This window comes from Nonomuraea rubra (assembly GCF_014207985.1).
Taxonomy (GTDB): domain Bacteria; phylum Actinomycetota; class Actinomycetes; order Streptosporangiales; family Streptosporangiaceae; genus Nonomuraea; species Nonomuraea rubra.
In genome coordinates this window covers 9772337-9828089 of the sequence record NZ_JACHMI010000001.1, presented here as the reverse complement: position 1 = coordinate 9828089, position 55753 = coordinate 9772337, and the positions used below count along the sequence as shown (strand labels likewise).

At 71.4% G+C, this 55753-nt stretch carries 55 protein-coding genes and 1 tRNA gene (2 of these 56 cut by a window edge); 30 read left to right on the top strand and 26 right to left on the bottom strand.

The window, feature by feature from the left end:
- Positions 1-625 carry the start of a cytochrome b gene (locus tag HD593_RS44720; protein WP_185108959.1) on the bottom strand. 728 nt of this gene lie to the left of the window's left edge, so only the first 625 of its 1353 coding nucleotides appear in the window; the start codon lies at positions 623-625; its stop codon lies beyond the left edge, outside the window.
- Between the two features lie 229 nt (positions 626-854).
- Between HD593_RS44720 and ppdK the strand changes: the two genes are divergently transcribed.
- Together ppdK and HD593_RS44710 are read left to right on the top strand one after the other, a co-directional pair.
- Positions 855-3491, top strand: coding sequence for a pyruvate, phosphate dikinase (ppdK, locus tag HD593_RS44715; RefSeq protein WP_185108957.1), 2637 nt, complete (start codon positions 855-857; stop codon positions 3489-3491).
- 196 nt (positions 3492-3687) lie between these two features.
- Positions 3688-4140 carry an Rrf2 family transcriptional regulator gene (locus HD593_RS44710; protein ID WP_185108955.1) on the top strand — a complete coding sequence of 151 codons (453 nt, stop codon included), beginning with the start codon at positions 3688-3690 and terminating at the stop codon, positions 4138-4140.
- Between the two features lie 138 nt (positions 4141-4278).
- Here the strand turns inward: HD593_RS44710 and HD593_RS44705 are convergent, their stop codons facing one another.
- From HD593_RS44705 to HD593_RS44695, 3 genes are all read right to left on the bottom strand, one after another.
- On the bottom strand, positions 4279-5397 hold the full coding sequence (locus tag HD593_RS44705) for a serine hydrolase domain-containing protein (RefSeq protein ID WP_185108954.1): 1119 nt from the start codon (positions 5395-5397) through the stop codon (positions 4279-4281).
- A 35-nt stretch (positions 5398-5432) separates the two neighbouring features.
- A complete protein-coding gene (locus HD593_RS44700) occupies positions 5433-6155 on the bottom strand; it encodes a helix-turn-helix domain-containing protein (RefSeq protein WP_185108952.1) in 723 nt (240 codons plus the stop codon).
- Between the two features lie 183 nt (positions 6156-6338).
- Positions 6339-7121 (bottom strand): alpha/beta fold hydrolase, encoded by a 783-nt coding sequence (locus HD593_RS44695; protein WP_185108950.1) that lies wholly within the window; start codon positions 7119-7121, stop codon positions 6339-6341.
- Positions 7122-7202: 81 nt separating this feature from the next.
- Here HD593_RS44695 and HD593_RS44690 point away from each other — a divergent pair, with 81 nt between their 5' ends.
- Together HD593_RS44690 and HD593_RS44685 are read left to right on the top strand one after the other, a co-directional pair.
- Positions 7203-7640 (top strand): MarR family winged helix-turn-helix transcriptional regulator, encoded by a 438-nt coding sequence (locus HD593_RS44690; RefSeq protein ID WP_312904159.1) that lies wholly within the window; start codon positions 7203-7205, stop codon positions 7638-7640.
- 237 nt (positions 7641-7877) lie between these two features.
- A complete protein-coding gene (locus tag HD593_RS44685; protein ID WP_185112784.1) occupies positions 7878-8345 on the top strand; it encodes a hypothetical protein in 468 nt (155 codons plus the stop codon).
- Between the two features lie 8 nt (positions 8346-8353).
- On the opposite strand, the gene HD593_RS44680 is transcribed toward HD593_RS44685, so the two are convergent.
- Positions 8354-8809, bottom strand: a complete 456-nt coding sequence (locus tag HD593_RS44680) for a hypothetical protein (RefSeq protein WP_185108946.1) — start codon at positions 8807-8809, stop codon at positions 8354-8356.
- 235 nt (positions 8810-9044) lie between these two features.
- On the opposite strand from HD593_RS44680, the gene atpE reads away from it, so the two are divergent.
- The gene (gene atpE, locus HD593_RS44675; RefSeq protein WP_312904157.1) at positions 9045-9278 is read left to right on the top strand and encodes an ATP synthase F0 subunit C; all 234 of its coding nucleotides are present in this window, start codon (positions 9045-9047) and stop codon (positions 9276-9278) included.
- On the opposite strand, the gene HD593_RS44670 is transcribed toward atpE, so the two are convergent.
- A complete protein-coding gene (locus HD593_RS44670) occupies positions 9275-9814 on the bottom strand; it encodes a GNAT family N-acetyltransferase (RefSeq protein WP_185108942.1) in 540 nt (179 codons plus the stop codon). The genes atpE and HD593_RS44670 overlap by 4 nt on opposite strands.
- Before the next feature lie 204 nt (positions 9815-10018).
- On the opposite strand from HD593_RS44670, the gene HD593_RS44665 reads away from it, so the two are divergent.
- The gene (locus HD593_RS44665) at positions 10019-10435 is read left to right on the top strand and encodes a GNAT family N-acetyltransferase (protein ID WP_221525304.1); all 417 of its coding nucleotides are present in this window, start codon (positions 10019-10021) and stop codon (positions 10433-10435) included.
- A 59-nt stretch (positions 10436-10494) separates the two neighbouring features.
- On the opposite strand, the gene HD593_RS44660 is transcribed toward HD593_RS44665, so the two are convergent.
- Complete coding sequence (locus HD593_RS44660) at positions 10495-11841, bottom strand: carotenoid oxygenase family protein (protein ID WP_185108938.1); 1347 nt, start codon at positions 11839-11841, stop codon at positions 10495-10497.
- A 244-nt stretch (positions 11842-12085) separates the two neighbouring features.
- On the opposite strand from HD593_RS44660, the gene HD593_RS44655 reads away from it, so the two are divergent.
- Entirely contained in the window at positions 12086-12886 is an 801-nt protein-coding gene (locus tag HD593_RS44655) for an ArsR/SmtB family transcription factor (RefSeq protein WP_185108936.1), read from the top strand.
- A gap of 120 nt (positions 12887-13006) precedes the next feature.
- Here the strand turns inward: HD593_RS44655 and HD593_RS44650 are convergent, their stop codons facing one another.
- A complete protein-coding gene (locus HD593_RS44650; RefSeq protein WP_185108934.1) occupies positions 13007-14746 on the bottom strand; it encodes a DUF4832 domain-containing protein in 1740 nt (579 codons plus the stop codon).
- Positions 14747-15001: 255 nt separating this feature from the next.
- Here HD593_RS44650 and HD593_RS44645 point away from each other — a divergent pair, with 255 nt between their 5' ends.
- Positions 15002-15646: a dihydrofolate reductase family protein gene (locus HD593_RS44645; RefSeq protein ID WP_185108932.1), complete on the top strand. Its 645-nt coding sequence runs from the start codon at positions 15002-15004 to the stop codon at positions 15644-15646.
- A gap of 51 nt (positions 15647-15697) precedes the next feature.
- On the opposite strand, the gene HD593_RS44640 is transcribed toward HD593_RS44645, so the two are convergent.
- Both HD593_RS44640 and HD593_RS44635 read right to left on the bottom strand, forming a co-directional pair.
- The gene (locus HD593_RS44640; protein WP_185108930.1) at positions 15698-16402 is read right to left on the bottom strand and encodes a protein-L-isoaspartate O-methyltransferase family protein; all 705 of its coding nucleotides are present in this window, start codon (positions 16400-16402) and stop codon (positions 15698-15700) included.
- A gap of 95 nt (positions 16403-16497) precedes the next feature.
- Complete coding sequence (locus tag HD593_RS44635; RefSeq protein ID WP_185108928.1) at positions 16498-16977, bottom strand: DUF6194 family protein; 480 nt, start codon at positions 16975-16977, stop codon at positions 16498-16500.
- Between the two features lie 125 nt (positions 16978-17102).
- Here HD593_RS44635 and HD593_RS44630 point away from each other — a divergent pair, with 125 nt between their 5' ends.
- A complete protein-coding gene (locus HD593_RS44630; RefSeq protein WP_185108926.1) occupies positions 17103-17834 on the top strand; it encodes a phosphotransferase in 732 nt (243 codons plus the stop codon).
- Between the two features lie 59 nt (positions 17835-17893).
- On the opposite strand, the gene HD593_RS44625 is transcribed toward HD593_RS44630, so the two are convergent.
- On the bottom strand, positions 17894-19393 hold the full coding sequence (locus tag HD593_RS44625) for a M48 family metallopeptidase (protein WP_185108924.1): 1500 nt from the start codon (positions 19391-19393) through the stop codon (positions 17894-17896).
- 80 nt (positions 19394-19473) lie between these two features.
- Between HD593_RS44625 and HD593_RS44620 the strand changes: the two genes are divergently transcribed.
- Positions 19474-20694, top strand: coding sequence for a deoxyguanosinetriphosphate triphosphohydrolase (locus tag HD593_RS44620; RefSeq protein ID WP_185108922.1), 1221 nt, complete (start codon positions 19474-19476; stop codon positions 20692-20694).
- A 77-nt stretch (positions 20695-20771) separates the two neighbouring features.
- On the top strand, positions 20772-21929 hold the full coding sequence (locus HD593_RS44615) for an NAD(P)/FAD-dependent oxidoreductase (protein ID WP_185108906.1): 1158 nt from the start codon (positions 20772-20774) through the stop codon (positions 21927-21929).
- Here the strand turns inward: HD593_RS44615 and HD593_RS44610 are convergent.
- The gene (locus HD593_RS44610) at positions 21895-22788 is read right to left on the bottom strand and encodes a M23 family metallopeptidase (protein ID WP_221525303.1); all 894 of its coding nucleotides are present in this window, start codon (positions 22786-22788) and stop codon (positions 21895-21897) included. The genes HD593_RS44615 and HD593_RS44610 overlap by 35 nt on opposite strands.
- Before the next feature lie 183 nt (positions 22789-22971).
- On the opposite strand from HD593_RS44610, the gene dnaG reads away from it, so the two are divergent.
- Together dnaG and rpoD are read left to right on the top strand one after the other, a co-directional pair.
- Positions 22972-24816 (top strand): DNA primase, encoded by a 1845-nt coding sequence (gene dnaG / locus HD593_RS44605; protein WP_185108902.1) that lies wholly within the window; start codon positions 22972-22974, stop codon positions 24814-24816.
- Positions 24817-25408: 592 nt separating this feature from the next.
- On the top strand, positions 25409-26512 hold the full coding sequence (rpoD, locus tag HD593_RS44600) for an RNA polymerase sigma factor RpoD (protein WP_240779826.1): 1104 nt from the start codon (positions 25409-25411) through the stop codon (positions 26510-26512).
- 63 nt (positions 26513-26575) lie between these two features.
- On the opposite strand, the gene HD593_RS44595 is transcribed toward rpoD, so the two are convergent.
- From HD593_RS44595 to HD593_RS44565, 7 genes are read right to left on the bottom strand one after another with little or no spacing between them, the layout of a single operon-like run.
- Positions 26576-27382 (bottom strand): transporter substrate-binding domain-containing protein, encoded by an 807-nt coding sequence (locus HD593_RS44595; protein WP_185108900.1) that lies wholly within the window; start codon positions 27380-27382, stop codon positions 26576-26578.
- Positions 27379-28755 carry a hypothetical protein gene (locus tag HD593_RS44590; protein ID WP_221525302.1) on the bottom strand — a complete coding sequence of 459 codons (1377 nt, stop codon included), beginning with the start codon at positions 28753-28755 and terminating at the stop codon, positions 27379-27381. The genes HD593_RS44595 and HD593_RS44590 overlap by 4 nt, the downstream gene beginning before the upstream one ends.
- Positions 28752-29408, bottom strand: coding sequence for an FHA domain-containing protein (locus HD593_RS44585; protein WP_185108898.1), 657 nt, complete (start codon positions 29406-29408; stop codon positions 28752-28754). The genes HD593_RS44590 and HD593_RS44585 overlap by 4 nt, the downstream gene beginning before the upstream one ends.
- Complete coding sequence (locus HD593_RS44580; RefSeq protein ID WP_185108896.1) at positions 29408-30694, bottom strand: vWA domain-containing protein; 1287 nt, start codon at positions 30692-30694, stop codon at positions 29408-29410. Before HD593_RS44580 ends, HD593_RS44585 begins: the two co-directional genes overlap by 1 nt.
- The gene (locus tag HD593_RS64785) at positions 30687-31625 is read right to left on the bottom strand and encodes a PP2C family protein-serine/threonine phosphatase (protein WP_312904155.1); all 939 of its coding nucleotides are present in this window, start codon (positions 31623-31625) and stop codon (positions 30687-30689) included. The genes HD593_RS44580 and HD593_RS64785 overlap by 8 nt, the downstream gene beginning before the upstream one ends.
- Positions 31622-33769: a serine/threonine-protein kinase gene (locus HD593_RS44570; protein ID WP_185108893.1), complete on the bottom strand. Its 2148-nt coding sequence runs from the start codon at positions 33767-33769 to the stop codon at positions 31622-31624. Before HD593_RS44570 ends, HD593_RS64785 begins: the two co-directional genes overlap by 4 nt.
- A complete protein-coding gene (locus HD593_RS44565; RefSeq protein WP_185108891.1) occupies positions 33766-34932 on the bottom strand; it encodes a coiled-coil domain-containing protein in 1167 nt (388 codons plus the stop codon). The genes HD593_RS44570 and HD593_RS44565 overlap by 4 nt, the downstream gene beginning before the upstream one ends.
- Positions 34933-35109: 177 nt before the next feature.
- On the opposite strand from HD593_RS44565, the gene HD593_RS44560 reads away from it, so the two are divergent.
- The 3 genes from HD593_RS44560 to HD593_RS44550 are packed head-to-tail and all read left to right on the top strand — an operon-like array spanning position 35110 to position 37045.
- The gene (locus HD593_RS44560) at positions 35110-35268 is read left to right on the top strand and encodes a hypothetical protein (protein WP_185108889.1); all 159 of its coding nucleotides are present in this window, start codon (positions 35110-35112) and stop codon (positions 35266-35268) included.
- A 32-nt stretch (positions 35269-35300) separates the two neighbouring features.
- Positions 35301-36575, top strand: coding sequence for an amylo-alpha-1,6-glucosidase (locus HD593_RS44555; protein WP_185108887.1), 1275 nt, complete (start codon positions 35301-35303; stop codon positions 36573-36575).
- Positions 36572-37045, top strand: a complete 474-nt coding sequence (locus HD593_RS44550) for a hypothetical protein (RefSeq protein ID WP_185108885.1) — start codon at positions 36572-36574, stop codon at positions 37043-37045. The genes HD593_RS44555 and HD593_RS44550 overlap by 4 nt, the downstream gene beginning before the upstream one ends.
- Before the next feature lie 128 nt (positions 37046-37173).
- Here HD593_RS44550 and HD593_RS44545 read toward each other — a convergent pair whose 3' ends face one another.
- Entirely contained in the window at positions 37174-37491 is a 318-nt protein-coding gene (locus tag HD593_RS44545) for a YtxH domain-containing protein (RefSeq protein ID WP_185108883.1), read from the bottom strand.
- Positions 37492-37618: 127 nt separating this feature from the next.
- On the opposite strand from HD593_RS44545, the gene HD593_RS44540 reads away from it, so the two are divergent.
- The 6 genes from HD593_RS44540 to HD593_RS44520 all read left to right on the top strand — a co-directional run bounded on the left by HD593_RS44540 (position 37619) and on the right by HD593_RS44520 (position 40516).
- Positions 37619-37690, top strand: a tRNA-Asn gene (locus tag HD593_RS44540).
- A gap of 156 nt (positions 37691-37846) precedes the next feature.
- Complete coding sequence (locus HD593_RS44535; protein ID WP_185108881.1) at positions 37847-38077, top strand: hypothetical protein; 231 nt, start codon at positions 37847-37849, stop codon at positions 38075-38077.
- The gene (locus HD593_RS62650) at positions 38037-38327 is read left to right on the top strand and encodes a hypothetical protein (RefSeq protein ID WP_246547057.1); all 291 of its coding nucleotides are present in this window, start codon (positions 38037-38039) and stop codon (positions 38325-38327) included. The genes HD593_RS44535 and HD593_RS62650 overlap by 41 nt, the downstream gene beginning before the upstream one ends.
- Positions 38324-38608, top strand: coding sequence for an ATP-binding protein (locus HD593_RS62645; RefSeq protein ID WP_312904153.1), 285 nt, complete (start codon positions 38324-38326; stop codon positions 38606-38608). The genes HD593_RS62650 and HD593_RS62645 overlap by 4 nt, the downstream gene beginning before the upstream one ends.
- 107 nt (positions 38609-38715) lie before the next feature.
- On the top strand, positions 38716-39135 hold the full coding sequence (locus tag HD593_RS44525) for a hypothetical protein (RefSeq protein ID WP_185108879.1): 420 nt from the start codon (positions 38716-38718) through the stop codon (positions 39133-39135).
- 238 nt (positions 39136-39373) lie between these two features.
- Positions 39374-40516 carry a nitric oxide synthase oxygenase gene (locus tag HD593_RS44520; RefSeq protein WP_185108877.1) on the top strand — a complete coding sequence of 381 codons (1143 nt, stop codon included), beginning with the start codon at positions 39374-39376 and terminating at the stop codon, positions 40514-40516.
- On the opposite strand, the gene HD593_RS44515 is transcribed toward HD593_RS44520, so the two are convergent.
- Complete coding sequence (locus HD593_RS44515; protein ID WP_221525301.1) at positions 40424-41188, bottom strand: tyrosine-protein phosphatase; 765 nt, start codon at positions 41186-41188, stop codon at positions 40424-40426. The two genes, HD593_RS44520 and HD593_RS44515, sit on opposite strands and share 93 nt — an antisense overlap.
- 48 nt (positions 41189-41236) lie before the next feature.
- On the opposite strand from HD593_RS44515, the gene HD593_RS44510 reads away from it, so the two are divergent.
- Positions 41237-42016: an enoyl-CoA hydratase-related protein gene (locus HD593_RS44510; RefSeq protein WP_185108873.1), complete on the top strand. Its 780-nt coding sequence runs from the start codon at positions 41237-41239 to the stop codon at positions 42014-42016.
- Between the two features lie 4 nt (positions 42017-42020).
- Here the strand turns inward: HD593_RS44510 and galK are convergent, their stop codons facing one another.
- A complete protein-coding gene (gene galK / locus HD593_RS44505; protein WP_185108871.1) occupies positions 42021-43136 on the bottom strand; it encodes a galactokinase in 1116 nt (371 codons plus the stop codon).
- Between the two features lie 43 nt (positions 43137-43179).
- Here galK and HD593_RS44500 point away from each other — a divergent pair, with 43 nt between their 5' ends.
- Positions 43180-43980 carry a 1-aminocyclopropane-1-carboxylate deaminase/D-cysteine desulfhydrase gene (locus HD593_RS44500; protein WP_185108869.1) on the top strand — a complete coding sequence of 267 codons (801 nt, stop codon included), beginning with the start codon at positions 43180-43182 and terminating at the stop codon, positions 43978-43980.
- On the opposite strand, the gene HD593_RS44495 is transcribed toward HD593_RS44500, so the two are convergent.
- Both HD593_RS44495 and HD593_RS44490 read right to left on the bottom strand, forming a co-directional pair.
- A complete protein-coding gene (locus tag HD593_RS44495; protein ID WP_312904151.1) occupies positions 43953-44624 on the bottom strand; it encodes a DUF6766 family protein in 672 nt (223 codons plus the stop codon). The two genes, HD593_RS44500 and HD593_RS44495, sit on opposite strands and share 28 nt — an antisense overlap.
- A 79-nt stretch (positions 44625-44703) precedes the next feature.
- Positions 44704-45084, bottom strand: a complete 381-nt coding sequence (locus tag HD593_RS44490; RefSeq protein ID WP_185108865.1) for a hypothetical protein — start codon at positions 45082-45084, stop codon at positions 44704-44706.
- Between the two features lie 41 nt (positions 45085-45125).
- On the opposite strand from HD593_RS44490, the gene HD593_RS44485 reads away from it, so the two are divergent.
- A complete protein-coding gene (locus HD593_RS44485) occupies positions 45126-45629 on the top strand; it encodes a DinB family protein (protein ID WP_185108863.1) in 504 nt (167 codons plus the stop codon).
- Here HD593_RS44485 and HD593_RS44480 read toward each other — a convergent pair.
- Positions 45626-46171: a hypothetical protein gene (locus HD593_RS44480; protein WP_185108861.1), complete on the bottom strand. Its 546-nt coding sequence runs from the start codon at positions 46169-46171 to the stop codon at positions 45626-45628. The genes HD593_RS44485 and HD593_RS44480 overlap by 4 nt on opposite strands.
- A 122-nt stretch (positions 46172-46293) precedes the next feature.
- On the opposite strand from HD593_RS44480, the gene HD593_RS63945 reads away from it, so the two are divergent.
- The 5 genes from HD593_RS63945 (at position 46294) to HD593_RS44460 (ending at position 54807) form a co-directional block, all read left to right on the top strand.
- Positions 46294-51192 (top strand): tetratricopeptide repeat protein, encoded by a 4899-nt coding sequence (locus HD593_RS63945; RefSeq protein WP_185108860.1) that lies wholly within the window; start codon positions 46294-46296, stop codon positions 51190-51192.
- Between the two features lie 96 nt (positions 51193-51288).
- Positions 51289-52005 (top strand): TetR/AcrR family transcriptional regulator, encoded by a 717-nt coding sequence (locus HD593_RS44470; protein ID WP_185108858.1) that lies wholly within the window; start codon positions 51289-51291, stop codon positions 52003-52005.
- 3 nt (positions 52006-52008) lie between these two features.
- Positions 52009-54498 (top strand): PEP/pyruvate-binding domain-containing protein, encoded by a 2490-nt coding sequence (locus tag HD593_RS64780; protein WP_185108856.1) that lies wholly within the window; start codon positions 52009-52011, stop codon positions 54496-54498.
- Positions 54499-54554: 56 nt separating this feature from the next.
- Positions 54555-54689 carry a hypothetical protein gene (locus HD593_RS63930; protein WP_281402507.1) on the top strand — a complete coding sequence of 45 codons (135 nt, stop codon included), beginning with the start codon at positions 54555-54557 and terminating at the stop codon, positions 54687-54689.
- On the top strand, positions 54667-54807 hold the full coding sequence (locus HD593_RS44460; RefSeq protein ID WP_185108854.1) for a hypothetical protein: 141 nt from the start codon (positions 54667-54669) through the stop codon (positions 54805-54807). The genes HD593_RS63930 and HD593_RS44460 overlap by 23 nt, the downstream gene beginning before the upstream one ends.
- Here HD593_RS44460 and HD593_RS44455 read toward each other — a convergent pair whose 3' ends face one another.
- A protein-coding gene (locus HD593_RS44455) for an FAD-dependent oxidoreductase (protein WP_185108852.1) crosses the window boundary here: on the bottom strand, positions 54808-55753 show its 3' portion. Its footprint extends 302 nt past the window's final position; only the last 946 of its 1248 coding nucleotides appear in the window; its start codon lies beyond the right edge, outside the window; the stop codon is at positions 54808-54810. It lies immediately after the preceding gene.

Here is a 55753-nt window from a genome sequence, read left to right as displayed (position 1 = left end):
GGATCAGCAGCACGTGCAGCGCGAACAGGCGCGGGATCACCTGGCCGGGGAACTCCCCGTCGAACACGAACGCCGACAGGTACGTGCCCACCAGCGGGACCGACAGCAGCACCCCCTGCGCCTGCCGCAGGCCCGACAGCGCGAGCTGGTCGGCGGGCAGCGTGACCCCCAGGAACGACTCGAACAGCGCCAGCCCGAACAGCAGCACGCCCAGCATCCACGTCAGCTCCCGCGGCCGCCTGAACGCGCCGGTGAAGAAGACCCGGCACATGTGGGCCACGATCGCCAGCACGAACACCGTCGCCGACCAGTGGTGCATCTGCCGCATCAGCAGCCCGCCACGCACCTCCAGGCTGATCTGCACGGCCGACTCGTACGCCACGTCCGGGTTGGGCTTGTAGAACAGCGTCAGGAACGTCCCGGTGAGGATCAGCAGCACGAACGAGTACAGCGCCAGCTCGCCCAGCAGGAACGACCAGTGGCTGGGGAACAGTTTGCGGAGCTGGGGCCGCAGCCAGCGCCCGAACGGCAGCCGATCGTCGAGGTAGATCGCGGAATCGACCGCAGCCTTGGCGGAGCCGACGATGATTCTCGGGCGCCGCCTGGGCTTGGTAGGAGTGGCCATGGGGGCCTCCTGGTGGGGGTGTGATCCGATTCTGCACCTACCGCCCGCCTTTCTCAAGAATTGGTGTAAACCAATTGGTCTAATCCAATATTTGGTAGTTGAGTCGTATAATTGGATTAGACCTGTCATGCGGCTTTGACCAGCACAAATGCTGACTTATGCGAGGAGTGCAGTTTCATCATCAATTTCACCGGTAGAGTCCGGGACAGAGGCGTTCGAAGGAGCTGTGGTGGCCAAGTACGTTTACGACTTCACCGAGGGCAACAGGAATCTCAAGGATCTTCTGGGCGGTAAGGGTGCGAACCTCGCCGAAATGACCAATCTCGGGCTGCCTGTTCCGCATGGATTCACGATCACCACCGAGGCGTGCCGCCACTACCTGGCGGAAGGCTCCGTACCGAGCGGGCTGGACCAGGAGGTCGCCGAGCACCTCGAGGCCCTCGAAGCGAAGATGGGCAGGAAGCTCGGGCAGGCCGACGACCCGCTGCTCGTGAGCGTGCGTTCGGGGGCGAAGTTCTCCATGCCGGGCATGATGGAGACGGTCCTCAACATCGGGCTGAACGACGAGTCGGTGCACGGCCTGGCCAAGCAGTCGGGCGGCAACGACCGGTTCGCGTGGGACTCCTACCGCAGGCTCATCCAGATGTTCGGCAAGACAGTGCTCGGCCTCGACGGCGACCTGTTCGAGCACGCGCTCGACGAGCTCAAGGGCCGCCGCCAGGACACCGACCTCGACTCGGGCGAGCTGCAGCAGCTCGTGGAGACGTACAAGGGGATCGTGCGCGACCAGACCGGCAAGGACTTCCCCGCCGACCCGCGCGAGCAGATGCGGCTGGCCGTCATGGCCGTCTTCGACTCGTGGAACGCCCCGCGCGCCATCCTCTACCGCCGCCAGGAGCGCATCCCCGCCGACCTCGGCACCGCCGTGAACATCATGGCCATGGTCTTCGGCAACTACGGCAACGACTCCGGCACCGGCGTCGCCTTCACCCGCGACCCTGGCTCGGGCCAGCAGGGCATCTACGGCGACTACCTCCAGAACGCCCAGGGTGAGGACGTGGTGGCCGGCATCCGCAACACGATCCCCCTGGAAGACCTCGAACACCTCGACAAGCAGTCGTACGACGAGCTCGTCGGCATCATGGAGACCCTGGAGAACCACTACAGGGACCTGTGCGACATCGAGTTCACCATCGAGCGCGGCAAGTTGTGGATGTTGCAGACCCGCGTGGGCAAGCGCACGGCGGCGGCGGCCTTCTGCATCGCCACCCAGCTCGTCGACCAGGGCCTCATCACCATGGACGAGGCCGTCACCCGGGTCACCGGCGACCAGCTCGCCCAGCTCATGTTCCCCCGCTTCGACGGCGGCGCGGACAAGAAGAAGATCGCCAGGGGCATGAACGCCTCGCCCGGCGCCGCCGTCGGCAAGGCCGTCTTCTCCTCGGCGCGCGCCGTCGAGCTGGCGGAGCAGGGCGAGGACGTCATCCTCGTCCGCCGCGAGACCAACCCCGACGACCTGGCCGGCATGATCGCCGCCAAGGGCATCCTGACCAGCCGCGGCGGCAAGACCTCACACGCCGCCGTGGTGGCCCGCGGCATGGGCAAGACGTGCGTGTGCGGGGCCGAGGAACTGGAGGTCCACACCGCCGAGCAGCGCTTCGTCGCGCCTGGGGACGTGGTGGTCTCCGAAGGCGACGTCATCTCCATCGACGGCACGACCGGCGAGGTCTTCCTCGGCGAGGTGCCGGTCGTGGACTCGGCCGTGGTCGAGTACTTCGAGGGCGCCACGGAGCCGCAGGACGACCTGGTCAAGGCCGTGGACCGGGTCATGCGCCACGCGGACCGGGCCCGCCGGCTCGGCGTCCGCGCCAACGCCGACACCCCCGAGGACGCGGCCCGCGCCCGCCGCTTCGGCGCGCAGGGCATCGGGCTGTGCCGTACGGAGCACATGTTCCTGGGCGAGCGCCGCCAGCTCGTGGAGGACCTCGTCCTGGCCTCGTCCGATGCCGAACGTCAGGCGGCGCTGGACGCGCTGGAGCCCCTCCAGAAGTCCGACTTCATCGGCATATTCCAGGCCATGAACGGCGCTCCCGTCACGATCCGCCTCATCGACCCGCCCCTGCACGAGTTCCTGCCCGACATCGTCGACCTGTCCGTCAAGGTCGCCACGGGCCAGGCCACGGACAAGGACCGCAAGCTCCTGACGGCGGTCAAGCGCCTGCACGAGCAGAACCCGATGCTCGGCCTGCGCGGCGTCCGCCTCGGCCTGGTCATCCCCGGACTGTTCGCCATGCAGGTCCGCGCCATCGCCCAGGCCGCCGCCGAGGTGCCCGGCGCCAAGCCGGAGATCATGATCCCGCTGGTGGCGGCCGTACAGGAGCTGGAGTCCGTACGCGAGGAGGCCGTCAAGATCCTCGCGGAGGCCGGGGTGGAAGCCCTGATCGGCACCATGATCGAAGTCCCCAGAGCGGCCCTCACGGCCGCCCAGATCGCCGAGGCCGCCGAGTTCTTCTCCTTCGGCACCAACGACCTCACCCAGCTGGCCTGGGGCTTCTCCCGCGACGACGTCGAAGCCGCCTTCTTCTCCCACTACCTCGACGCCGGCATCTTCGGCGTCTCCCCGTTCGAGACCATCGACAGGGAGGGCGTCGGCCGCCTGATGGAGATCGCGGTGCGGGAGGGCCGCTCGGCCAGGCCGGACCTGCACCTGGGCATCTGCGGCGAACACGGCGGCGACCCGGACTCGGTCCGCTTCTGCCACGAGATCGGCCTCGACTACGTCTCCTGCTCGCCCTTCCGCATCCCGGTAGCCAGACTCGAAGCCGGCCGAGCCGCTCTCACACAATCCGACTCCGACACCCGCTGACCCCCGGATCCCATGCACGGGGTGGCTGCTGAAAGGGCCTCGCCTCCGGCTCGGGCTGTGTTCACCGGGGCTCGCGGCTTCGCCACGAGCCCCGGGCGAGGGGGCCTTCCAGCCCCCTCCCGCACCGCGTCGCCGGCCGCCTTGACGGGCCCGGATCGCCCCGGCCGCGCTCCACACCCCGGCGAACCCGCCGCCGATGACCAGAACGTCCTTCATGTCGTGCTCCTTCGAGTCGATGCACGCAGGCACCAGATGGCTGCATGAGCCGGTTCTCGACACGGTCGTCGGCGGCCCCGTCGGCGGCGCCACGCTGGCCGAGGCCCACGGGCTGCCCGGTCCCTACCTGGTCAAGCAGCTGCAGCAGCCGACCAGGGCGGGGCCGCTGGCCTCCGTGCCGGGGCCGCGCGGCGGCTTCCGCCTGGCCAGGCCCATCAGCGAGATCACGCTTCTCGACGTGGTCGAGGCCATCGAGGGCGACGCGCTCCTGTTCCACTGCTCGGAGATCCGCTGCGGCGGCAGGATCGGCGAGCTGGCGCCGCCCCGCGGGGCCGTGCCCGGTCAAGTCGGCGATGCGCCGGGCGGAAGAGGCCCTGCGCGAGGCGCTGGCGGCCCAGACGCTCGCGGACGTCAAGGCGGACATCGACCGTGACCCCGCGACAGGCCGGGCGATCCGGGCGGCCTTCGACTGATCCCCTTCCGCGGGTCCTCCGGTATGCGGCACCCTAGGATGCCATCGGTCGATCGGGAGACCGTGGCGAGCGCGCACCAACCCATCGACCCGAAGGCCTCACCCGGTGCGCGGGCCGTCAGCGGCGCACATCAGGTGGTCCAGCGCGTCATTGACCAGCGCTTCGATCGGGAGGGCGTGCTCGTTCGGCGCCCAGAACGTGGTGAACAGCACCATCCCGCGGCGGCCGTCCTCGGTGAAGCCGCTGTGGGCGGTGTGGCCGGGGGTGTTTCCGGCGTGGCCCCAGTACGGGCCGCAGGGAGATAGGAACCGGGCGATGCCCAGGCCGTAGGAGGCGCCGGGGAAGACGGGGTCCCACTCGGGCGCGGGCACCGTCTCCTTCATCGCGGCGAGCTGTGCGGGCTCCAGGAGCTCGCCCCCCAGCAATGCCTGCCAGAACCGTACGAGGTCGGCCGCCGTGGTGATGAGATCGCCCGCGGCGTCCGCAGGGGTCAGGTTCCAGTCGGTCGTCTCGACCGGCTCGGTGCTGTCGGGGAACTCGGTGTAGCCCTTCGGGTGCGGCTCCGGAAGCCGGGGATCGTCCCCCGGGATGAAGGTGTGGTCGAGTCCGAGGCGACGGAGGATCCGATCCCTCACCACGTGCGCCCGCTCCATCCCGGTGACCTTCTTGATGACCATTCCGAGCAGGATGTAGTTGGTGTTGGAGTAGTTCCAGCGCTGGTCGCCTGGTTCCGGCACCCAGTTGGGCTCGTGCCGCATGGCGATGGCGACGAGTTCCTCCGGTGTGTAGGAGTCGAACCGATGCTCCTGGAAGTCCTTCGCCGACCAGATCGGAACGTCGTACATGTATTCGGGCAGCCCGCTCGTCTGCTGGAGCAGCCGCCTGACAGTGATCCTGGTGCCGTCGTTGCCGTTGCCCCGGACCACCCCCGGAAGCCAGTCCTCGACGAGGTCGTCGAGCGAGAGCAGCCCCTCGCCCACGAGCTGGAGTACGGCGGTTGCGGTGAACGTCTTGCTCGTGCTGCCCATCCGGAAGTAGCTGTCGTAGGCGATCGGCCGATCGGAACCGAGCTCGGCCACGCCGTACCGCGCGGTCAGCAGTTCCCGTCCGGTGTGCGCCGCGGCGAGCAGCCCGGGGACCCCCTTGTCGTGGATGGCCTTCAGGTCGGCCTCCAGGATCGATCGGTCGTACGTCTGCGATGCCGTTGAGTTCGTCATGGACCTGATGCTCGGACCCTGACGCACGGTCAAGGTCAAGGGCGTTGCGCGGATCGAGCGGCCATCAGCCGTCTCAGCCGTGCCCAGGCGGGCGAGGACTCGAAGGAGTTGGAGTTCATCAGGGCGGCCAGGCCCTCCGACGCCTCGTCCTCGCGTGGGTTGCGACGGTCCCAGTCCATGATCGCTTCGGCCAGGTCCGGAAGTCGCGGATCGTCGGCCGGCCAGTCCCACGCCTGGTCCATGGCGAGGTAGAGCCGAACGAGCTCGGGATCCTCCAGGGCGGCGCTCTTGGTGGCCGCCCACGCCAGAACCTGGTCGGGCGCCAGCGCGGTGATCATGATCCAGGAGTCACGCTCGATGCCGTTCATGCGCTCGCTCACCCCGAGAGCCCGCTGCCGGTCGAGGAGCTCGATCACCTCCGGCGGCAGGAACAACCGATCACCGGCGACCAGCTCTGCCAGTTGCGCCCGATGATCCGTCAGGTCGGCGATCTTGGCCGCCATCTGCCGGTCGATCTCCGCGATGGCGGCGGCGAACTCGTCCCGGCCGGCTCTCAGCAGCTGTTCCACCCGCGCGAGCGGCACGCCCGCGGCCACCAGGGTCTTGATCCGGATCAGATCGACGACGGCTCGCGGGCCATAGCGGCGGTACCCCGAGGCGTCGCGCTCGGGCTCGGGCAGCAGGCCACACTGGTGATAATGCCGGACTGCCCGTACGGTCACGCCCACGCGTGCGGCCAGCTGCCCGATGGTAAGCAATCCGGCCCCTCCCGGCACATGCGGCCCCTGGTACGAGCGCTGAGCCTATCGGCCGTCCCGCAGGCGAGGAAGGCCCGCCCGGCGATCAACGGCGACAACCGTCATTTCAGCCGTGCTGGCGGGAATGCCCCCGATGATTCAGTGGCGGATTTCTGTCGCGGAGAAACAGCGGCATAGGCGAGATCAACCTCGGAGGCGGTCGAGAAACTCCTCCAGGATCTTGTTGTAGACCTCAGGCCGTTCCATGTTCGGATAATGAGCGGCCCCCTCGATCGATACCGACCGCCCGTCGGCCACCGCCCGCACGAGCCGTTCCGCCATCCCGATGTGATCGTCGGAATCCTCGTCCCCGTGAATGGCCAGCACGGGCACGCCGATCGACGCGATCCGCTCCCACGCGTCATTCACCATCACCAGATGGTTCGGCTCGCCGGCGGAATGCTTGGACATCGTGCTCCTCGCCATCCGCATCAGCCGGCTCACCACGATCGGATCGAGGTCGCCGAGCGCGCGGCGCGGCCCCACGCCGAGCATCGTGAACGCCTCCACCGACGCGTCCAGATCACCGGCGGCCATCGCCGCGTGCCAGGTCGCCATGGTCTTCGTGGTCCACGGATCCTCGAAGTACGGCAGGCTCGTCCCTGCCCCGGTCACGACCACGGCACTGACCCGCTCCGGATGTTCCAGCGCGGTGTCGACGGCGATCCCGGCCCCCATGGAGACCCCCACCAGGACGGCGGGCCCGATGTCCAGATGGTGTAGCAGGGCGGCGAGGTCGTCGGTGAGCCGGTAGGGCTCGGTGCCGTTGGCGGAGCGGCCGTGGCCGCGGGCGTCGGGGGCGATCACGCGGTAGCGCGACGACAGGACCGGGATCTGGTCCTCCCACATGCCGTGGTCGAGGAAGCCGCCGTGCAGCAGGACGAGGGGACAGCCGGTGCCACGATCAATCCAGAACAGATCTTTCATGACAACCAAGGTGTCATATGGGCTCCAGAATGACAACTTAGGTGTCATCATGGACGGGTGAGAGAGACAGATCCGAGCGCGGTGACCGACCGGCTCACGGAGGTGTTCGACCTGGTGGGGCCGCTGTACCGGCGCGCCCAGCGCAAGGTGGAGCAGGACGCGCCCATCGAGGGGCTGTCGGTCGGAGTGCGAGCCGTGCTCAACATGTTGCGTGAGAACGGCCCCATGACCGTCCCGCAGATGGGCCGGGCCCAGGCGCTGAGCCGGCAGTTCGTCCAGCGCATGACCAACGACGCGGCCGGGCTGGGGCTGGTCGAGTTCGTGGCCAACCCGGCGCACAAGCGGTCATCGCTCATCCGGTTGACGGAAGAAGGGGAAAGGGCCATCGATGCCGTGATCGATCGCGAGCGAGCGGTGCTTCGCCAGATCGGCGGCGATCTGTCCGAGGCCGAGATCGACGCCTGTCTGCGCGTTCTCTCGCACTTGCTCCACCTTCTCGACGATATCGACATGGATTGAGCTCAAGCGCCGGCGCGCTTCGGAATACGCTGACCGACGATCTCGCCGGTTCGTTCATCCCGCCGGACCCATGGCAGTACTGGTCCATGGACGCGAGAATGGTGTTGCGAGCGGTGCCACGTGAGCAGCGGAGCCGTCCGGCGGTGCACGATTTGGCGTCATTGTTGTCCGGCAATACCTGACCGGAGCCGGGCGATCGGACCGGTCCCGTGTTGGACGCGGTTTAGGATGGGCGGCATGCGTTTTGTGGTGACCGATGCGAGAATCACCTATGAAGCGGACCGCGAAGCCGGGGTTGCCGAGATGGCCATGGGTGTGCTCCTGACTTTCGAGCTGAGTGGATTCGACGGCGCCCTGATCGTGCTCGCAGCGATCGACGACATACTGTCCGGCCGGTCAGCCCGAGAGGTTCATGAGTTCGGCCCCTACCGCGTGGACATCTCCCGCGAGGGCGTTGTTTTCACCAGGACCTTCGGGAAGGAGACCGAGGAGCAGGTGCGCCCTGTGTCGGTGCTTAAGGAGGCCGCGGAGAGATATTGGGAGCTTCTCCTCGCCCACCGCAATCATCGCCGGCCCGGCGTCACGTATTTCTACCGTCCCGACCTGCCCTTGGCCTGGGCGGAGCTGCTGTCGTGGGAGGAGGGTGCCAAGCGGGCGCACCCGTACCGAGGCAGGCTCGGCATCCCTGCCGTAGGGCCTGTTTGAGCCGGCGTTCAGTCGAACCAGACGACCAGACGGACGCCATCGGCCCCGAACCGTCGTGCCAAGGCCCGCATCACCCCGAAGACGTACTGCCATTCGGTGCCCGGTCCCAGCACATCCAGCCGTGTCAGTGGGCCGTGCTCGGGCACCGCCACGGTCATATCGAGGTCACGAAGCTCCGCCCAGGAAACCCACGTACAGCCGCGTACGGCTGCATCGATCAGCGCGGAGTTCTCATAATCGGCACGGACCATTTCCGACGCGTCGGCCGGTAATCCACGGCCGGCCGCGACAGGAGGCCAGCCGCGCCGGTTGCGAACACCGAAGAGGCAGCCGAACGATTCGTAATCCTGGTCGTCATAGAGCGGATAGAGAGGCATGCACACCGTCCATGCCTCGCCTTCGTGCCAGTCCTCGCCGGCGTGCGGGTGGCGAGTTTCGATGAAGCCGTAGATGTCGGTGCTCACGCCGACAGGGTAGACGGCCCCGGAGTGCGGACGTCGTCCGGCCCGGCCGATCGGAATGCCGGCCCGCTCTCGTGTCCGAGCATGGAACAAATGTATATCAATTTGTCCATCGACCTTATCCACAAGCATGATCGGTCATTTTCGTGCGGCCGGGCATTTCCCGCCGAAGTGTCCATGTGGCCGAATGGTGGTGACGGCGACACTTCGCTTCACCAGACCCTCAGAAGGGAACCCTGTGGACGTTCTCGCTGCGGTATCCGGCAATGTCACCGCCATCGGCTACGGCCTCGCCGCCATCGGCCCCGGCATCGGCGTCGGAATCATCTTCGGCCAAGGAGTTCAGGCCATCGCCCGCCAGCCGGAAGCGTACCCCCTGATCCGTCAGAACATGCTTCTCGGTTTCGTTCTCACCGAGGCGCTGGCTCTCATCGGGCTGGTCGCGCCTTTCCTTTTCCGGACCATCACCTAGTCTCGGGGTTCGTCATTCCAATCAGGCAGCGTCACCGTGCCCGATTCCCAATCGCGCCGCAGTATCGCGTAGCCCGCGGAGTCGTACACGGTGCCGTCCGGGGCCGGCCACGCCTCGCGGTAATGCGACTCCTTGACATATCCGCACTTGCGGAAGACGGCCCGCATGGTGTGGTTGTCCTGCCGCGTATTGCCCTCGATGCGCCTGATCCCCGGGAATTCCGTGAAGAGATAGGAGGTGAGCCAGTTGAGGGCCGCCGTTCCCAGGCCGCGCCCGCGCCAGGCCTTGCGGATCCGGAGGTCGAACATGGGGGTGGAGTCGGCGAGGTCCTGCAGGCGTACCAGCCCGGCCCGTTCCCCGTCCGCCAGCAGCCAGAACGTCCGGCTCTCCGCGTCGTCGTAGAGCCCTTCGGCGGCCCGCTGCCTGATGGCCGGCGCCTCCTGGACCGTCGAGTGGAAGGGCCAGTCCTCGCCGGTCAGGAAGTCGACCAGCGCTTCCGTCTCGTCGGGGGAGAAACGTGAGAATTCAATGTGCACGCGGCAGATCGTTCCGGGAGCGTGCGCACGCCGTCAAATGGTTTAGGGCCTGTATGGGCGGATATCGCTGGATGCCGGGATGCGTGAAGCTTGTCCCCGCATGGGATGCTCTGCGCCATGCGGATGAGAAACGGCAACCTTGAGGACGTTGTCCCTATCGTTGAGCTGCACGTGGACAGCTGGCGTTCGGCATATGCGGGGATCATGCCCGGCAGCTTCCTGAACGGACCCCTGACCGACGATCGGCTGGCGCTGTGGCGGGAACGGCTGGCTTCGCCGGTGCGGGGGTCGGGGCTGATCGTCGCGCACGACGACGACGGGAAACTGCTCGGCTTCGTCTACCTGCTTCCGGCTCCCGATGGGCGGATCCTGCTCGACAACCTCCATGTGCGCCCGGGGAGCACCGGCTCGGGCGTCGGAACGCGACTGCTGCGGCGAGGGCTGGCGTGGGCGGCGGACGAGCACCCCGGCAGGGAGGTCTATCTGGAGGTGCTGAGCGCGAACACGCGCGCCATCGCCTTCTACGAACGGCACGGCGCCCGCCGCACGGACGAGCGGATGTGCCGTTTCCAGCAGGGTTTCGAACTGCCCGAGTTCGAGTACGCCTGGCCGATGAACTGATCGGCCGGCCGCGCGGGCAGGCACGGTCGTCGCAGGCGTGATCGAGGACCATGAGTGACTCAGACCGGGATCCAGTTGCCGTGGAAGCCGGTGGGGATGCGCACCGGTACGTGTACCTCGGCGAGTGGGGGCGCGGCCAGGTCGGCGGCGTCCAGGATGGCCAGGTAGCTCGTACCGGCGCCTCGGTCGTGGGCGAACGTCATCAGGTAACCCTCGTTCTCACCGATGCCGGACCGGGGCACGAAGACGGCTTCTCCGCAGGTGTGGCCCGGGGGTAGGCGGTGCACCGCTCGTGCGCCGCCGGTGAGGTCGTGGGCGTAGATCTCCGACCGCTCGGGCTCGGCGTCCAGGGAGAAGCTCGTCGTGTAGCCGTAACGGTGGGGAAGGCCGAGCGTCGAGTCGGCCACGCGGGGGTATTCGCTGGGCGCGTCGTCGAGTGGCTCCTCGGAGACCGCGCCGGACCTCAGGTTCAGCGTCCAGCGGTACACGACGGGGAGCCCGCCCTCCAGGTCGCCGGCGCCGCCGCGCCAGAGCGTGGGGACGCGGGTGCCGGTGACGGTGATCGTTTCGCCCTGTGGGTCCTGGAAGGCGTTCATGGTGTGCCACACGTAGCACGGGGCGACGTCGAACCATCGTACGGGCGCGTCGTCGCCGGACGTGCGCGACAGCACGCCGAACCGGGCGCGGTGCGCGTCGTCCCAGCGCCACGGCGGCCCGCCCGCCGCGGCCCGGGCGGGGTCGAAGACCACCGGCAGGTCCATGAAGATCATGTAATCGCGGGTGATGGCGAAGTCGTGCATCATCGTCGCGCGCGGCACGTCCACGACCCGCGTCTGCACCACCTCGCCGGCGGCAGAGGCGCGGTAGCAGGTCAGGTACGGAGGGCGCAGCCGGTAGCCGAAGAACAGCAGCTCGCCCGTGATCGGGCAGGTCTTCGGGTGCGCGGTCATCGGGGTCCGCAGGGCTCCGTCGAAGGTGTGCGCCCCGATCGTGGCGAGGTCCGGCGTCACCTCGTACGGGAAGCCGCCCTCCTCCAGCGCGAACAGCCGGCCCCCGTGCGCGATCAGGTGGGTGTTGGCAGTGGTGACCCGGTAGTCGATCCGGCGGGTCTCCTGGTCGAAGGCGAGGGCGAGACGGGACTCGCCGGGGTGCTCGTACAGCGGCGTGCGCACGTACCGGTTGCGGTACCAGCGCGCCCTGCCGCCGTCGAGCGCGATGGTGTGGATCATGCCGTCGCCCGCGAAGGAGTGCGGCGACCAGCCGGTACGCGGGTTGGGCCCGTTGCGGAAGAACTGCCCGCTCAGCTCGGCCGGGATCTCGCCGACGACCTTGGACGGCTCCAGGGTCACCTCCTCGGCGACCGGCGCGTTGTTGCCCGCGAGATGCAGCGGCACCGATTCGGACATGCTGGAACTCCTGCCGGCAGGTGGTGAGGATGCCGACAACCGTGCACGAAAAAATCGCCGGACAACAGTCTTGTTCTTCCCGCCCGCCTCAGCCGCCCGGAAAGAGCGCAGGTGAGAGCCACCTCAGAAGACCCTGCGCGGCCCCCAACGAGGGCGCTTGACAGGCAGCCATCTGGCTGCCTAATTTAAAGGCAGCCAGATGGCTGCATATCGATGGGTGGCGAGCAGGGTAGTGAGGGCGGACATGGACGAGGTGTTCAAGGCGCTGGCCGATCCGAGCCGGCGCGCGCTGCTCGACTCGCTGAACGCCCGCAACGGGCAGACGCTGCGCGAGCTGTGCGCCGGGCTCGACATGGCCAGGCAGTCCGTCAGCAAGCACCTCGCGGTGCTGGAGGAAGCCGGGCTCGTCACCACCGTGCGGCGGGGCCGGGAGAAGCTGCACTACCTCAACGCCGCGCCCGTGCACGAGATCGCCCACCGGTGGATCAGCCGCTACGACCGGGCCAGGGTCCAAGCCCTGGCCGACCTGAAGAACGCTCTGGAGGAGACCCCGATGGACGACGCGCCGACCTTCGTCTACACCACCTACATCCGCACCACCCCGCAGAAGCTCTGGCAGGCGCTGACCGAGCCCGCCTTCACCCGGCGCTACTGGGCCACGGAGTTCATCACGGACTGGTCCGCCGGATCGTCGATGACCTGGGACAACCACGGTGTGCTGATCAGCGACCCGGAGCAGGTCGTGCTGGAGGCCGAGCCCTACAGCCGGCTCTCCTACACCTGGCACGCCGTCACCCCGGAGCTCGCCAAGCGCTTCGGCTGGGACGACGAGCTGCTCGCCCGGCTGTCCGGCGAGTCCCGCTCGAAGGTCACCTTCACGATCGAGGAGGCGGAGGCCGCCCAGGTCGTGAAGCTCACCGTCGTCCACGACGGCTTCGAGCCGGGATCGAGCCTGGCCGAGATGGTCAGCCACGGCTGGCCGAGCGTGGTGTCGAGCCTGAAGTCGCTGCTGGAGACGGGCGAACCGCTGCCGGACGACGCGTGAGCGCGAGCTCGGAGAACCGGCGCCGGACGACGCCTGACCCGAGCCCGGCGAACCGCCGCCGGACGACGGTGCGGCCCGCCGCCCCGCGAGCGGGCGGGGCGGCGGGCCGGGAAGGGGAGGTCAGCTCACGGTGACGGTGTGCCGGAGGTTGTTGAAGCCGGTGGCCGGCTCCCAGGTGCCCTCGTTGGCGAGGCGGATCGAGTACTCGGGCCGGGCCGACAGCAGCGGGTCGGGCAGGTTGAGCAGCAGCGCGTAGGAGCCTGCGGGGAGGGAGGCGGGCAGGGTGACGGTCTGGGTGATCGTGCTGGTGGCCCCGGCCGCCCACCTGCGGGGATCGGCGGTGAGCGGGAAGCGGTGCAGCGCCCCGGTCGAGGTGTTGCGGAGGATCAGCTGCAGGCCGCGCGGGTTGAACGGGGCGGCGTAGCCGTCGTTCTCCAGCGTGATGCTGATCGGCAGGCCGCCGCCGCGTGAGGCGGTGCTCGGGTACGTGCCGGTCTGCAGGGCGAAGCGGTAGCCGAGGCTGCGGGTGATCTCGGCGAGGCAGCCGCCGGTGCTCCAGCTTCCCAGGACGCCGGTGTGGTAGTCGGTGTTCAGGTACGACCAGTGGAAGCGCGACAGCTCGTCCTTGGCCGTCGGGCAGTCGGAACGCGGCGGGTTGGGGTTACAGGTCTCCCCGCCCATGGCCACGTACCTCGTCTCCGCCTCCAGGTACGGGTATTCGACGGCCGCGTTCTCGTAGGTGCCGTAGTCGTCCGGGCTGGCCAGGAAGCAGTCGTTGTGGTGCCCGAGCCGGGCCACGGCCGAGCCGCCGTACGCCTGGCCGGAGGTGACCGGGGTGGTCGTGTACATCGTGCGCTTGAACTTGGGCGTGCGCAGCTGCACCATCCGCGTCGAGGGCAGGGTGCTGAGCAGCTTGTCCACGACGGCCTTGCGGTTGGCCCAGTCCGCGGCCGTGACCGTGCCGGCGTTGCCGAAGTTCTGGGTGTAGTACCACTCGCCCCACGCCCCGATGAACCCGGCCTGCATGAGGTAGATGACGTCCTGGTTCGCGTTCAGGTACGGCCTGAGCTGGTCGAGGTGGGCCAGCACGCGGTCCCTGGCGGCGTCGGCGCCGTCGGTGGAGGTGGTGTAGGCGAAGCGCAGGACCATCTTCAGCCCCGCCGCGCGTACGGTGTCGAGCTGCTGCTGCAACTGGTCGAGCGCGGCCTGGCTGATCGCGGTGGTCCTGAACTCGGCGAGGTAGAACACGCACATCACCAGCGAGATGTGCTGGCTGGTGCGGTAGGTCTGCAGGGTGGCGAGGGAGAAGTCGTTCTTGTCGCAGTCGCCGGTGTGGTGGTAGAGGCCGCGCTCGGGGTTGGCGAAGTCGGCGGTCGTGGGGGTGTACGTGACCGTGCCGCCGCCTCCGCCGCCACCGGAGTAAACGTGCGTGTACTTGGCGGAGGTCTCCAGCGGGGACTCGACCTGGAAGACGAGGTCGGCGTCGTTCGGCGTGGCGCTCTCGCCGAGGTCCGCGCGCGACACCGTCCACCTGGCCGTGCCGCCCGAGGCCGTGTACGTCACCGGGCCCACGAGCGTCCAGCTCCAGCCGCCGCCGTTGTGGCGGTACAGGGAGGCGTTCTCGAGTAAGAAGTCGGCGCCGGCGCCGCCCTGGGCGAAGCCGGTCGCGGGGTTGCGGTCGGTGTCGACGTAGGTGCGGGCGTAGGCGGGGCTGCCGGTGAACGTGAACTGGTACGTCACGGTGGTGGCCGTGTTCGTGGCCGACTGGCCGGTGATGGCGGCCAGGGCGGCCGGCGGCGCGACGAGGACGGACGCGCAGAGGAAGGCGAGGAGGGCGAGGCTGCGTACGAGCTTGCGCATGGGGCTCCTAGGCAAGGCCGGCGGGGGATGTCGGACTTGCGACTAATCATGGAGTCCATGCAAATTAAGTCAAGGGGTTCCGGGCAATTGGGCCAGTGAATGAGGTGTCTCGCCCGAGTAGTAATGAGGGACTCCACAGTAATATGCGATGGTCAGGATTCCCTGCCGGCAGCATGGCAAGAATCTCCGCGCGGCTCCGACCACTTCCCGGAAGGGGCGCCCGGCCCGGGCGTCACCTCAGACCGAGGAGAGAATATGTCGCAGCTGTTGAGGGTGCACTGCTTCAACGTGTCGCGGGACGGGTTCGGCGCCGGTGAGGGGCAGAGCCTGGAGCGCCCGTTCGGGCACGCGGACGCCGCCCCGCTCTGGTCCTGGGCGGGCGCCACCGCCAGCTGGGTGAACCGTACCGACCCCGGCGGCACCCGGGGCCTGGACGACTACATGACGCGCGACCACACCCGCAACATCGGCGCCGAGATCATGGGACGCAACAAGTTCGGCCCGCAGCGCGGCCCGTGGGAGAACCACGATTGGCAGGGCTGGTGGGGCGACACCCCGCCGTTCCGCACGCCGGTCTTCGTGCTCACCCACCACGTACGCCCGTCGTTCACCCTGGCCGACACCACCTTCCACTTCCTCGACGCCACCCCGGCCGAGGCGCTGGCCCGGGCCAAGGAGGCGGCCGGCGGCAGGGACGTGCGCCTCGGCGGCGGGGTCGCCACCGTCCGCGAGTTCCTCGAGGCCGACCTGGTCGACACGATGCACATCGCCGTCGCGCCCGTCGACCTCGGACGGGGCGAACGGCTGTGGGAGAGCCACACCGACCTGCTCGACCGCTTCCACCTGGACACCGTGCCGAGCCCCAGCGGAATCACCCACCTCCTCTTCTGGAGGCGCTGACGAGACGGCAATGGCGGCGACGAGACGGTGACGGCGGTGATGAGGCGGCCGTCACGGCCTGTGCGGCTCGTCCTCGGCCCCCGCCACCACCAGCCGCACGGCCCGCCCGCTCCCGCCGACGATCACCGCCCCGGGTGCCGCCTGCGCGCTCCACGGCCCCGGGGCGGCGGACGGCGCGAGCAGCCGGTCGTACGGCCCCCGCTCCGGGCATCCGCCCGCGCAGTCACCCGTGACGAGGTGCGGGCGGACCCCGGCGGCGACCAGGTTGCGCCGGGCCGCCTCCGCCACCCCGGCGTCGTCCTCGACCGACGTCACGCGCCCCGACTCGCCCGCCAGCCGGCACAGCAGCGCCGTGACCCACCCGCTGCCCGTCCCCACCTCCAGCACCCGGTGGCCGGGGCGGAGGTCGAGCAGCTCCAGCACGTCGACGACGGAGCTGGGGGAGGGGTTGACGCAGGTGTACGAGGTGCCGCCCGCGACCAGCGGCGTGGCGATCGGCCGGTCGGAGTAGACGGCGTCCCACCACGCGGGCGGGTCGAGGTCGCGATCGATCGGCGCGGCCCCGCCGTCACCGTCGAGCACCAGGCCGAGCGAGGGGACGAACCAGTGGCGGGGCACCTTCCGGAGCGCCTGGGCGATCGCGCCGGGGGCGGGCGGGCGCCGCTCGGCGATGCCGGCGATCATCGCCTCCACGCGCCAGGCCAGGTGGGGGAGCATCGTCGAGCCTCGCTGGGGTCCGCCGTCGTACCTGCTCACAGCGCCTCCTTCAGCCGGTGAGAATGCTAAGGGTGACCGTACGGTCACGAAGCGCAGTGTGGCAAGGTCGTCCGGGAAACTCGACCGAGCCGTGATCAGGCGGGGGACGTGCCGGACGGCCTGCGGTGGCGCTTGGCGGCGCGGGCGTGCGCGTCGCGCAGGATCGCCTGGGCGCGCCCGGCGTCCGCGGGGTTCAGGATGGAGATCCACGACTGGGTGGCGTACAGCGGATGCGGGATGACCTGGTCGAACACCGTGTAGTCGACACCCGCGCGGTGCTCGGCGGGCGAGTGCCCGACCAGCCGCTCGAACGCGACCCGGCCGACCGCCACGTTCAGCCGGAAGACCCCCGGCCGGTCGAGGCCGGAGGCGGTGTCGAACCCCGGGTAGTCCTTGGTCACGATCGTCGCGTACGGCAGGCGGCCGTCGGCCGGGATGGCGTCCAGGCCGTCAGGATCGTAGAAGAAGAACGAGTCCCCCCACGCCACCTCGGGCGACCCGTCGCCGGGCCCGGCGGTGAACACGACCGTCCCTGGCAGGCCGCGCACGAACTCGATGATGTCGTCCTCTGTCACGTCGAGGCTCCTTTCACTCCCTTCAATCGTCTCACTGCACCGCCCAGTGAGACTTTGAGCGAGATCTGCGCGAAAGAGGTGCGGAAAAGTCTCAAAGCGCGTTCGGGCCGGGCATGCTGGATCACATGTCAGAGACACCTCTCCCCGGCGGTTTCGTCAACGCCGTCATCCGCGTCGGAGACACCGTCCGCCGCGTCCCCGGCCCGCGGGCCGCGTACGTGCACGAGCTGCTGCGCCTGTTCGAGCGGCACGGCTGGGCGGGCGCGCCGCGCTACCTCGGCCTCGACGAGCAGGGCCGCGAGATCCTCGGCTTCGTGGACGGACACGTGGCGTGGGAGGAGACCCAGCCGGACGGCGTCACGTCGGACGAGAGCCTGGCGCGGGTGGCGGGGCTCGTCCGCGAGTTCCACGACCTCACGGCGGGCACGCCGCAGGCGGAGGGCGGCGAGGTCGTCTGCCACAACGACCTCTCACCGAAGAACACCGTCTACCGTGACGGCGGCGCGGGGCTGCGGCCCGTGGCGTTCATCGACTGGGACATAGCCGGGCCGGGCAGGCGGATCCACGACGTGGCGCACGTCTGCTGGCAGTACGCCGGCCTGGGGCCGGGCGCGGAGCCGGGGGAGGCGGCGCGGCGGGTGCGGGTGATCTGCGACGGCTACGGGCTGGCGGAGCGCGGCGAGGTGGTGGACACCGTGCTGTGGTGGCAGGACCGGTGCCGGCGCGGCATCGAGGCGGACGCCGAGGCCGGGATGGCGCACGCGGTCAGGCTGCGCGCGGACGGCGTCGTGGAGCAGGTCGGGGCCGCCCACGACTGGGTCGCGGAACACCGCGACGTGCTGGAACGAAACCTCTGAAAACAGTGCTGGATCGAAGCTGCTGAGCCCGTGCTGGAACGAAGCCTCCGACTTGGCGGCTATCCCAGCGCGGCCGGGCTGGGCTCCTCCAGCGGCACGTAGTCGTGGCGCATGCCGTGATCGCCCAGCCACTGCCGCAACCCCGCCACCGCCGCGGGGTTGGCCGCCACCTGAGCCGCGTACTCCGACAGGGCCACCTCCTCCCCGTCGTCGAACAGCAGCCGCGCGGGCCCGGACCACGACAGCGTCCACCTGGCCTCGCCGAGCTGGATCAGCACCGCCTCCAGCGCCTGCCCCAGCACCCCGGCCAGCAGCGTGGGCGACGGGTTCCAGCCCTGCTCCAGCAGCTTGGCCTCCAGCTCGGCCTGCCGCCCCCGCGCGATGGCCTCGAACGCCGCGTCCAGGTACGGCCGCGCCGCCCCCATCACCTGCTGCCCGGCCACGGCCAGGTCGCGTACGGCGTCGGCGTTGCGGCCCGCGTACATGGCCTGCGAGATCAGCTCCTCCCACGACACCGGCCGCAGCGCGGTCAGGGCCTCCTGGCTCCACATCGACTGCTCCACCGCCTGCACCGCCACGTTGGCGTCCACGAGCAGCGTCAGGGCCGAGCGCGGGTCCGGCACGTGCTGCGGCTCCGGCAGGCGCTCGACGGCGGCCAGCCGCTCGCTCAGGCTTGGGTGCGAGTCGTACGGGGAGACCTCCTCGGGCTGCTCGCCCAGCTTGGCGATCTCGGCCTGGCGTTCGGGGTCGCTCATGAGGGCGTGGAAGCCGCCGAACACGGACGCGGGCCTGGCGCCTCCCCGGCCGGCCAGGGACAGGTAGTTGTTGACGTACAGGTCCCAGCCGGTGGCGGTGGCGTGGATCTTGCGCAGCGCGCCCGCCATCGCCTGCCGGCCGCCGATGGCGACCGCGAGCTGGTCGGCCTCCAGCTCCTGCCGCCGCGAGACGGCCTGCGAGACGCGCAGGTAGAGCTTGGCGTACCAGGTGAACAGGCGCTGGACGAACGGGTGGTTGTGCAGGCCGCGCACGGTGGCGATGAGCGAGACCCGGCCCCGGTAGACCGGCGCGCCCAGGCGGGTGTGGGCGCCGCTGTAGTGGCCGAGCTCGTGCCCGAGCACCGCGCGCATCTCGTCCACGGTGAGCGTCTGGAGCAGCGGCAGCCCGATGAACATGCGCCGCCTCGTCGCCCGCAGCCCCAGCAGGCGGGTGTCCTCGGACACGGCCGCGTTCACCTCCGCGACCAGGCGGATCTCGTCCGGGGGCGCGGTGCGTACGCGCTGTGAGAGCTCCTCGACTGTCTGCCACAGCACCGGCTCGTGCTCGCGCCCGACCGGCACTCCCGGCTGCTCGCCGACGCGGCGGCGGCTGACCATGACCAGCGCGCGGACCAGCGCGCCCGCCGCCAGGGTGAGCACGATCGCGAACTTGACCGTGTTGGCGTGGAAGTCGACGACGAGCATGACGTCGATGAAGACCGCGGCCGCCAGGATGAGGCCGACCAGCACGTAGAAGCCGGCGAGCAGGGTAAAGGCCAGCACTGCTCGGAACGCTGTCGTCATGGGGGAGGGCTCCCGGGGAAGGGTTTCTCGCGAGGCTTGACACTAGCGGAGACCTGAAACTGGATAAAATCACTTCACCGATGCCGTACTACGACGAGCATGACCAGGAGCGTTGGGTTCCGGAACTTCCCGGCAATCCGGAACGCGCCGCGTTCGAGCGGGACCGCGCCCGGGTGCTGCACAGCGCCGCGCTGCGCAGGCTGGCGGCGAAGACGCAGGTGGTGGGCCCTGGCGAAACGCTCGGCGGCGGCCAGCACATCCCGCGCACGCGCCTGACTCACTCGCTCGAATGCGCCCAGGTGGGCAGGGAGATGGGCGCCACGCTCGGCGTCGACCCCGACCTGGTGGAGACCGCCTGCCTGGCCCACGACCTGGGGCACCCGCCGTTCGGGCACAACGGCGAGATGGCGCTCAACGCGCTGTCGGCCTCGTGCGGCGGCTTCGAGGGCAACGCGCAGAGCCTGCGCCTGCTCACCCGGCTGGAGGCCAAGGTGCTCACCGAGGACGGCCGCAGCGCCGGGCTCAACCTGACGCGGGCCGCGCTCGACGCCTCCATCAAGTACCCGTGGACGTGCGACAAGGGCGCCAAGTTCGGCGTGTACGACGACGACCTGCCGGTGTTCAGGTGGATCAGGGAGGGCGCGCCCGAGGGCCGCGTGAGCTTCGAGGCGCAGATCATGGACTGGGCCGACGACGTCGCCTACTCCGTGCACGACCTGGAGGACGCGCTGCACTCCGGCCACGTCACCCCGGAGGCGCTCCAGTCGCCGGACGAGCGCGCCCAGGTGGCACGGATCACCCGCACCTGGTACGCCCCCGGCGCCGACCTCGGCGAGCTGGAGGAGGTCTTCGCCAAGCTGATCGCCGACCCGCTCTGGCCGCGCCGCTTCGAGGCCACCATGGCCGACCTGGCCGGGCTCAAGGCGCTCACCAGCGGTCTCATCGGCCGGTTCTGCCGCTCCGCGCAGGCCGCCACCAAGGAGGTGTACGGCTCCCGGCACCGCGCCGATCTCGTCGTGCCGCACGCCACCAGGCTGGAGTGCGCGCTGCTCAAGGGCGTCACCGCGCACTACGTGATGACGACCGCCGACCACCACGCCAACCAGGCCAGGCAGCGCGACCTCATCACCGAGCTGGCCTCCCTGATCACGCTCGGCGCGCCGGGCACGCTGGAGCCCGCCTTCCGCCCCGCGTTCCTGGAGGCCGCGAACGACGCCGCCCGCGTTCGCGTGGTGATCGACCAGATCGCCTCGCTCACCGACACCTCGGCGGTCGCCTGGCACCGCCGGCTCTCCCACTGATCAAGAGTTCGTCAACGAGCCAGGTCGCCTGGCACAACCGGCTTTCCCGACGACCCCGGTGAGCGCATACTGCGCCCATGGCCACATATGTGATCGTCGGAGCCGGCCTCGCCGGCGCGAAGGCAGCGCAGACGCTGCGCGAGGAGGGTTTCGACGGCGAGATCGTGCTGATCGGCGCGGAGACCGAACGGCCCTATGAGAGACCACCCCTGTCCAAGGGGTACCTCCAGGGCGGCAGCGAACGGGAGGAGATCTTCGTCCACGAGCCCGGCTGGTACGCCGCCAACGACGTGGATCTCCGGCTCGGCACCAGGGTCACCCGCATCGAGCCGGCTCATCACGCGGTCAGGCTCGGGGACGGGTCGCGCCGGCCGTTCGACAAGCTGCTCATCGCGACCGGCGCCGTGCCCAGACGCCTGCCGGGACCCGCCCACTACCTGCGTACGGTGGAGGACAGCGAGGCGCTCAAGCGCCGCTTCGCGGAAGGCGGGGACGTGCTGATCATCGGCGCCTCGTGGATCGGCCTGGAGACGGCGGCGGCGGCGCGGACGGCCGGCTGCCAGGTCACCGTCGTCGAGCCCGAGCCCACCGCGCTCAACCGGGCCCTCGGCCAGGAGCTCGGCGAGCTGTTCGCCCGCCTGCACGCGAGCAAGGGCGTGGACCTGCGCTTCGGCACGGCCGCCGCGGAGATCACCGAGACCGGCGCGCGCCTCAGCTCGGGCGAGCGGCTCACCGCGGACGTGGTCGTGGTCGGCATCGGCGCCGCACCCGAGGTCGGGCTCGCCCGAGACGCGGGCCTCGACGTCGGCCAGGGCATCCTCACCGACGCCTCCCTGCGCACCTCGCACCCCGACGTGTACGCGGCGGGCGACGTGGCGGAGTTCCTCCACCCCCTGTACGGCCGCCGCATCCGCGTCGAGCACTGGGCCAACGCCCTGCACGGCGGCCCGGTCGCCGCCAGGTCGATGCTCGGCCAGGAGGTCGTGCACGACATGCTGCCGTACTTCTACACCGACCAGTACGAGCTCGGCATGGAGTTCTCCGGCGACATCGAGGGCCACGACGAGATCGTCTACCGGGGCGACCCGGAGAGCATGGAGTTCATCGTCTACTGGCTGCGCGACCGCCGCGTGATCGCCGGCATGAACGTCAACGTCTGGGACGTCGTGGACGACATCCAGGAGCTGATCAGGTCCGGCGTCACCGTCCATCCAAAGGAGCTGTCGTCGGGTTGAGCGTGATGACGTCGTCATCGTCGTCGTTGTTGTCGCTGGTGCTCTTCTGGGGCCGCGGGGTCTTGCTCGGCTGCGGCTCCTGCTGCGACCGGACCGCCGAGCACTGCACGGTGCACTGCGGGGTCTCGCCCAGCTTGCCGCGCAGCTTCAGCGTCTCCTCCCGGGGCGACAGCGTACGGTTGCCCTCCTGCCAGGCGTCGAGGTAGTCCCACGGCTCGACCATGCCCCTGCGGACCCACCAGAAGGCCGGGCCGGTCTTCCACGAGATCGCGAAGTAGAGGTTCGGCCCGGTGTCGCGGGCGTTGCCCGTGCGGCCCACGCGGCCGAGGAGCTGGCCGCCCTTGACCCGCGTGCCCGGCTTGATCCCGTCGGCCACCGAGTCGAGGTGCCCGCCGAGGTACCGCACGCCGTCGTCACCGATGATCGTGACGAACCTGCCCTCGCGGGTGGAGCCCGCGTCGGTGCCCGCCGACCACCTGTCCTGCACGTTGACCTCGTCCACCACGCCGCCGACGGGTGCCACGAACGCGCAGCCCTGCGGCGCCCAGATGGTCGTCTTGGGCAGCACGAGCAGCTTGCGCTGGTACTCCGTCTTACAGCCCTTCACGGGGAAGGTGTAGGTGTACTTCGACAGCTTCGGCGGCGGCACCTCCACCGGCTCGTCGCCCTGGGGAGGTTGCTCGGCCGCCAGGTGGCTGGGAGTGGGGATCGTGGCGGTGACCGCCGGGGTCCCCGTCACCGGGGCGGTGGAGGGCGACGTGGCGCCGACACCCGCCAGCCCGGTCGCCTGGGTGCAGGCACCGGTCAACAGCACAGCGCCCGTGACGGCCGCCCATCGTCCGACAAGCCCCGATCGCATGATCTCCACCCGTGTCACCGTTTCCACCGACAACCTTTACCTTTGTAGCCGACCCGGAGACCCCGCATCACCGGTTTCCCCCTTTAGCAGCCGGGAGGTAACCTCCGCCTTCCTCCCCGCCATACCGGTCCCGGACACGTCCGCGGCGCAGAACCGTCGGTGGGGCGGAATAGACTTCCCGGCGTGGCTGGCCGGATCCGTGACGTCGACATCGCGCTCGTACGCGAGCGTTCCCCCATCGCCGATGTGATCGGCGAGCACATCCAGTTGCGTAACGCGGGAGGCGGCAACCTCAAGGGCCTGTGCCCCTTCCACGACGAGAAGACCCCGTCGTTCAACGTCACGCCCGAGCGCGGGATGTACTTCTGCTTCGGCTGCTCCGAGGGCGGCGACGTGATCACGTTCGTCGAGAAGATCGAGCACCTGTCGTTCGGCGAGGCCGTCGAGCGGCTGGCGCAGCGGGCCGGCATCCAGCTCCAGTACGAGCAGGGCGGCTACGTCCCCCGGCGCGACCACGGCGAGCGGGCCAGGCTGATCGAGGCGCACCGGGCGGCGGCCGAGTTCTACGCGGGCAAGCTCATGGGGCCCGACGCGTCGGCCGGGCGGCGGTTCCTGTCGGAGCGCGGGTTCGAGCGGGCCGACGCCGAGACGTTCGGGGTCGGTTACGCGCCGGCCGAGTGGGAGGCGCTGACCCGCCACCTCATGGCGCGCGGGTTCACCGCCGAGGAGCTGGTGAAGGGCGGGCTGGCCAAGGAGGGCCGGCGCGGGCCGATCGACCGGTTCCGCGGGCGGCTGATCTGGCCGATCCGGGACGCGACGGGCGATGTGATCGGATTTGGCGCACGGAAGCTGCTTGATTCCGATGATGGTCCGAAATATCTGAATACGCCTGACACGCCGCTTTACAAGAAGAGCCAGGTGCTCTACGGGATCGATCTCGCCAAGCGCGAGATCTCCAAGCGCGCGCAGGCAGTGATCGTCGAGGGATACACCGATGTGATGGCCTGCCATCTGGCGGGCGTGCCGACCGCGGTGGCCACGTGCGGCACCTCCTTCGGCGAGGAGCACATCAAGATCCTGCGCCGGTTCCTGCTCGACCAGGCCGAGTTCAGGGGCGAGGTGATCTTCACCTTCGACGGCGACGCGGCCGGGCAGAAGGCGGCGCTGCGGGCGTTCGCCGACGAGCAGAAGTTCGTCACGCAGACCTACGTCGCGGTGCAGAGCGACGGGCTCGACCCGTGCGACCTGCGGATCAAGCAGGGCGACGCCGCCGTGCGCGACCTGATCGCCAGCCGCGAGCCGCTGTTCCAGTTCGCGATCAGGAGCACGATCTCCCGCTACGACCTGCGCAGCAACGAGGGCAAGATCGCCGCGCTCGACGCCGCGGCGCCGATCGTGGCCGGCATCAAGGACGCCGGCCTGCGCAAGCGCTACGCCATCGACCTCGACCGGTGGCTCGGCTTCATGGACGAGCGGTTCGTCATGCAGCGCATCGCCGAGGTCGGCGGCGCCCAGCAGGGCCGGCAGCAGCGCGCGCCCAAGGCGGCCCCCGTCGACCCGAGCGTGCGCGTGGAGCGCGAGCTGCTCAAGCTGGCCGTGCAGCGTCCCGCCCTGCTCGGGCCGCGCTTCGACGCGCTCGACCCGCAGGCTTTCACCGCGCCCGACCACGTGCTGCTGCACAGGGTCATCGTCGCCGCCGGAGGCGTCGCGCAGGCGGGGGCGGGCGGGCGCGAGTGGGTGGACCGCCTGGTGCAGCACGCCCACGAGGAGGGCTCGCGGGCGCTGGTGACCCGCTTCGCGGTGGAGGCGATCCAGGTGGACGCGCACGCCGAGGAGCGCTACGCGGGCGACATCCTGACCGCCGCGGAGGCCATGCCGCTCGACCGGGCGATCGCGCAGGTCAAGTCGCGGATCCAGCGGCTCAACCCGGTGGAGCAGCAGCAGGAGTACAACAAGCTGTTCGGGGAGCTGGTGGCGCTGGAGCAGCAGCGCCGGGTGCTGCGCAATCGGGTCGCCGGCGGCAGTTGAGCGCGGCGATTTCGCAAATGACGAAGAACGGAATGCCGGTCATAAGCCCTGCATAAAGCCCGGATCGCACCGTCGCCGCCGAATCGCAGCGCCAGCTCAAACCGGCTGTCACGGAGCGTGATCGCAGGGCCCCGGCTCGCGGGCGGGCGGACGGGGCGCAGGGCGGGCGGCCGAGGCAAGATCGCAAGGCCGGGGAGCCGGGCGGGACAGTCGTGCCCGCGGGCTCCAGCGGGCGATGATCACTCTCGGTTGGTAACGGTTCTGCAGCGATCGTAGGCGGCAAACCAGAGTGGTTGACCAGGAAATTTGGCGCGGTCCACGATGCGACAAAGCAGGAGGACAAGGACTTCCGGGCAGCGAAAGAGGTGCGTCCGGCCCTTCGGCGCCGCCGGGCGCGTGAATCCTGATCGCGTAATTGGCTTTACTATCCTGATCAAACTCGGGCTAAACATTTTGGCGATCTCAATTCGGCAAACACGATCGTCTTACCTTCGGTGACAAAAATGGGTCTGCCATTTGATGGAACCAATACTGCAGACTGTCTCCCGTGGGTGCATCGGTGCTGCCAAGTGGACCGCCATCCGTAGATCAGGTGGCGGACCTCGTCGCGAAGGGAAGGGAGCGCGGGAGCGTAACCGTCGATGACGTCGCAGCCGCGCTTGACCGATCCGAGTTGCCGTCCGACGCGCTGGAACGCGTTGTACGCATGCTCGCCGAGAACGGCGTGGAGGTCCTCGAGCCCCAGGGCGACGAGGAGACCACCCGCGCCGATGAGGAAGACGTAGGCAAGCGGGCGCCGACCAGCGATCTGGTCCGTATTTATCTGCGGGAGATCGGCCGTGTGCCACTGCTGACCGCTGAGGAGGAGGTGGAGCTCGCCAAGTCGATCGAAGCCGGCCTGTTCGCCGAGGACAAGCTGGCCAACGGGGTCTCGCGTCTGGCCTTCCCGGAGTTCAGGGAGCTCGTCTGGCAGGGCACCCGGGCCAAACAGCGGCTCATCGAAGCCAACCTCAGGCTCGTGGTGTCGATCGCCAAGCGGTACGTGGGCCGCGGCATGCTCTTCCTGGACCTGATCCAGGAGGGCAACCTCGGGCTCATCCGGGCGGTAGAGAAGTTCGACTACACGAAGGGCTACAAGTTCTCCACCTACGCCACCTGGTGGATCAGGCAGGCGATCACCCGGGCCATCGCCGACCAGGCGCGGACGATCCGCATCCCGGTCCACATGGTGGAGACCATCAACAAGCTCGTCAGGGTCCAGCGCCAGCTCCACCAGGACCTCGGCCGCGAGCCGATCCCCGAGGAGATCGCCAAGGAGATGGACCTCCCTGTCGATCGCGTGGTGGAGATCCAGCGCATCGCCCAGGAGCCCGTGTCGCTGCAGTCGCCGATCGGTGAGGAGGACTCCGACCTCGGAGACTTCATCGAGGACGCCGACGCTGTAGTGCCCATGGAGGCCGCCGCCTTCATCATGCTGCAGGACCAGCTCGACGACATCCTCGCCACGCTGTCCGACCGCGAGCAGCGCATCATCCAGCTCCGCTTCGGGCTGGCCGACGGGCATCCGCGCACGCTGGAGGAGGTGGGCAGGGAGTTCGGCGTCACGCGCGAGCGCATTCGCCAGATCGAGTCGAAGACCCTGGCCAAGCTCCGCCACCCGACGCGCGCGCAGATGTTGCGGGACTACCTGGACTGACCGTGCAGAAGGGGACGGCCCCGCCGGGGCCGTCCCCTTCGCGTGTTCAGGATCCGCGCGTGTTCAGGAGCAGCCTTCGAACTGCGGCACCGCGACGATGGCGCGCTGCAGCCACGGCTCCCCGAACCACTTGCGCAGCAGCTTCTGCGCCGTCCCGTCCTGGTACATCTGCGTGATGGCCCGGTTCACCGCCTCGCAGCCGGGCACGTCGCCCCTGGCCAGGCCGACCCCCGTACGCTGCTCGTTGAACAGCGCGTTGGCCAGCCGCAGCCCCGACCCGTCCCGCGCGGCCAGCCCCGCCAGGATCACGTCGTTCGTGGTGACCGCGTCCACCTGCCCGCCCTTCAGCGCCGCCAGGCACCGGTTGTAGTCGGGGAACGGCACGACCTCCGCCTTCACCCCGCGCTCCGTCACCACCCGCTGGGCCGCGTTCGACCCCTGCACCTCGCAGATCCTGCGCCCCTCGAGATCGCGCACGTTCGCGATCTTCTCCTCGGGCCGGATCAGGATGTCCTGGTACGAGATGTGGTACGGCCCCGCGAACAGCACCCTGCGCTTGCGGTCCTGGTCGATCGTGAACGTGGCCACCACCAGGTCGGCCCGCCCGTCCATGAGCACCTTCTCCCGGTCGGCGGCCAGCACGCCGAGGAAGGTGACGTCCTTGCCCAGCTTGCCCGCCAGGTAGCGGGCCACGTCGACGTCGAAGCCCTCGAACGTGCCGTCGCCCTTCCTGAACCCGACCGACGGCAGGTCGGACCGCACCCCGATGACCAGCTCGTCCTGGTCCAGGATCGACTCCTGGCCGCCGATCCCGCACCCCGAGACCGCGACGGAGGCCAGCACCAGCACGATCGCCAGCAGCCGCTTCATCGGTACTCCCTCAGTCGTGGCCACACGCCGGCGACCATCAGCACGGCGATCGCGCCGATGGCGAACGGCAGCAGCCGCCACAGGTTGTCCAGCGCGCCCTCGCCGCTCCTGATCGAGCGCTCGAACACCTGCTGGTGCGTGCCCGCCAGCCGCGTCAGCGCCCGGTCGTAGGCGTCGAACGCCGCCGTGACCGGCCCCAGCCGCTCGGCGACCGCCTCGTTGGTCCTGCCGCTCGCGACGAGGTCGCGGAAGCTCCTGTCGGCCGCCTGGAACGCCCGGTACGCGCCCGCCACCTCCTCGCCCTGCCTGCCGACGAGCTCGGGCCCCAGCAGGCCGAGGTAACCGGCCGAGTTCCGGGCCACCGCCGTGTGGTAGGTGCTCAGGTTGCCGGCCTCCGTGTACATGACCGCCAGCGACCGGTCCAGGTACGTGTGCTCGTAGGTGTCGGCCCGCTCCTTGTCCAGCAGGTAGCGGCTCTGGTCGCCCTGCATGCTGTTGCTGATCGCCCGCGCCCTGGCCAGCGTCAGCACCGAGTCGAACCCGGCCGACTTGGCCGTGCGCAGGTCCTCCGCGTCCTGGCCGAGCGCGTTCGCCCCGAAGAGCATCGCCACGAGGGTCGTCACCGTCGCGGCCAGCAGCGCGGGCCCGAACACCCGGCGGAAGCGCCGCGCCAGGAACAGCTGCAGCCACAGCAGGCAGCCCAGTGCCACCAGCCCGGCCAGCACGACCGCGAGGCGCACCAGGGGCGCCACGACCGTCTGCGAGTCGTAGGTGGAGCGCACGATCGTGCCGCTCTCCAGCGTCAGGTTGTAGGCCTGCGGCAGCAGCACCATGCGCATCAGGTCGGTGGCCTCGCGATAGGTCCGCACCACCTCCCCGGGCGGCGGGCCCGGCGCGTGCCTGGACTGCTCGTTCAGCAGCAGCGCCCGCCCGGCCAGCCGCTCGTAGCGGCCGAGGCCGTCGAGCACCGACTGCACGGTGTTCCGCTCGGCCGCGTTGTCGCCCGACAGCTCGAACGCCTGCAGCAGCGTCCGGTTGGCCTCGGCCCGTTGCCTGTCGTACCTGTCGAGCGCCGCCTGGCGCTGCTGGGCGTAGGCGTCGCCCATCACGAGCACGTTGGCGACCTGCGCGTCCATGTCGCTCAGCGCCAGGTAGAGCCCGGCGGTGGCGACCACCTGCGGGCCCGCGTCGCGGCCGATGACCCGCAGCCCCTCGCGGGCGCTGGAGGTGCCGACCGCGAGCGCGGCGAACAGCAGGGCCAGCGACGCGACCGTGACGCCGGAGATGATCCGGATCCTGCCGGGCACGCTGCGCCGCGCCGGGACCGGGGAGACCGGCACGGGAGGAGCGGGCGCGGTCGGCACCACGGTCACGGCGTGCCCTCCCTGATCGTGATGACCGTCCACGCGCCCAGGTGGATCCGGTCGCCCGCGCCGACCCTGACCGGCACGTTCACCTTGAGCGGCTTGCCGTTGACCTGCGTGCCGTTCGACGAGCCCGGGTCCACCAGCATCCACGTGCCGTCAGGCTGGGCCAGCAGCACGGCGTGCAGGTGCGAGACGCCCGGGTCCTCCGGCGGGCCGCTCAGGTCGATCTCCGGCTGCAGGTTCCTGGCCCGGCTGCGCCGCCCGATGCGTACCTGCTCGCCGTACAGCGCGAAAGACCGCTCGGGGCAGTACGGCGGGAACGCCATCGCGGCGGCGTCGGGACCGCCCTCGGCGACCACCTTCTCGTAGTAGGTGCGGTCGGCGGCGGTCACGGCCTCCCACCGCGCGCCCGCCCCCGTCACGGGAGCCTGGACGGAGACGCCGGTGCCGCTGTAGTCGTGGCCGCACACCTCGCAGAACTGCCCGGCGCGCGGCGTCTGGCAGACCGGGCACGCCTCGGCGGGCTCGGCCGGCTCGGGTCGCGAGGCGGGCTGGGAGGCCGGCTGCGGGTCCGGCTGCGAGGCCGGGGCGAGCTGGGTGCCGCAGACGTCGCAGTAGTCGTCGGCGCCCGATTGGTGCCCCTGCGGGCAGGTCGCCATCAGTTTCCTTCCTTACGCAGCCGGCTCGTCCGCACGGAGCCGGTGTCCAGCTCGATCTCGTCGGCCTTGTCCACGTTCCTGCGCAGCCGTGCCGTGCCCGTGGCCGGATCCACCTCCACCACCTTCTCCAGCAGCCTGGCCGTGTCCTCCCGGCCCGACTCCTCGGCGAGCTGCCGGGCCTTGGCCAGGCGGGCGGTGGCGGCCTCGACGTCGCCCATGGCGCGCAGGCTGAGCCCGTCCTGGATCAGCTCGTGCAGCTCGGCCTGCCCCGTGTAGTGGGCGACCTTCCTGTTGATGCGGGTGGACTGCGCCAGGTCGTCGGTCCACTGGGCCAGCACGTTGCCGGTGGCCAGGACGTCCTGCGTGTCGGGGCGGACCAGCTTGACCCAGCCGGCCCTGATCTCCTGCCCGATCTGGCCGGGCGGCACCTCGACGCAGATGTGGTACTCGCGCTCCTCCGTGCCCCAGGAACCGGTCGGGTAGTCGCCGGTCAGCGGGTTGACGTCGGTGCGCTTGCCGGTCAGGTCGAGCAGCGTGGGCGAGACCTGCTTGACGAACTTGAGCTGCGCCGTCTGCGGCACCCACACCCGCAGCGACAGCTCGGCCACGGTCTTGCTCATCGAGGTCTGCGTGAGCCGGCGGAAGAACTCCGGCAGATCCCCCTGATCGCGGACGAAGTCAAACGTCCCGAGCATCGCCTCGGCCACCTTGCGCAGCTCGGCAGGCGCCCAGTCGTCGCCGACACCCAGGCTGTCGCAGACGAACTTGCCGCTCCATCCGGCCAGCACGGACGCGAACACCTCGGGGCGCTCGTTGTTCTGCCCGTCGGTCATGAGGATCGCGTGCCTGATCGCCGAGGGGTGCGCGGTCAGCAGGTGACCGGCCAGCTTGAGCCACTCGCCGATCGCGGTGCCGCCGTGCGCGCTCAGCCGTCCGATCGCCCGCTCGGCCTCGGCCCTGGTCGCCGGGCTGGCCCTGACCAGGTTCGCGTGGCCGCCCGGGTAGACGACCTTGGCGCGCTCCGTGCCCGCCACCACCGCGAAGTGCACGCCGTCGCGCAGCGTCCGCACGGCCGTGGCCGCCGCCTGCCGGGCCTCGCGGATCTTGCTGCCGCTCATCGAGCCCGACGTGTCGATGATGATCACCTCGGCCGCCTCGGCGGGCACGGCCTCGGCGGTCGCCGCCCCGGTCGAGCCGATGGTGAGGATGGCGTGCACCTCACGGCCGTCAAGGGGGAGGTACTTGTTCTGGTCGATGTTCAGCGTGAAAGCGGGCTGGTCACCCATGCGCTTCTCCTAGGGGGATCAAGGCGATCGTCACGTTGTCCTGGCCGCCGGAGGCCAGCGCGTGGCGCAGCATCTCGCGGGCCAGCTCCAGCGGGGTCCCCGCCGTGGGGTAGTCGTAGCCGTCCAGGTAGCGCCACAGGCCGTCGCTGCAGATCAGGAGCAGGCCGGGCGTTCCCGGGGGGAGCGTGCGGACGTGCGGGCCGGCGTCCTCGGCGTCGGCGCCGAGCCACGCGGTGATCTCGCCGGTCTCCACGGCGTCGTCCTCGGTCAGCATCGTGCCGGCGGGCAGCAGGTACGCCCGCGTGTCGCCGGCCCAGCCGAGCGTGACGCCGCCGTCCCGCGTCACCACCGCGGCGATGTAGGTGCAGGCGGGGGCGTCGTCCAGGGAGGTCGCCAGCTTGGTCACGGCGCGGCCGGCCAGCTCGAACGCCTCCTCGTGCGACAGGCCCCTGGCCAGCGCCGCCGAGGCGGTCTCGATCGCCGCCGCCGAGGCCTCGTCGGCCCTGGGCGAGCTGCCCACGCCGTCGCAGACCACGGTCACGATCGTGCCGCCCGCCTCCAGCAGCGCCACCGCGTCCTCGTTGCGGCTGCGCCGCAGCCCCCTGTCGGTCAGCGCCGCGGCCCCGCCGCCGAGCACGATCTCGGCGTGGTCCCTGCCGGTGGGCTGGCGGGCGCCGCACCGCTCGCAGTACCCCTCCGCGTCCACGGCCGCCGCGCCGCAGGACGCGCAGGCCGGCGCGCCCAGGGCGTGGCCGCACGCCTCGCAGTAGGCGTCGCCCGCCAGCACCGGCGCCTCGCACACCGGGCACACCCCAGCGCTCCCGGTCACGCTCCCGCCCTCCGTCGCAGCCTCGCGCCCGGCCCCTTGCCCGGCCGTGGTCTCGTCGCCGGTCACGGCCGCTTGCCCGGCCGTGGTCTCGTCGCCGGTCACAGCCACGTCCTCGGGCGCACGGCGTTGGCCTGGTCGATCAGGGCGTGGCGTTCGCTGCGGGAGTCCGCCGCCTGCGCCAGCCTGCGGAAGAGGGACTCCAGCCGCCTGCGCAGCCCCGGTTCGGTGAACGGCGCGTCGGCCAGCCGCACGTCCTTGGGCGGCGGGTTGTTCTCCAGCCAGGCCAGCGCCCCGCCCAGCACCTCGGCCACGAGCAGGTCGCGGCGGCGCGGGTCGAGATCGGCCTGGTTCGACACCCGTTCGACCGCGCCCACCAGGTCGGCCGGCTTCACCGCGCTCAGATCGGGCCGCCGCACCACCGACGCGGCCAGCGCCACCTGCGCCGGCACCCGGTAGACGGACGTGGCGGGCACCTCGTCCAGCACGCCCATCCGCCCCGACCTGGCCAGCCCGAACGCCGCGCTGACGTAGGTCCTGTCGGTGCGCCAGACCAGCTCGTACCAGGAGGCCGCCGGCTTGCCCGCGCACTCCAGCGCGAACGCCAGCGCCAGCTTGGGCGCCGCCTCGCCGGGCAGCGCCGACAGGCACGCGTCGAACAGCGCGACCGCCTGGCCCGCCTGCCCGGTCGCCAGGCCCAGCACCCCGCGGTACCAGGTGACCCGCCAGTCGCCGGGCAGCTCGCGGTCCAGCTCGTTCAGCGCGGCGGGCGTCTCGGCCGCGCCCGACTCGGCCAGCAGCCTGACCCGCATGAGCCTGGTCTCGGGCGTCTGGGGCATCGCGGCGAGCTGGTCGATCAGCTCCCGGCCGTCGCGCCCGATCAGGCCGGCCAGCGAGGCCGCCGCGGGGTCGGCCGGGTCCACCAGCGGCACCGGCAGCGCCCGCGCCACCGCCGCCGGGTCGAGCGGCCCGAACACCTCCTCGTCCGACTCCGCCAGCGCCGTCCCGACCGCCCTGCGCTCCGGCCCGAACAACGTCGAGAGCGCCGGGTACGGCACCCCGTCCTCCTGCGCGCAGACCTCCCGCAGCACGCCGACGAGCTGCTCCTCCATCTCCTCGGCGCTCTGGAACCGGTCGGCCGGGTTCACCGCGGTCGCCCTGTGCAGCAGCCGGGTGAACGACGGGTGCCCGCAGTCCGCCGGCAGCGGCCCGGCCACGCCGCCCTTGGCCGGGCTCCAGCCGGGGATCGCCAGCACCGCCAGCGTCCTGGCCACGGTGTAGAGGTCGGTGGTCACCGACGACGGCATCGTGTCCAGCTCGGGGGCGTGGTAGCCGGCAGTGCCCCACGACGAGCCCACCGGCGAGCCGAACGGCTGCACCGCGCCCATGTCGATGACCTTGAGCCGCTTGCCGACCCGGATCACGTTCGCGGGCTTGAGGTCGCAGTAGACCGTCTGGTTCTCGTGCATGTAGGCGAAGGCGTGCAGGATCTCCCTGCCGTACATGAGGGCCTCGCGCAGCGGCAGCGGGCCCTTGCGGCGCAGCTCGTGCAGCGACTGGCCGCCGACGTACTCCATGACGATGTAGCCGTGGCCGGCCCAGCGCTGGAAGTTGTGGATCTTGACGATGTTCGGGTGGTCGAGCGTGGTGAGGAACTTGCGCTCGGCCTCCGCCGCCGCGATCGCCTCGGCGTCCATGGTGTTGAGCAGGCCCTTGAGCACCACCCAGCGGCCGTCGAGGTTCTCGTCGGAGGCCAGGTAGATCCAGCCGAGCCCGCCGTGCGCCAGGCAGCCCAGCACGCGGTACTGGCCGGCGACCAGGTCGCCCTTGTCCAGCTTGGGGGTGAAGGAGAACTGCGTGCGGCAGTGCGGGCAGAACCCGTCCGTCAGCCCCGGCCGCCCGTCACGGGAGCGTCCCACCGGCTTGGCGCACGCCGGGTTGGCGCAGTACCGCTTGTCCTCGGGCACCTCGGGATTGGCCATGACGGCGGTGGCCGGGTCGCGGTAGGGGACCGAGGGCAGGTCGGCGACGGTGGCCAGCACGCCGGCCCGCGACCTGCCGCTGCTGACCGGGCCGCTCACCGGTCTGCTGCCCACCGGCTGGGTCGGCACGGGGCCGGAGAACGCCCCCGACGACGGTGCCGAAGGCACCGCGGCGGGGACGGGTGGTGGAACCGCCGCGTGGCCGCAGAGGTCGCAGTAGCCGTCCTCGATCGTCCCCGTGCAGCCTGGCTGCGCGCAGCGGGTCATCGCTTACCTCCGGAGATCGCGCGCTGGTAGTTCTCGACGGCCGTGGCCGCCCTCGTCAGGTCGCAGGGCGCGCTCCACAACAACGTGCGCGCCCGCTCGTACAGCTCCATGGCGGCCGGGTCCTCGGCCAGCCCCTTGCGCACCGCCATCACCTGGCAGGCGCCGAGCCTGCCGCGCAGCTCGTCGCGCCGGCCGACCAGCCCGTACAGGGCCTTGGCCGTGGCCAGCGCCTGCTCGGCGGCCTTGCGGGCGTTCTCCTCCAGGGCCGCCAGCCGCTTGGCGCGCTGCACCCAGGCGTCGGCGGCGACGTCGAGCGCGTCCAGCGCGCCGGCCAGGCCCTCGACCCTGCTGCGCGGCTGCGCCTGCGGCGGCAGGGCGATCTTCACGACGACGGCGCCGTGCGCCAGCCTGGCCTCGCTCTCGGCCGCCCGCACCCGGTCGAGCTCGGCCACCAGGTTCTCGCGGCGCCTGGCGTACTCGTCCTTGACCACGAGCGCCAGCTCCAGCTCCGCGCGGGCGCCGGCCAGCAGCCGGGCCAGCCGGTCGAGGTCCTGCTCGACGGGCGGGCCCAGCGGGTCCTCGACCACCGCGGCGCGGATCCGCCGCAGCTCGGCCTCCTGGCCGGCCAGGCCGGCGGCCTCGCCCAGCTCGCGCTCCAGTTCCCTGATCCTGCGCAGGTCGGCCTCGGTGTCGTCGAGGCGGGGCAGTACGGAGCCCCACACGGCGTCGACGTCGTTGAGCGCGCCCGTGACCTCGCGGAAGGCGGTGTCCATCCGGGTCACGGCCTCGTCCAGGGTCAGCCGTTCGTCGGCCTGCGGGAGCAGCGAGCGCTGCTCGACGGGCTTGGCCGCGGCGCGCACCACCACGGACGCGCCGCCCAGCAGCTCGGTGAGCCGGGCGAGCTGTTCGGCGCCCAGGCGGGCGCGGGCGGCCCTGACCTCCTCCGCCTCGCGCAGCACCGCACGGTAGGCGTCGTTCAGCGACCACAGCGCGGTCAGCGCCTCCTGGGCCGCGGCCCAGCGGCGCTCGGTCGCCCCGCGTAAGGACGCGCCCTTGATCAGCTGGTAGGTGGTGTGCGATTCCAGGTCGAGCAGGTCACCGGAGATGCGATCGCGTTCGTCCGCGCGGGCACGAAGCGCGTGCTCCGCGCCTTCCCTGCTCATTGGTGGTCCCAGGCTCATCACGCTCCCCGTGAAGAGGCCCCCCGATGCCCCCGTTATACCCGCCCAACGGCGGGTTCGCGGGCTTTAGTTCCTTTGGCTCGGGGGGACCCCTGACTTGTCCCTGATTGAACCCCGGGTCGCCTGCAAACCGCTTAACGATCTCTTAGCGTTGCATGCATGGGACGGATACTTCTGATCGTCGCGGCCGTGGTCGCCGCGCTCGTGCTGCTCGGCCCCCTCGTGGGCTTCGCCCTCTCGCTGCTCAAGTGGGGGCTCGTCATCGGCGCCGTGGTGCTCGGCGTCATGTTCCTGTCGAAGTTGCTCAAGAGGACATAGCTTCCTGACAGATCCCCAGTCATAGTTGGGTGATGGAGGCGCGGCCCGCGGTAGACGATGCCGCGCTCGGGCGTGAGGCGCTGGCCGTGCTCGAGGCGAACTGGACGGGCACCGGCACCGTGCCCGCCCCAGGGCTCTATCCCCACCAGTGGAGCTGGGACTCCGCGTTCGTCGCCATCGGCCTGGCCAGGCATCGGCCGGACCGGGCCCGCGACGAGCTGCTCAGCCTGCTGCGGGGGCAGTGGGCGACGGGCATGGTGCCGCACATCGTCTTCCACACGCGCGAGGCGTACTTCCCGGGGCCGTCCGTGTGGCGTTCGCAGGAGCACGACGCCGCGCCGCGCGTGCTCACCTCGGGCCTCACCGCGCCGCCGCTGCACGGGCTGGCGCTGTGGTGGCTCTACCGGCACACCGGTGACGCCGCGTTCGTCAGGAAGGCGTACCCGGCTCTCGCCGCCCAGCACGACTACCTCTCCACCGCGCGCGACCTCGGCGGCGCGGGGCTGGCCGCGATCGTGCACCCCTGGGAGTCGGGCATGGACGACAGCCCGGCCTGGGACTCCGCACTCGACGCGCTGCCCGTGATCAGGTACGGCTACCGCAACGTCGAGATGGACGAGCGCCACCCCGACAGCGACCACGACCGCTACGTCTGGCTGGCGATGCGCTACCGCGACGCCGGATACAGCCCCGATTACCTGCGCGACGAGCATCCGTTCGCGATCGAGGACCCGATGTTCAACGGGATCTGGCTGGCCTCCTGCCAGGCCCTGGCCGAGCTGGCGCCCCTGGCGGGCGCCGATCCCGCGCCCCACGCCGAGCACGCAGAACGCCTCAGGCAGGCCATGCTCGACCGGCTGTGGGACGGCTGCTTCTACGCCAGGGACCTGCGGGCCGGGCGGCTCATCCGGGTGTGCACCGTCGGCGCGTTCGGGCCGCTGCTGGACCCGGGGCTGCCCGCCGACCGGCTGCAGGCCGCGGTGGAGGTGCTGGAGTCGGCCAGGTTCATGGGGGCGACGGGCTATCCCGTGCCGAGCACCGAGATCCGCGCCTCCCAGTTCGACCGCACGCGTTACTGGCGCGGCCCCTCCTGGGTGAACACCAACTGGCTGCTGCGCCGCGCCGCCGCCGTGCACTCCCTCGACCACCTCGGCCAGCAGCTCACCAACGGCACCCTGCGGCTCGTCCGCCAGGCCGGCTTCCGCGAGTGCTTCGACCCGTTCGACGGGAGCGGGCGGGGCTGCCGGGACTTCTCCTGGAGCGCGGCGCTCACCCTGGATCTGCTCGCCGATAACGTAGGGGAATGAGCATTTTCCGCCGCCTGCCCGCCGATGTGCGCAAGTCTCTCAAGACCGAGCAGGGGGAGCGGGTGCTGACCTTCTCCCAGGGTGCCGACGGTCATGTGGTGGCCACGAACCTCGCGCTGTACCTGTCCGACGGGACCAGGGTGCCGTACGAGGAGATCGACAGGGCGTCGTGGGACGAGGAGGGGGTGCGGGTGCTCACCACGGACGGCGTCCGGCACTTCGAGCGGATCTCCGAGCCGCGCATGCTGCCCGAGACCGTGCGGGAGCGGGTCAACTCCACGATCGTGGTGAACAAGCACGTCAGCCTGCCCGGCAGGGGCGGGGTGCGGCTGGTGGCGCGGCGCCGGCCCGGCGGCGAGGTGCTGGGCTGGACGTTCGTCTTCGACGAGGGGCTCGACCCGGCGGACCCGGGACTGCGCGCGCAGGCCGAGCAGGCGCTGGAGGGCGTGCGGCGGAGCATGGGCGTCTGAGCTCTGAGCAGGCCGGGCCGTGAGGCGGCAGGGGCCTGCGGGGGTGTGAGCGGCATGGGCCCGGGTCTCAGGCGGGCGGGGGTGTGAGGCCTGTCACGCCCATGCCGCTGTCCGGCGTTCGCACTCGGTCAGTAGGGGATGCCGCTCTCCCGGGCCTTCTGGGCCGCGACCTCCTCGTCGGGCCAGCCGGTGCCGGTCTCGGGCTGGTGCCCGTCCGAGTGGAGGAACGGGATCCGCTGCTGCAGCGTGCCCCCCACCTTCGACCTGGCCATCCCCGCGAACTTCGACGCCTGCGCCCCGACCACCCCGGCCACTTCCTGCACCCGGGGGTTGTCGGCGACGCGCTGCGCCGTCCGCTTGATCTGCTCGTACCGTTCGCGTCCCGCCCGGCTGCCGAGCACGTAGCCGACGGCCAGACCAACAGCGAATGTCATCCGATAACGCATTTTGCACCTCCGCTGTCTCCGGGCCTACCCCGCTCGCGATGCGACACGCACTCCCGGAGTGCGCTAATCTATTCCTGCGCGCAGCGAGGGGGCCGAAGAGCCCCGGCGAGGTGCGCAAACGGTTCGATCCCGCGTAGCTCAACGGCAGAGCAGCCGGCTGTTAACCGGCAGGTTATAGGTTCGAGTCCTATCGCGGGAGCTTCACAGCTCAGGCCCCCTCTCTGATCACAGAGAGGGGGCCTGAGTCGTTTCCTGAGCCATGATCGCGCCTGGCTCTCCCCGCTCACGGCCCGGCGGGTGTCTTCCCAGGTCAACCGGCCGAATCCTGGCATCATGGCGCCTTGGGGGTGCCCTGATGGCCGAGGTGGATTTCCAGGCTGTGTTCGATGAGGACCCGGTCGCGCTGGCGGTGCTGTCGCCCGATCTGGTGTTCGTCGCGGTGAACCGCGTCCATGAGGAGTTGTTCGGCCGCACGCGCGAGGAAATGCGCCGGCCGGGTCTGCTTCGAGGTGTTCCCGAGCGAGTCCTGGCCGGAGGGGAGGCAAGTGCTGCGGGCGTCGTTCGAGCGGGTCCTGGCCAGCGGTGACTGCGCGCCCGATCTCCTGCTGCTGCAGCGTTACGACATCGAGGTGCCCGGCAGGGCCGGGGAGTTCGCGGAGCGGTACTGGAGCGTGGCCAGCTGCCCGCTGCAGGGTCGCGACGGCACCGTCCGCGGCCTGGTCGTGCGGCTGCAAGAGGTCAACCGGCGGCTGCGCGGTGCCGAGGCCAGGCAGCGGCGGATGGCCGAGGAGCTGCGGGAGATGGTGCGCCGCCAGCGCACGCCGTGCTCGAGGTGAGCGACGACGGCCCGGGCGTGCCCGCCGCCGACAAGGAGCGGATCTTCGACCGGTTCTTCCGCGGCGCCGACGCGCGCGTCAGCGACGCGGGAGGCAGCGGGCTGGGCCTGCCCATCTCCCGCCAGATCGCCGAGGTCCACGGCGGCACCCTGCACGCCGCCGACCGCGCCGACCGCGCCGACCGCGCCGACCGCGCCGACCGCGCCGACCGCGCCGACCGCGCCCCCGGAGCCCCCGGAGCACTGATGGTCCTGCGCCTGCCCCTGGGCGGCCGGTCCTGAGGCCCTGAGCCCGCGCACCTGAAGGCGGCTTCGGCTCTCTTAAGGCTGCGTTCAGGCTCGGTGGGCGACCCTCGGGGCTGTCGAATCGTCTCGGGGAGGGAGTTCCCATGTTGAAGCGACGCCTCGCGATCGTCGCCACGTCCGCCGTGCTCGGGCTCGGTGTCATGGCGGGATCGGCGCTGGCCGACGACGGCCCGGTCCGGGTGCACGGCAGGACGGGCGAGGTCGCGCACGAAGCGTACGGCTGGAAGGGGTTCCACGGCGGCAGGCTGACGTGCTGGATGAGCGACGGCGAGGTCGTGAAGCTCTCCAAGGGCAAGGTGGCCGAGCTCATCGAGGAGAAGTACATCGAGCCCGAGCTCGCCGAGGCCGTCGTCGAGGACGGCGTGACGGTCGTGCCGGAGGACCGGCTGTCGATCAGCGTCCCGGCGAAGAAGCTGCCCCGTGACGTGGTGAAGAAGAAGCTCGCGGGCAAGCACCGGCACCACAGCCGCGTCATCCACCTCACCTGCGTCTGGAGCAGGTAGCGCGGCCGCGCCCTCGGAGCCGTCCGGGGGCGCGGTTCACGCCGTGTAGTGCGATGGTGACACGTTTTCGGGTTCGGCGGACAAAGCGGGGCGTGGTACGGAAAATGGGAGGGCCGGTCTCTCGGGCCGGAGCCGCGGGAAAGTCGTCGGTGGCGGGGAGAGGGCGCCATCACCAGGGACGTGCCGCCGACCCGGAATCGGCGGGGCGCTCCGATGACGGAGAAGTGCTGGTTGCCGCGTGCACACCTGGATCAGAAACCTTCGCCCCTTCGACGCGCTCGCCGCCCAGTCGGTGCTCGAGCGCACCACCGACCTGCGTGAGGCCGAGCGCTTCATCAGGCTCTACCACGCCGAGAACCCCTCGGCGGGCGGCCTGCACGCGCGCCTGCGCGACATCAGCAGGGACGTGGCCCGCTACGGGATCTACACGCACACGTTCGAGGAGCTCGAGTTCGGGGCCAGGGTGGCCTGGCGCAACAGCAACCGCTGCATCGGGCGGCTGTACTGGCGCTCGCTCAAGGTACGCGACCGCAGGCAGGTGAGCACGGCCGAGGGGGTCGCCCTCGAATGCGTGGCCCACCTGCGCGAGGCCACCGGGAACGGCAAGATCAGGCCGACCGTCACCGTGCTGCCCCCCGACACGCCCGCCCTGCGCGGCCCCCGGCTGCTGAACGACCAGCTCATCCGCTACGCCGGGTACCGCACCCCCGACGGCGTCGTGGGGGACCCGCGCAACGTCGCGCTCACGGAGACAGCCAGGGCGCTGGGCTGGCGCGGCCGGGGCGGCCGGTTCGACGTGCTGCCGCTGGTCATCCAGCCGCCGTTCGGCGACCGGCTGCTGTGCAACGTGCCGGGGGACGCCGTGCTGGAGGTGCCGCTGGCGCATCCCGACTACGCCTGGTTCGAGGAGCTGGGGCTGCGCTGGCACGCCGTACCGGCCATCTCGGACATGTGCCTGGAGATCGGCGGCATCTGCTACCCCTGCGCGCCCTTCAACGGCTGGTACATGGGCACCGAGATCGGCGCCCGCAACCTCGCGGACGCCGACAGGTACGACCAGCTCCCGGTGGTGGCGCAGCGGCTCGGCCTGGACACCTCCACCGAGCGTTCCCTGTGGCGCGACCACGCGCTGGTGGAGCTGAACGTGGCGGTGCTGTACTCGTTCGAGCGGGCGGGGGTCACGATGACCGACCACCACACGGAGTCGCGCCGGTTCCTGACCCACCTGTCGAAGGAGGAGAAGGCCGGGCGGGTCTGCCCGGCGGACTGGTCGTGGATCGTGCCGCCGCTATCGGGCAGCGCCACGCCCGTCTTCCACCGCTACTACGACACCAGCGTCCTGACTCCCGCCTTCGTCCACCACCGTCAGGCGCTCGCGTAGCGCGTCCAGCTCGGCCGCGGTCAGGCCGCCCGCCCTCAGGCGCTCCTCGACGTCCAGGCCCGCCAGCAGCTCCGTGACCACCGCGGTGGTCGTGGTGCCGGCCGCCTCCAGGCGGGCGCGTACGCGCACGGCGTCGTCGGGCTGCCCCAGGAGGGCGTACAGGGCGCTCAGACGGGTCGCGGAGCGCTCGTAGTCGTCCAGGATGTCCTCCGGGGCGACCCCGGCCAGGGCGAGCAGCAGGATGGCGATCAGGCCCGTGCGGTCGCGGCCCGCCACGCAGTGCACGAGCACCCCGCCAGGGGGCGCCTGGGCGATGGCGCGCAGCACCCGCGCGCTGCGGTGGGGCAGGCTGTCGAGGTGGTGGCGCAGGTAGAAGGGCGTGCCGTTGTACCGGCCGTGCCCCGGGTCGTCGCGGCTGTCCAGTGGCAGGCTGACGACGGTCATCCCGGGCGGGCGGTGGCCGGGGTCGGCGTGGTGCTCGCCGGGGATGCGCAGGTCCACGATGGTCCGTACGCCGTGGGCCGCCGCTGCCGCCCACCCGCTCGCGGTGAGCCGGTCGGGCGTGTCGGAGCGCACCACCGCTCCCCAGCGCGTACGCCTGCCGCCGGCCGCTCGCAGGCCGCCCAGATCGCGCACGTTGTGACAGCCGTCCCAGACCAGATCGCGTCGCATGTCCCCCATCCTTGCCTTCCCGGCCTAGAACATGGTTCTGTTGGGGGCATGGTGGACCTCGTGCTCTCGACCCTCGACGACCAGGGCGTGCTCACCCTGACCTTCAACCGGCCCGACACGCTCAACGCGTGGACCGATGCCATGGGGCGGCGCTACTTCGACCTGCTGGCGGAGGCCGAGCAGAACCCCGACGTGCGTGCCGTGGTGGTCACGGGCGCGGGCAAGGGCTTCTGCTCGGGGGCCGACTTCAAGACGCTGAACGCCATCCAGACCGGCTCGTACGACGAGGTGCCCGACCCGCGGCCCAACACCTTCCCCACGACCATCGGCAAGCCGATCGTGGCCGCGGTCAACGGGGCCTGCGCGGGGCTCGGCATGGTGCACGCGCTCGTCTGCGACCTCGTCTTCACGGCCGAGGAGGCCAAGTGGACGACGGCCTTCTCGCGCCGCGGGCTGATCGCCGAGTACGGGCTCTCCTGGGTGCTGCCCCGGATCATGGGGCAGCAGCGGGCCATGGACGTCCTGCTGTCCGGCCGGGTGTTCACCGGGCGGGAGGCGTACGAGCTGGGCCTGGCCAACCGCGCCGTCCCGGGGGACAGGTTGCTGCGGGAGGCGCAGGAGTACGCGGCGGAGCTGGCGGGCTACAGCGCGCCGGCGTCGATGGCGATCATCAAGCGGCAGGTGTGGCACGACTGGGACGCCACGCTGGAGGAGTCCGCCAAGGCCGCCACGCAGGAGATGATCGCCTCGTTCGGGCGGCCCGACTTCGCGGAGGGCGTCGCCAGCTTCCTGGAGCGGCGCCCGCCGAACTTCCCGCCTCTTCCCTGAGAGGTCAGGAGAGGCGGTGGGCGCCCCTGGCCGCGGTGGCCGGGAGGAAGCGGGGGGCCTTGAAGCCGCGCTCGGCGTAGGCGTTCGACACCGACTCCTTGACGCTGTCGAGGCGCTCCAGCGGCACCAGCGCGATCGCCGAGCCGCCGAAGCCGCCGCCGGTCATGCGCGCGCCGCGGGCTCCGCCCTTGACGGCGGCCTCCACGGCCACGTCCAGCTCGGGTGACGAGACCTCGTACAGGTCCCGCAGCGACAGATGGGAGGCGTTCATCAGGGCGCCGATCTCCGTGACTGCGCCCGCGCGGAGCAGGCCGACGAGGGCCTCGACGCGGTGGTTCTCCGCGACGACGTGCTCCACGCGCTTGCGCTCGTCGCCCTGGAGCTGCGCGAGCGCGCCTCCCAGGTCGGTGACGTCGCGCAGGGCGGCGACGCCGAGCTTGCGGGCCGCGGACTCGCACTCGGCGCGGCGCTTGGCGTACTCGCCGCCGGCGTGCTCGTGGTGCACCTGCGTGTCGATGATGAGCATGCTCAGGCCGTGGGAGGCCAGGTCGAGCGGGATGTTGCGGGAGCCGAGCGAGCGGCAGTCGAGGAAGAGCGCGTGGCCCTCCTCGCAGAGCGCAGAGGCGGCCTGGTCCATGATGCCGCAGGGCATGCCGACGAAGTCGTTCTCGGCCTTCTGGCTGAGCAGGGCGAGCTCCATCGGCGTCATGCCGAGGTCGTGCACGTCGTTGAGCGCCGAGGCGACGGACACCTCGAGGGCGGCGCTGGAGCTCAGGCCCGCGCCCGAGGGCACGTCGCCGTCGATCGCGATGTCCGCGCCCCGCACCCGGTCGCCCAGCATGGCCAGGACGCCGACGACGTAGCGGGTCCAGCCCGTGGACTCCTCGCGGCTCGCCAGGGTGACCGGCTCGCCCGAGTCGGACTGGAGGGAGAGGAGCCGGATCGTGTCGTCGTCGCGTGGCGTGAGAGCGGCGGTCACGCCCCACGGCACCGCGAACGGCAGGACGAAGCCGTCGTTGTAGTCGGTGTGCTCGCCGATCAGGTTGACCCTGCCGGGAGCATGCCAGACGGTCTGAGGGGACGCGCCGAAGGCGGCACGAAAAGCTTCAACAACGCGCATAACCGAACACTCCTCAACAAAGGCCCGACCGTAGACTAGCGCCATGGAGGAACTCCTGGGTCCAGGGCTCGGTCAGGTCCGGGTGTTCCTGCTGCACGACGACAACAAGCCGCGCAAGCTCAGGCACAACCTGGGGCATTCCCGGCTGCTGACGTTCGGCGGCGCCTACTCCAATCTCATCAGGGCCGTGGCCGAGGCCGGGGCGCGACACGGCATCGAGACCATCGGGGTCATCCGCGGCGAGGAGCACCTCCCGCTCAACCCCACGCTGGCCCGCGCGGCCGCCTGCGGCATGACCCTCACCTACCTCGACCGGGCCTCCTACCGGCTCAAGCACACCGGGGAGGTGCAGGCGCGGCTGCGGGCGCGCTGGGGCGACGACGTGGTGATCCTGCCCGAGGGCGGCAGCAACGCCGCGGCCGTACGGGGCTGCGCGGAGCTGCCGGGGGAGATCGAGGACGACTACGACGTCATCTGCTGCCCCGTGGGCACCGGGGGGACGCTGGCGGGCATCTCGGCGGGGCTGCCGGAGGGCAAGCGGGCGCTCGGGTTCGCGGTGCTGAAGGGGGCCGGGTTCCTGGAGGGGGAGGTGGCCAGGCTGCAGCGGGAGGCGTACGGGCGCACGTGGCCGAACTGGTCGATCAACCTCGACTACCACTTCGGCGGGTACGCCCGATCCACCCCCGAGCTGGAGCGGTTCGCCGCCGAGCACGGGGTGGAGCGCGTCTACGTGGCCAAGATGCTCTACGGGATCCTCGACCTGGCCCGCCGGGGCGCCTTCGCGCCCGGCACCCGCGTCGTGGCCGTCGTCACCGGTCAGCCCTCGACCCCCGTGGACGCGTGAGCCGCACCCACCGGCTTGGACTCGGGTGATCCGCGCTGGCGCAGGTAGATCGACAGCACCACCATCGAGAGCACGGCCAGCAGCTCCGACTGCCAGTTCTGCAGGCTGCGGTCCCAGAACTCCGGCGAGGTGACGTAGGCGCCCCACGAGACCGGATCCCGCAGGTCACCGAGCCGCTCGGCGTTGTACGCCGCCTGCCCCGCCACCGACTGCGCCAGCCACGACAGCAGGAAGACGGCCCCCATCACCAGCCCGAGCGAGTTGCTGAACAACCACAGCCTGATCCCCCTGACCTTGGCCCAGGCGGGGGAGTCCGCGTCGGCGTGCGGCCCGATCTGCTGGTCCTCGTCGGACTCGGCCCCGGCCTTGTGCGGCTCCTTGGACTCGGGCGAGCCCTTCTGGACGAGCCAGACGGTGAGCATGATGAACAGGAAGAACTGCAGGTACTCCGACTGCCAGTTCTCCGCCACGTCCACCGCGAACGCCGACGAGGCGACGTACTGGAGCAGCGAGACCGGCTCGGCCCCGTTGGCGGCCTGCTGGTCGTTGTACTGCATCATCCCGGCCACGGCCTGCCCGCCCACCGCCAGCAGGAACATGATCAGGAACGCCAGCGACAGCGAGTTCTCCTTGAGCCATCTCACAGTTTCGACCATCCCAGGGCGAAGAACCAGGCCAGGCCGACCACGATCACCAGAGCGGTCAGCGTGAACATCACCCGCATCAGTCCTCCACCTCGCAGTCGTAGGGCAGGTCGCCCATCGGCTCGCAGCCCGCGGCCCTGATCCGCCAGCCGTCGCTGAAGCGGTGCAGGAAGAGCGTGTCGCCGGCCAGCCGTACCTGGGCGTCCTCACCCCACACGGCCACCGACGTGACCTGCCCGCCGGGGCCGAGCCGCAGCTCGCGCAGCGCGTCCGCGCAGCTCTGGCCGGGGCCGGGGAGCTTGTCGGCGGTCTTGCGGGCCAGCATCGCGCACGCCGCCCCCTCCTGGTGCGCGGAGAGCGCGGCGTGGAAGCGCTCGGCCGCGCGCGCGGGGGACACCGTGTCCACGGCGCAACCCACAGTAGTCAGTGCCATCACCAGCACGGTGAGCGCCATCCTCATGGGCCCCTGCTACCCACAGGAGAATCAGGCATGCTGATCCGATGCAGAGAACGGACACGCCTGCCTCGTGGGACGAGCGCAGCACCCTGATCACCTTTCTCGACTACGCGCGCGCGACCGTCGTGGCCAAGTGCGAGGGCCTGAGCGACGAGGACGCCAGGCGGGCGCCGCTGGCGACCTCCCCGCTCATGACCGTCTCCGGCCTGGTGAACCACCTGCGGTGGAACGAGCACTACTGGTTCGAGGTGATGTTCCACGGCGGCGAGGACCGCGGGCCGTGGACCGACGAGGACCCCGACGCCGAGTTCACCGCCTCGCTGGGGCTCCCGCTGGCGCAGGTCCTGGAGGACTACCGGGCCCAGAGCCGCAAGGTGGACGCGCTCATCGAGGGCATCGGCCTGGACGAGCGCTCCCAGGGCACCGACAGCAAGGGGAACCACCTCACGCTCAGGTGGGTGATCGGCCACATGACCGAGGAGACCGCCCGCCACAACGGTCACCTCGACATCCTGCGCGAGCTGGTCGACGGGGTGACGGGCTTCTAGCCGAGCTGGTCGAGCACCGGCGCCACCAGCGCGTTCAGCTCGCGGGTCAGCACGGCCACCGCGCGGTGCGCGCTCTGCTCGACCTCCATGTGCGGGCCCTCGGGCTCCGGCGGCAGGTCGTCGAGCGGCAGCGGCGCCTCGACCAGCAGCGAGGCCCGCAGGAACGGCAGCCTGGCCAGGTCCTGCTGGGTCGGCTCCACGTACTGGCCGAAGGTCTCCTGCCAGCCCAGCCAGCCGCGGTCGCGCCACCAGGCCCGCGAGCGCCGCAGCTCCTCCGGCAGCGGGGAGACGACCCTGACCCGCGCGTAGAGGGTGCCGTCCCAGGTGTTGCGGTGGCAGCTCGCCTCCAGGACGCGCCGGTCCCACCGTACGAGGCCGGGGGTCAGCGACGGCGGCGTGGCCAGCTCCCACGCCGTGCAGGCGAACCGCACGGGCGCGATGTCGCCCCACTCGAACTCGTCGAGGTTCTTGCGCACGTGTACGGCATAGCGCCCGTCACGGTCCCTGTCGAACTCCTGATCGATCCAGAACGCCTTGCCCATGCCCCCTACGCTACGGCGCTCCCCGACCCTCCCGCGTGCGGACCCAAGATCTCGGAATGCGCTGTGACACGGGTGGCACATCTGTAGCTTTTTCACATTGTTGAGTGACATTGGGGTGAGCGATGGCGTCCGAACAGCTCGACGCGGCCATGGATCATTGGAAAGCGGGAGACCTCGACCGGGCCGCCGCACTGTTCAGGCAGATCGCGGCCACCGGAGATCCAGAGGCGTCCCACCTGCTGGCCGGGTTGCTGCAGGAGCGGGGAGATCTGGAGGGCGCCGAGGCGGCGCACCGGTCGGTGATCCAGTCGGGTGACCCGGTGTTCGGGCAGCGCTCGGCCATCGCCATGGGGATGATGCTGGTCAACGCCGAGGAGTGGGCCGCGGCGCACCGGGTGCTGATGATCGCCTCCGACGGCGCCGACTTCGAGGTGGCCGCGCTCGCGGACACGGCGCTGGTGCTGGTGCTGACCCAGCTCGGCGACGCGCAGGGTGCTCAGGAGTCGCTGGAGCGGGCCCGCAGGTGCACCAGCCCCGCCGTGGCCGAGCTGGCAGCCCGGCTGGAGCTGCCCGAGTTCGACCAGGACCCGGCCTCGGCCCGCGACCTCTACGCCGAGGCCGAGGACGAGGACGACTACCGGGCCCTGCTCACCTGCGGGGATCCGGAGATCGTGGCGCTGTCGGCGTTCCAGCTCTACCAGCTCCACGCCGAGGAAGGCGACTTCGAGGCGGCCCGCGCGGCCTGCGAGCACGCCATCGCCGTCGGCTCCGCCGACCACCGCGCCATGGCGCACAAGCTGCTCGGCGCGGTGCTGGTGGACCTGGGCGAGTACGCGGACTCCGCCGCCGCCTACCGGGTGGCCGCCGAGGACCCCAGGCCGGACCTGAGGCTGCCCTCGCTCATCGAGCTGGCCAAGGTGACCGCGCAGCTCGGCGACGAGGACGAGACGAAGGCGATCTTCCACCGGGTGATCGCCAGCGGCCACCGCGAGTACGCCGTGCAGGCGCAGGCGTGCCTGGCCCAGATGCACACCGAGGCGGGCGAGCCGGCCGAGGCGCTGGCCGCGCTGCGCGCCGTGCTGGAGTCCGGCGACGACGAGTGGGCCGCCGCCTGCGTCACGCTGCTCGGGGTGCTGCTCGACCAGCACCCCGAGGCGCGCGAGGCGATCGTGGAGCTGCTGACGCTGGCCGCCCGGCACGACGACCAGGACACCGCGTTCAAGGCCACGCTGCTGCTCGACCACGCCGCCAGGCAGCAGCCGCTGGCCGACCCCGTCGAGGAGCAGGCGCTCCAGGACACCGACGACGGCATGGAGGCGCTCAAGGCCGGCGAGCTGGCCGAGGCCAGGCGGCTGCTGCGCAGGGCCGTCGACTCCGGCGCGGACTTCCAGTCGCTGCGGGCCATGGTGGTGCTGGCCAAGCTGGAGCTGGGCGAGGGCGACCGGGAGCAGGCGGACGAGCTGCTGGCGTACGTGGCCGAGGGCGACGACGTGCTCCAGGGCTTCAACGCGGCGTTCCTGCTGCACCTGCTGCGCGTGTCCGGTGACGAGTTGCACCCGGTGCTCGGCGCGATGCTCGACCACCAGCGGCTGGGCAGGGAGGCGGGGCTGGCCCGCTACCAGGAGGCGGCGGGGCACGCGGACCCCGCCGTGGCGGCCATCGGCACCGCCGTGTTCGCGCAGGTGCTGGCCTCCATCGGGTACGACCTGTCCGAGGTCTCCGAGATGTTCCTGTCGGCGGCGGGCGGCGGTGATCCGCTGGCGCTGTCGTACACGGCGGTGATCTGCAAGGACGTGTTCCCCGGCCAGGCGCACGTGGCCGGGCTGCTGCGCGAGGCGCTGGCCGGCGGGCATCCGGCGCTGGCCCCCTGGGTGGGGTGGGCGCTGGGCGGGCTGGTCGCCGAGGAGGACCCGGGGCAGGCGCGGGCCGCGTACGAGACGGCGCTCGCGGCGGCGCACCGGGGGCTGCGGTTCGAGGCCGCGGCCGGGCTGACCGGCGTGTACGAGCAGCAGGGTGACCTGCTCGCCGCGTGCCGGCTGCACGAGCGGCTGATCGCCGAGGGGGAGCCGGAGCGCGCCGCGCTGCCGCTGGCCTTCAACCGGATCAGGCTGGACGACGTGGCGGGGGCGCGGGCCGCGTTCGAGCTGGGCGAGGGTGAGCTGTGCAGGTTCGGGCGGCTGGTGCTCGACCTCGACTTCGAGGCGGCGGCGCGGGCGTTCCCCGAGGGCGAGGAGCGGGCGATGGCCGGGCTGCTCGCCCTGGAGTGCGCGAACGCCTGGCAGCACACCGGCGTCACCGGCGCCGCCGACGGGGCGCTCTCGCTGGTGGCCGCCGCCGGGCACGCCGACCAGCGCCAGCAGGCCGGCTGCCTGCTCGGCGCGCTGCGCGGCGACGCGGGGGACCGGCGCGGGGCGGTCGAGGCGTTCATGGGGGCGCTGGGCGACGACGAGCACCTCAACGGCGTGGCGCTGCGCTCGGCCGGTGAGATCCTGCGCGAGCTGGGCGAGCACGCCGAGGCGGTGGAGGTGCTGGCACGGGTGCCCGATCCCGATGGCGAGCTGACGATGCTGATCGCCGAGTCGCTGGTGGAGTGCGGGCGCGTGGAGGAGGCCCGCGAGCGTCTGACCGAGGCCCTGGGCGTCGCGGAGGCCACGGTGCCTCTCGCGCACTGGTTGCGGGGGCGGGGTGACGCCGAGGGGGCGCTGGCGGTCATGCGGGCCGCGCCGCCCGAGGTGTCCGGGCTGTCGGAGTGCCTGCTCGGCAGCCTGCTGGCCGAGACCGGGGACCTGGCCGGGGCGCGGGCGGCGTACGAGCGGGCGGCGGCGCTCGACCCGGAGACGGAGCCGGAGATCATGCTGGAGGCGGGCCGCTGCCTGCTGGCCGCGGGCGACACCGAGTCCGGGACCTTCGCGCTGGAGCGGGCCGCGGCGCAGGAGGACGACGAGCACGCCGCCGCCGTGGCCCGCCACCTGCTCGGCCGCGCCACCCCCGGCGAGCTGCCCTGGGTGCTGCTGGCCGAGGGCGACAGGCCGGGCGCCCTGGCGGCGCTGGCGGGGATCACCGGGTCGGAGCCGCTGGCCGAGCTGCTGATCGCGCTGAACGACGACGACGTACGCGAGGTGCGCCGCCTGCTGCCCGGGCTCGCCCCCGCCGACCGGGCCGAGGCGCTGAACGAGATCGTGGCCAGGGCTCCGCACGCGAACGCGTTCTACCGCCTGGTCATCGAGGAGGGCGAGCCCGAGCTCGCCGCCAGGGCCGCGATCGACCTCGGTGCCCGGCTCGCGGAGGAAGGCGACAACTGCCGCTCCGAGCTGTGCTTCCTGCCCGCCACCGGCCACCCGGCCACGGCCGCCGCGGCCTGGCGCAACGTCGCGGTCGTCCGCCACCGGCGCGGCGACCTCGACGGGGCGGTGGAGGCCGCCAGGGCCGGGCTGCCCGCCACCGCCGTACTCGCCGCCGACCTGCTCGCCGAGCGCGGCGAGAGCGCGCAGGCGCGGCTGCTGCTGACGGAGGCGGCCGCGGCGGGCGACCTCGAATGCCTGCGCAGGCTCCTCCTCCACCTGCTCGGCGAGCAGGACCACGACGCCACGATCGCGGAGGCGGAGCGCGCCGTGGGCACCGGCGACCCGGAGACCGTGGCCGTCGGCTACTGGGCGTGGGGCGGCGCGCTCGGCGCGCGGGGCGAGCTGCGGCAGGCGGCCGGCATGTACGCCAAGGGCATCGAGGCCGGCCATCCCGAGCTGTCGGCGTCCCTGCGGCTGGACCTGGCCACGGCCCTGCGCGAGCTGGGCGACGCCGCCGGGGCCGAGCGGGAGCTGGACCTGGCCGCCGGCTCCGGCCACCCGTACGCCGCGGCCAAGGCGAGCGTGCAGCGCGGCGTCTGGCTGTACGAGGAGGGCCGGCCGCTCGCCGCGGCCCGCTCGTTCGCCGCCGCGCTCGGCACCGGCATGGCGGAGACAGCGCTCGACGCGCTGAACGGCATCTCCCAGGAGCTCTGCGACGGGGGCGAGCACGGGCCCGCGCTGGAGGTGCTGTCGCTGATGGGCGGGCACGCCGCCGCCCAGGCCCGCGACCTCGGCGGCCGGTGCTCGGACCCGGCGGCCGTGGTGCGGTACTACGAGCTGGCGGGCGCCGATCCGTACACCGAGATCGAGGCGGCGGGGCGGCTGGCGGAGCTGGGGGAGACGGAGGCGGCGCGGGCCATGTACGAGCGGCTCAACGAGCACGAGGACCCCGACGTGCGCTTCGTCGCCGGAGGCAGGCTGCTGGAGCTGCTCGACTCGGCGGGCGACGACGAGGCGTTCTACGACCTGGCCGAGCGGCGCGCCGGCGACGCCGACAGCCCCGCGCCCGGGGTGTTCGGCGGGCTGCTGGGCATGTTGCAGGAACGCCAGGGCGACATCGAGGCGTCGCTGCGCACGCTGCGCGAGGCGGCCGCGAACGGCGAGCCGACCACGCTCAGCGTGTACGCGCAGACCCTGGTGGGCGCCGGGTACGTGGACGAGGGCAGGCAGGTGTACCTGCGGGTGCTGGAGGCCGGCGACGACGACCTCGCGGCCCGGGCCATGATCGCGCTCGGGCAGACGTACCACGAGGAGGACGAGGAGCGGGCGCACGCCTGGTACCGCAGGGCCGTCGACGAGGGCGAGGGGCACATCAGCGCGCTCGGCGCGATGTACCTGGGCGCGCTGGCCAAGCGGAACAGGGACTTCTCCGAGGCGCTCATGTGGTACCAGCGCGTCATCGACGCGGGCGACCCGGAGTCGGGCATGGCGGCGGCGCACCTCGGCGAGCTGTGCTACTGGCTGGGCGACCGCGACGGGGCGCTGCGTTACTACGAGCTGACGCTGAGCCTGAGCGAGCGGCCCGAGCTGGTGGCCGAGGCCGCCTGCCGGCTCGGCGAGATCCGGTACGAGCGCGGCGACCTGGACCTGGCCCGCCGGCTGCTGGCCACGGCCGTGGAGACCGGCGACCCCGTGTTCGCCGCCGAGGCCGAGACGCGGCTGGCCAAGCTCGCCTGAGCCCCGCAAGTTCACCCCTTCGGTACGGAGGGGTGAACTTGCGCTTAATAAAATGACCAAATAGTCTCATCTAGTCAAACAAACGAGGTGAGACGCATGGCCAGGGCAGGACGGCCGCCGCAGGACCCGGCGCGACGGATCGAGCGGGCGCACCGGATCCTCGACGCCGTCGCCGAGCTGGTGCTGCGCTGGGGCTACGACAAGACCACGATCGACGACATCGCGCAGCGCGCCGGCGTCGCCAAGGGCACCATCTACCTGCACTGGAAGACCCGCGACGAGCTCTTCGCCGCGTTGCTGCGGCGCGAGCGGGTCCGCATGATGGCCGAGGTCCGCGATCGGGCGCCGGCCACGCTGAGCGAGCTGTTCGGCGAGTTCTCCCGGGCGCTGCTGCGCCGCCCGCTGCTGCAGGCGGTGCTGACCGGTGACTCCCAGGTGCTCGGCAAGCTGACCCGCCAGAAGCGCAGCAGCACGAGCTGGCTGCAGACCGGGGCGGCCTTCGAGCCGTACGTGGCCGAGCTGGTCAAGCGCGGCGCCATTCGCGAGGACCCCGGCGACCACCTGGTGACGGTCGGCTCGATCGTCTACGGGTTCCTGTTCATGCGGACGTCGCTGCCCGACCACGCCAGGCCGTCCGACGAGCGGGTAGCGGAGCTGGTGACCGACACCATCGAGCGCACCATGAGCACGGGCCGCCCGATGTCCCCGGGCGACGTCGAGGCGGTCGCGCGGGCCACCCTCGATTTTCTCGACGCCGCTGTGGAGGTGGCCCGGCGCAAGCTGGACGCCTCCCTGGGGCTCCAAGGAGCGTGAGCAGTGAGGGCCGTACTTCCTCTCGACGACCCCGCGGCCGACCTCGCGACCGTGGGCGGCAAGGGCGCCTCCCTGGCCAGGATGGCCGGGGCGGGGCTGCCCGTGCCCGGCGGATTCCACGTCACGACCGAGGCCTACCGGGCGTTCGTGGCCGGGTTCCACGACGAGATCCTGCGCGCCGCCGCCGAGGACCCGGCCCGCATCCCGCCGCTGTTCGCCGCGCACGACGTGCCCGGCGAGCTCGCGGAGGAGATCCGGCGGGCGCACGCGGCGCTCGGCGACGACGTGCCCGTGGCGGTGCGCTCGTCCGCCACCGCCGAGGACCTGCCCGGCATGTCGTTCGCCGGGCAGCAGGACACCTATCTCAACATCAGGGGCGACGCCCTGCTCGACGCGGTCAGGCGCTGCTGGGCCTCGCTGTGGAACCCGCGCGCGATCGCCTACCGCGACCGGAACGGCGTGCCGCACGACGACGTGGCGCTGGCCGTGGTCGTCCAGACGCTGGTGGACGCCGACGCGGCGGGCATCATGTTCACCGCCGACCCCGTCACCGGCGCCCGCGACGAGACCGTGATCAACGCCTCGTGGGGCCTCGGCGAGGCGGTCGTGGGCGGCCAGGTCACCCCCGACACCATCACCGTGTCGGCCGGCCGGGTGACCGCGTCGCGCACCGGCGACAAGGCCGTCATGACCGTACGCACCGACGGCGGCACCGAGGAGCGTGCCGTCCCCGATGAGCTGCGCGGCGCGCCCGTGCTGGACGACGCCCAGGCCCTGGAGCTGGCCGCGCTCGGCACCCGCGTCCAGGACCTGTACGGCACGCCCATGGACGTCGAATGGACCAGGCGCGCGGGCACGTTCGCCATCGTGCAGGCCCGCCCGATCACCGGCCTGAAGCCGCGTCTGGAGGAGTGGAACGACAGCCTCAAGGGCGACTACCTGTGGACCGGCGGCAACCTGGGCGAGGCCATCCCCGACGTGATGACCCCGCTCACGTGGTCGTTCGTGCGCCGGTTCATCGAGGAGGCCATGTCCGCCTCCACGCTGCCCGGCTTCGACCTGGTGGGCAACATCGGCGGCCGCTTCTACATGAACCTGAGCATCGTGCACTCCATCGCCGCCGCCATGGGCATGAAGAGCAGGCTCGGCGTGATCGAGCAGGTCTTCGGCAGGATGCCGCCCGGCCTGGAGGTGCCGCTGGTGCCGGTGTCGCGGTGGCGGCTCATCAGGGCGGCCGTGCCGATGGCGATCCGCCTGCGGCGCCGCGTCGCCCGCCATCTCCGGCACATGCCCGGGTTCCTGGCAGGCTCGCCGCGCAGGTGCGAGGAACTGCGCGCGCGCGTCGCCGCGACCGGGCCGGGCGCCGAGCTGGCCGAGCTGTGGGAACGGGAGATCGGGCCGCACCTCGTCACCTCCTCCCAGATGCTGGAGGCCGCGGGCCGCCAGGGCGGCGCCACCCTCGTCTACACCCGCGACCGGCTGCGCAGGATGATGGGCGAGACGGACGCCGAGGCGATGCTGACCGGCGTCAACACCGACGGCGAGCTGGCCAGCATGGGGCCGGTGATGGGCCTGTCCAGGCTGGCGCGCGGGGAGATCACCCGGGAGGAGTTCGCCCGCAGGTACGGGCATCGCGGCCCGCACGAGTTCGAGGTCTCCATCCCCAGGCCGGGCGAGGACCCGTCGTGGATCGACGCCCAGCTCGCCGGCCTGCGCGACATGCGGGCCGACACCGAGGCGCTGCTGGAACGGCAGGGCAAGGCCAGGGAGCAGGCGTGGGCGCGCTTCGCGCGGCGCTACCCCGGCAAGGAGGCCCGGATGCGGGACCGGGTGCGGCGGTGGAACGCCGTCGTCCGTGACCGGGAGACCGCCCGGTCGGAGAACATCCGGGCGTTCTGGGTGCTGCGCGCGTTCGCCGTACGGGCGGGGGAGCTGACCGGCGCCGGCGACGACGTGTTCTTCCTGTACCTGCCCGAGCTGCTCGCGCTGCTGCGCGGCGACCGTTCCCCGCTGGAACGGGTGCCGGTGCGGCGGGCCACGTACGAGCGGTACGCCGCGCTGCCGCCCTACCCGGCGCTGATCGTGGGCCGCTTCGACCCGGAGCGCTGGGCGGCCGACCCCGCCAGGCGGGCCGACCTCTACGACGCGCGCGGCGCGTCCGCGCCGGTCAGCGACACCGTCACCGGCTTCCCCGGCGCGCCGGGCGTGGTGGAGGGCACCGCCCGGGTGCTCTCGGGGCCGGAGGACGGCGAGCGGCTCAAGCCGGGCGAGATCCTCGTCACGACGCTGACGAACGTGGGCTGGACCCCGATGTTCCCGCGCGCCGCGGCCGTGGTCACCGACATGGGGGCGCCGCTCTCGCACGCCTCCATCGTGGCCCGCGAGCTGGGCATCCCGGCCGTGGTCGGCACCGGCAACGCCACCATGCGGGTGCGCGACGGGGATCGGATCAGGGTGGACGGGGAGCGGGGCACGGTCGAGTTGCTGGGGTGAAAAGTTCGCGTCAAGTCGGCCCGCTCGCCGGCTCGTCTGTGATCACTTCATTGATCATGATCGAACAGTGGATCCTGGAAGACGAACGGGAGCTGGAGGCGCGCTGCGCCCGGTTCAGGGCCGCCAAGCAGACGCTGGACCGCGGTGACGGTGGGGACGAGATCGAGGATGAGGAGGACTCCGCGGCGTGAGCGGGCCGAGCTGCCGCCGCCGCTGGTAGCCGAGGCCGAACGCCGGCTGGGCGCCGTACGGGGGTTCGAGCCGCGACGGGGCGGCTTCCCGTACGGCGTCCTCCGCCGGTGGGGGTGATCAGTCGCGGCGTACGGTCTCCAGGACGTCCGAGCGGGGGCTGATGAGGTTGTGGCCGCCGGGGCTCAGGGAGTTGACGAACAGGCGGTCGGCGCCGGGCAGGGTGGCCAGCCGGAAGATCAGGTCGCGGGCGAGGATGCGCCACCGGTTCGAAGGGGCGATCCACTGGATGGATCGCCGCCCGAAGGCCTGCACCTCGGCGATGGCCGGGGCCATCCGGGCCTGGTAGCGGGCGAGGGCGTCGGCCAGGTGCCCGGGTATCTCAGAGGTGCCGGGCAGGTGTCCGGGCGTGTCAGCGGTGCCGGGCAGGGGCCCCGGGGTGTCGTGGGCCGTGGTCAGCTCGTCGGCCAGGATCCAGGACGCCGCCATCGCCATGCTGGCCCCATGCCCGGCGAACAGCGACACCGCCTGGCAGGCGTCGCCCAGGAGCACGATCCGGCCGCGGTGCCAGCGTTCCAGCTCCACCTGCGTCACCAGGTCGTAGTAGAGCCCGGCGGGGCCGGGGACCCGCTCCAGCACCGAGGGCAGGATCCAGCCGAGCCCGCCGAAGTGGTGGCGCAGGGTGGCGGCCGGGTCGGCGGGCAGGGCGGGGTCCGGCTCGCGGCGCAGGAACAGCAGGGCGAGCCGGTCGTCGCGCAGCGCGTAGGCGCCGGCCATCAGCCCCGGCTTGGTGAGCATCTGGTAGCGCGTCCCGACCTGGCGGCTCAGCTCCGCGTCCGTCACGACGTAGGCCGCCACCTGGTGCCCGAGGTAGCGCGGCGTGACCTCGCCGAAGGCCAGCGACCGCACCCGGGAGCGGGCCCCGTCGGCGCCGGCGAGCAGGTCCGCCTCGCGGGTGGTGCCGTCGGTCAGCCGTACCGTCACCCCGTCGGCGTGCTGCTCGGCGCTCTCGACGGTGGTGCCGTACGTGACGGGCGCGCGTACGTCGTCGGCGATGGCCCGCGCC

Coding starts and splice junctions, on each gene's coding strand:
- HD593_RS44625 (WP_185108924.1), bottom strand. CDS start 19,393: ATGACGACAGCGTTCCGAGCAGTGCTGGCCTTTACCCTGCTCGCCGGC.
- HD593_RS44570 (WP_185108893.1), bottom strand. CDS start 33,769: ATGACCCGCTGCGCGCAGCCAGGCTGCACGGGGACGATCGAGGACGGC.
- HD593_RS44490 (WP_185108865.1), bottom strand. CDS start 45,084: ATGAGGATGGCGCTCACCGTGCTGGTGATGGCACTGACTACTGTGGGT.
- HD593_RS44620 (WP_185108922.1), top strand. CDS start 19,474: ATGCCGTACTACGACGAGCATGACCAGGAGCGTTGGGTTCCGGAACTT.
- HD593_RS44515 (WP_221525301.1), bottom strand. CDS start 41,188: ATGCGACGCGATCTGGTCTGGGACGGCTGTCACAACGTGCGCGATCTG.
- HD593_RS63945 (WP_185108860.1), top strand. CDS start 46,294: ATGGCGTCCGAACAGCTCGACGCGGCCATGGATCATTGGAAAGCGGGA.
- HD593_RS44585 (WP_185108898.1), bottom strand. CDS start 29,408: ATGGCGACCTGCCCGCAGGGGCACCAATCGGGCGCCGACGACTACTGC.
- HD593_RS44630 (WP_185108926.1), top strand. CDS start 17,103: ATGTCAGAGACACCTCTCCCCGGCGGTTTCGTCAACGCCGTCATCCGC.
- HD593_RS63930 (WP_281402507.1), top strand. CDS start 54,555: ATGATCGAACAGTGGATCCTGGAAGACGAACGGGAGCTGGAGGCGCGC.
- galK (WP_185108871.1), bottom strand. CDS start 43,136: ATGCGCGTTGTTGAAGCTTTTCGTGCCGCCTTCGGCGCGTCCCCTCAG.
- HD593_RS44610 (WP_221525303.1), bottom strand. CDS start 22,788: ATGCGATCGGGGCTTGTCGGACGATGGGCGGCCGTCACGGGCGCTGTG.
- HD593_RS44710 (WP_185108955.1), top strand. CDS start 3,688: ATGACCAGAACGTCCTTCATGTCGTGCTCCTTCGAGTCGATGCACGCA.
- HD593_RS44565 (WP_185108891.1), bottom strand. CDS start 34,932: ATGAGCAGGGAAGGCGCGGAGCACGCGCTTCGTGCCCGCGCGGACGAA.
- HD593_RS44480 (WP_185108861.1), bottom strand. CDS start 46,171: ATGGGCAAGGCGTTCTGGATCGATCAGGAGTTCGACAGGGACCGTGAC.
- HD593_RS44705 (WP_185108954.1), bottom strand. CDS start 5,397: ATGACGAACTCAACGGCATCGCAGACGTACGACCGATCGATCCTGGAG.
- HD593_RS44580 (WP_185108896.1), bottom strand. CDS start 30,694: ATGGGTGACCAGCCCGCTTTCACGCTGAACATCGACCAGAACAAGTAC.
- HD593_RS44550 (WP_185108885.1), top strand. CDS start 36,572: ATGAGCATTTTCCGCCGCCTGCCCGCCGATGTGCGCAAGTCTCTCAAG.
- HD593_RS44510 (WP_185108873.1), top strand. CDS start 41,237: ATGGTGGACCTCGTGCTCTCGACCCTCGACGACCAGGGCGTGCTCACC.
- HD593_RS44555 (WP_185108887.1), top strand. CDS start 35,301: ATGGAGGCGCGGCCCGCGGTAGACGATGCCGCGCTCGGGCGTGAGGCG.
- HD593_RS44470 (WP_185108858.1), top strand. CDS start 51,289: ATGGCCAGGGCAGGACGGCCGCCGCAGGACCCGGCGCGACGGATCGAG.
- HD593_RS44500 (WP_185108869.1), top strand. CDS start 43,180: ATGGAGGAACTCCTGGGTCCAGGGCTCGGTCAGGTCCGGGTGTTCCTG.
- HD593_RS44535 (WP_185108881.1), top strand. CDS start 37,847: ATGGCCGAGGTGGATTTCCAGGCTGTGTTCGATGAGGACCCGGTCGCG.
- HD593_RS44650 (WP_185108934.1), bottom strand. CDS start 14,746: ATGCGCAAGCTCGTACGCAGCCTCGCCCTCCTCGCCTTCCTCTGCGCG.
- HD593_RS44685 (WP_185112784.1), top strand. CDS start 7,878: ATGCGTTTTGTGGTGACCGATGCGAGAATCACCTATGAAGCGGACCGC.
- HD593_RS44525 (WP_185108879.1), top strand. CDS start 38,716: ATGTTGAAGCGACGCCTCGCGATCGTCGCCACGTCCGCCGTGCTCGGG.
- HD593_RS44695 (WP_185108950.1), bottom strand. CDS start 7,121: ATGAAAGATCTGTTCTGGATTGATCGTGGCACCGGCTGTCCCCTCGTC.
- HD593_RS44545 (WP_185108883.1), bottom strand. CDS start 37,491: ATGCGTTATCGGATGACATTCGCTGTTGGTCTGGCCGTCGGCTACGTG.
- HD593_RS44560 (WP_185108889.1), top strand. CDS start 35,110: ATGGGACGGATACTTCTGATCGTCGCGGCCGTGGTCGCCGCGCTCGTG.
- HD593_RS44485 (WP_185108863.1), top strand. CDS start 45,126: ATGCAGAGAACGGACACGCCTGCCTCGTGGGACGAGCGCAGCACCCTG.
- HD593_RS44595 (WP_185108900.1), bottom strand. CDS start 27,382: ATGAAGCGGCTGCTGGCGATCGTGCTGGTGCTGGCCTCCGTCGCGGTC.
- HD593_RS44460 (WP_185108854.1), top strand. CDS start 54,667: ATGAGGAGGACTCCGCGGCGTGAGCGGGCCGAGCTGCCGCCGCCGCTG.
- HD593_RS44615 (WP_185108906.1), top strand. CDS start 20,772: ATGGCCACATATGTGATCGTCGGAGCCGGCCTCGCCGGCGCGAAGGCA.
- HD593_RS44665 (WP_221525304.1), top strand. CDS start 10,019: ATGCCCGGCAGCTTCCTGAACGGACCCCTGACCGACGATCGGCTGGCG.
- HD593_RS44655 (WP_185108936.1), top strand. CDS start 12,086: ATGGACGAGGTGTTCAAGGCGCTGGCCGATCCGAGCCGGCGCGCGCTG.
- HD593_RS44645 (WP_185108932.1), top strand. CDS start 15,002: ATGTCGCAGCTGTTGAGGGTGCACTGCTTCAACGTGTCGCGGGACGGG.
- HD593_RS44660 (WP_185108938.1), bottom strand. CDS start 11,841: ATGTCCGAATCGGTGCCGCTGCATCTCGCGGGCAACAACGCGCCGGTC.